This is a genomic window from Pseudomonas sp. BF-B-26, from assembly GCF_019956495.1.
Classification (GTDB): Bacteria; Pseudomonadota; Gammaproteobacteria; order Pseudomonadales; family Pseudomonadaceae; genus Aquipseudomonas.
On the sequence record NZ_JAHBDP010000058.1, the window covers coordinates 1 to 57092 of the forward strand.

Here is a 57092-nt window from a genome sequence, read left to right on the forward strand (position 1 = left end):
GCGGTGTGTCATTCAGCATTGATTTTGATTGATACACCGCTTTCGCGAGCAAGCCCGCTCCCACAAGGGGACGTGTCTATCAGAAAGATCTATTAAGGTGTGCCGGGTTCCGAGCCGATATACAGTCGAATGATGTCGTCGATTTCCCCGGACATTTTCATTCGCACCAAGGTGCGCAAAATGCGCTGCACGGGCACCTTGGGATCGTTGCGCACATAACAACCGACACTCTGTTCCTGCAAAACCGCCACGCCTTGCAGTTGCTGGCCAGGCAGCAGGCGCTGATTGAACCAGTCCAGCGTCCATTGATTGCTTACGGCGTAGTGATAGCGTCCGGCCAGCAGTTTTTCCAGCACCTGCTCCTGATTGCGCGCATCTTCGCGATGCAGTCGGTCGGCCTCAAACAGCGGCTGCAAGGTCGGGTAGCTGTAGCCGAGTACCGTGCCGATGGGTTGTCGCGACAAGTCCGCAGGTATCACTGAGGTCAGCGGATTTGAACGGCTGATCAGCATGTCGCGCTGAAACCACAGTGGAATGCTCCAGATGTAGTCCCCGGACTGATTCGGCTGCCAGGACTGCGCGGCATAGCAGCGGATATCGACCTCGCCATGTTCCATGGCGTTTTGCACTCGAGTGCGAGGCAGCACGTGAAATTCGGCCGGCACGCCGACCTGGGTCGCGAGGCTGACCATCACGTCGTGCAGGATGCCTTGGGTGGGGCGGCCGCGGTCCAGTTGCACCATCGGCATCGCCCAACTGTCGGGTACCACGAAGCGCAATGGCGGCTCGGCGCCAGCGACATTCAGGCTGATCAACAGCAGTGCCCCCAAGGCCAGCCGCATAAACGCTCCGGTGCTGATAAAACCCGAGCCGATAAAAGCCCCCAAAGACCATCTTAGCCAGATTAGACGAGCGCACCGGATGCAATTTTGGTCTTGCTCCGATAGCATTAGCTGCTTCTGTTCCTTCGTTGCGACGGTTTTCGATGAGTTATCAGGTTCTTGCACGTAAATGGCGTCCGCGCTCGTTCCGCGAAATGGTCGGCCAGACCCATGTGCTCAAGGCTCTGATCAATGCCTTGGACAGCCAGCGGCTGCACCACGCCTATCTGTTTACCGGTACCCGCGGGGTCGGCAAGACCACCATCGCGCGGATCATCGCCAAGTGCCTGAACTGTGAAACAGGTATCACTTCAACGCCTTGCGGCGAGTGCTCGGTGTGCCGCGAGATCGATGAAGGTCGTTTTGTCGACCTGATCGAGATCGACGCCGCGAGCCGGACCAAGGTCGAAGACACCCGCGAACTGCTCGACAACGTGCAGTACGCGCCGAGCCGTGGGCGCTTCAAGGTCTACCTGATCGACGAAGTGCACATGCTCTCCAGCCATTCCTTCAATGCGCTGTTGAAAACCCTTGAAGAGCCGCCGCCCTACGTCAAGTTCATCCTGGCGACCACCGACCCGCAGAAACTTCCTGCAACGATTCTTTCGCGGTGCCTGCAGTTCTCTCTGAAGAACATGACGCCGGAGCGTGTGGTCGAGCATTTGACCCACGTGCTGGGTGTCGAGAACGTGCCGTTCGAAGACGACGCGCTGTGGCTACTGGGCCGTGCTGCCGACGGTTCGATGCGCGACGCCATGAGCCTGACCGACCAGGCGATTGCTTTCGGTGAAGGCAAAGTCATGGCTGCCGACGTGCGGGCGATGCTCGGCACGCTCGATCACGGTCAGGTCTACGACGTGCTGCATGCGCTGATCGAAGGCGACGCCAAGGCCTTGCTCGAAGCCGTCCGTCATTTGGCTGAACAAGGCCCGGACTGGAACGGTGTGCTCTCGGAAATTCTCAACGTGCTGCACCGTGTCGCCATCGCCCAGGCCCTGCCTGAAGGCGTCGACAACGGTCATGGCGACCGTGACCGGGTGCTGGCACTGGCCCAGGCCTTACCGGCCGAAGACGTGCAGTTCTATTACCAGATGGGCCTGATCGGTCGCCGCGACTTGCCGCTGGCGCCAGACCCGCGCGGTGGTTTCGAAATGGTCCTGCTGCGAATGCTCGCGTTCCGCCCGGCAGACACCACGGACGCGCCGAGGCAACCGCTAAAGACAGTGGGGATCAGCCAGGCCACAGTTGATTCCGCAAATTCAGTGGCTGCCGCGCCCGTTGTTGCGCCAGTAGTCGCTGCGGCAGTTGCACCCGTTGCGCCTGTGCCGGTTGCGACGGTGGTTGCTCCAGTACAAGCGCCCGAGCCTGAGCCGGTCGCGCCCGTCGTTGCGCCTGAGCCTGTCGTTGAAGCAACTCCGGTCGAAGTCGTCGTCGATCTGCCCTGGAACGATCCGATAGAGCCCGAAGTCGTTCAGCAACCTGCTGTCGAACCGGTGCTGGAAACTGCCAGCGAGCAACCCGAATTGGCGCCGATGCCTATGCCAACGCCAGACAGCGTGGTCCCTGATGCGCCGGAGTGGGCCGCTGCGCCGATTCCGGAGCCGTCGGTAGCCGACGTCGATGCCGCGACGCCGGGCATGGACCTGGACGACGAGCCGCCGCTGGACGAGGACTACATCGAGCCAGACATGGAGTCGGCCTACAGCTACCTCGACGAACTGGCCAGCGAGCACACCGCTGAGCCAGCACCGGAAGCCGAACCTGAACCGGCCGCCATGCCGGCCACCGGTTTGGCGGCGCAATGGCTGGAGTTGTTCCCGAAACTGCCGATCTCCGGCATGACCGGCAGCATCGCCGCCAACTGCACGCTGATCGCCGTCGAGGGTGACAATTGGCTGATGCACCTGGACCCGGCCCACAGCGCGTTGTTCAACGCGACTCAACAGCGTCGGCTGAACGATGCGTTGAACCAGTTTCACGGGCGTACGCTGACCCTGCGCATGGAGCTGATCAAGCCTGAGCAGGAAACCCCGGCCCAGGCTGCATCCCGTCGCCGTGCGAACCGTCAGCGCGAGGCCGAAGAGTCGATCCACGGTGATCCGTTCATCCAGCAAATGATGCAGCAGTTCGGTGCGGTGGTCCGTAACGATACTATTGAACCTGTCGAGACCCTGGTCACTCAGGGCTAATAACTGAAGGTGTTCGGCCGAAAGGGCCGGGCGCTGTATTTATCCAAGTACTTTTGAGGTGATTCCCATGATGAAAGGTGGCATGGCCGGCCTGATGAAGCAGGCACAGCAGATGCAGGAAAAAATGGCCAAGATGCAGGAAGAACTGGCCAACGCCGAAGTCACCGGTAAAGCCGGTGGCGATATGGTCACCGTGGTGATGACCGGTCGTCACGACGTCAAGCGCGTGACCATCGATCCAAGCCTGGTCGAAGGCTTGAGCGAAGACGACAAAGAGATGCTGGAGGCCGTGTTCGCCGCCGCCGTCAACGATGCCGTGCGCAAGATCGAAGCCAACAGCCAGGACAAAATGTCCGGCATGACCGCTGGCATGCAACTGCCACCGGGTATGAAACTGCCATTCTGATTCGCCAAAGCGCTTCGGATGGGCTACAAAAAAATGCCAGGCATCGCGCCTGGCATTTTTGTTTCTGGCTGATGGGAATGCGTCGCAGTGAGGCCGTCTTCGCGAGCAAGCCCGCTCCCACCTTTAACCGCATTTCCCTGGGAGAACTCGGTCGAATGTGGGAGCGGCGGTGCGACGATTCGACTTGCTCGCGAAGAAGTCGACTCGGTCCTGCTGAAGAAACATCGAACGCGCTATCGTCACAACGGTCTGCTCCCTATACCGCCAAATTCATCGATCAAAGGAGACGCTCACATGCCACAAGCATTGACCCTCAACCAACGTATCGTCCTGGCGTCCCGCCCGGCAGGCGCGCCGACGCCGGAGAATTTCCGCCTGGAGCGCGTTGCACTGCCGGACCTGGCCGACGGTCAGGTGCTGCTCAAGACCCTTTACCTGTCACTCGATCCCTACATGCGCGGACGCATGAGCGACGCGCCGTCCTACGCCGCACCGGTTGAGATCGGTGAGGTGATGACCGGTGGCGCTGTCAGCCGGGTCGAGCGCTCGCTGAATCCGAAGTTTCAGGAAGGTGATCTGGTGGTCGGTTCTACCGGTTGGCAGAGCCACAGCCTCAGCGATGGTCGCGACATCATTCCGGTACCGTCCGGGCTGCCGAGCCCGTCAATGGCGCTGGGCGTGTTGGGCATGCCCGGCATGACCGCGTATATGGGCCTGATGGATATCGGCCAGCCCAAGGCCGGCGAAACCCTGGTGGTGGCGGCTGCATCCGGCGCGGTGGGTTCGGTGGTCGGCCAGGTGGCGAAGATCAAGGGCTTGCGCGTGGTCGGCGTGGCTGGTGGCGTGGACAAGTGTCGTTACGTGGTCGATGAGTTGGGTTTTGATGCCTGCATCGACCACAAGAGCCCGAACTTCGCCGATGAATTGGCCAAGGCGTGCTCCGAAGGCATCGACATCTATTACGAAAACGTCGGCGGCAAGGTGTTCGATGCCGTGCTGCCGCTGCTCAATCCCAAGGCGCGAATTCCACTCTGCGGTCTGATCGCGTCCTACAACGCTCGCGAAGCACCGACCGGCCCGGATCGACTGCCGCAATTGCAGCGCACGCTGCTGACCAAGCGCGTGCGAATCCAGGGCTTTATCGTGTTCGACGACTACGGTGATCGTCAGCCGGAATTCGTCAGCGCCATGGCGCCGTGGGTGCGCGACGGCAAGGTGAAGTTCCGCGAAGACGTGGTCGATGGCCTGGAGCAGGCACCTGAAGCGTTCATCGGTCTGCTGGAAGGGCGCAACTTCGGCAAACTGGTTGTGCGGGTCGCCCAGGACTGAGTAATTGACGCTAAACAGAGGCGCGGGTATAAACCGCGTCTCGTTGTTTTGTCGGACTTTTCCCCATGAGCTTCAGCCCTTTGATTCGCCAACTGATCGACGCCCTGCGAATTTTGCCAGGTGTGGGTCAGAAAACTGCCCAACGCATGGCGTTGCAGCTGCTCGAGCGTGATCGCAGCGGCGGCTCACGATTGGCCTCGGCACTGAGCCAGGCCATGGAAGGGGTGGGCCATTGCCGGTTGTGCCGCACGCTGACCGAAGACGATCTCTGCCCGCAATGCGCCGATACCCGTCGCGACGACACCTTGCTCTGCGTGGTGGAAGGGCCGATGGACGTCTACGCGGTGGAGCAGACCGGCTTCCGTGGTCGCTACTTTGTGCTCAAGGGCCATCTGTCGCCACTCGACGGACTCGGGCCTGAGGCCATCGGTATTCCGCAACTGCTGGCGCGGATCGAAGAGGCGGGCACGTTCACTGAAGTCATTCTGGCGACCAACCCGACCGTGGAAGGTGAGGCGACAGCGCATTACATTGCCCAGTTGCTCAACAACAAAGGCCTGATCGCCTCGCGCATCGCCCACGGTGTGCCATTGGGGGGCGAGCTGGAATTGGTGGATGGCGGGACGCTGGCGCATTCGTTTGCCGGGCGTAAGCCGATCGTTTTGTAGTGTTTGAATTGACGCCTTCGCGAGCAAGCCCGCTCCCACATTGGATTTGTGGTGTTCACAAAACCCCTGTGGGAGCGGGCTTGCTCGCGAAGGGTGCGCTTCGGTCTCCCTGATTCACACAATCCTGTTGAAAACCAAGCAAGCGCTCGGTTAACTTCGCTGAACCTTCAGTGGAGCCCGCCGATGCCTGCCTTTCAGGAATACTTCGACCCCAGCCACCAAATGGTCCGCGACAGCGTCAGACGTTTCGTCGAACGCGAGATCTTGCCGGACATCGACCAGTGGGAAGAAGCCGAAAGCTTTCCCCGCGAGCTCTACCTCAAGGCCGGCGCGGCGGGGATTCTGGGGATCGGTTATCCCGAAGCCCTGGGTGGCAGCCATGAAGGTGATCTGTTCGCCAAGGTCGCCGCCAGCGAAGAACTGATGCGCTGCGGCTCCGGCGGTTTGGTGGCGGGGCTCGGCTCGCTGGACATCGGCCTGCCGCCGATCCTCAAGTGGGCCAAGCCGGAAATCCGCGATCGCGTTGTGCCTCAGGTACTCGCCGGCGAGAAAATCAGCGCCCTGGCCGTGACCGAGCCCAGTGGGGGCTCCGACGTTGCCAACCTGCAAACCCGCGCCGTGCGTGACGGCGACGTCTACCGGGTCAGCGGCAGCAAAACCTTCATCACCAGCGGCGTCCGCGCGGATTTCTACACCGTCGCGGTGCGCACCGGTGCGCCGGGTTTTGCTGGCATCAGCTTGCTGTTGATCGAGAAGGGCACGCCCGGTTTCACCGTTGGCCGTCAGTTGAAGAAAATGGGTTGGTGGGCGTCGGACACGGCCGAACTATTCTTCGACGATTGCCGGGTGCCGGCAGGAAATCTGATCGGTGCCGAAAACATGGGCTTCGCCTGCATCATGGGCAACTTCCAGAGCGAACGCCTGGCGCTGGCGCTAATGGCCAACATGACCGCGCAACTGGCGCTGGAAGAAAGCCTGAAATGGGCTCACCAGCGTGAAGCCTTCGGTAAACCCATCGGCAAGTTTCAGGTGCTCAAGCATCGCCTTGCCGAAATGGCCACGGCGCTGGAGGTGTCACGGGAATTCACTTACCGCCAGGCGGCGAAAATGGCGGCGGGGCAGAGTGTGATCAAAGAGATTTCCATGGCCAAGAATTTTGCTACCGACACGGCTGACCGGATTACTACGGATGCGGTGCAGATTTTGGGTGGCCTCGGTTACATGCGCGAGAGCCTGGTGGAGCGGCTGTATCGCGATAACCGGATTTTGTCGATCGGTGGGGGGACGCGGGAAGTGATGAACGAGATCATCAGTAAGCAGATGGGGCTTTGAGTTTTTGCGGTGTTGCGGCTGACGCCTTCGCGAGCAAGCCCGCTCCCACATAGGATCTCCTGCGTACACAAATCTTGTGTCTGACAGTGAGCCAATGTGGGAGCGGGCTTGCTCGCGATGACGCCAGCCCAGGCGCCGCCTATTTATCAGACAACGCAAACTGCGTCAGGCAAAACGTCGGAATCCCCATATCTTCCAGCCGCTGCGACCCGCCCAACTCCGGCAAATCAATGATCGCCGCCGCTTCATGAACCCGCGCGCCCATGCGTCGAACCAGGTTCGCCGCGGCAATCAGCGTCCCGCCCGTGGCGATCAGGTCATCGAACATCACCACCGAATCACCCTCGCACAGGCTGTCGGCGTGGACTTCGAGGAAGGCTTCGCCGTATTCGGTCGCATAACCCTCGGCCAGCACGTCGGCCGGCAGTTTGCCTTGCTTGCGGAACAGCACCAGCGGCTTGTTCAACTGATAGGCCAGGATCGAACCGATCAGAAAACCACGGGCGTCCATCGCGCCGATGTGGGTGAAGTCGGCCTCGACATAACGATGGGCGAAACTGTCCATCACCAGGCGCAGGGCCGTGGGCGACTGGAACAGTGGGGTAATGTCGCGAAAGATCACGCCCGGCTTGGGAAAGTCGATCACAGGGCGGATCAGGGATTTGATGTCGAAGGAGTCGAAGACCATCGTCGAGGTGTCCTGGCAGGCTGCAAACGACGCAGTATAACGGCGGCTGAACCGTTTCGCTCAGCCGCCATCGCCGAAATCAGCCGTCCAGCGAGCCGCCGGCCAGGGCGCAGAGCTGGATCGGGTCGAGGATATGGATTTCCTTGCCTTCAGCCGCAATCAGTTCGTTTTGCTGGAAGCGCGTGAACACCCGGGACACGGTTTCCACTGCCAGGCCCAGGTAATTGCCGATTTCGTTGCGCGACATGCTCAGGCGGAACTGGTTGGCCGAGAAACCCCGGGCGCGGAAACGGGCCGACAGGTTGACCAGGAACGTGGCGATGCGCTCGTCGGCGGTTTTCTTCGACAGCAGCAACATCATTTGCTGATCGTCGCGAATCTCGCGACTCATCACACGCATCAACTGACGGCGCAATTGCGGCAGTTGCAGCGCCAGTTCGTCGAGGCGTTCGAAAGGGATTTCACACACCGATGTGGTTTCCATGGCTTGCGCCGAGACCGGGTGTTTTTCGGTGTCCATGCCCGACAGGCCGACCAGTTCGCTCGGCAGGTGGAAGCCGGTGAGTTGTTCTTCGCCGCCATCGCTCAGGCTGAAGGTCTTGAGGGCACCAGACCGTACGGCATAAACAGAATCGAAGGTGTCGCCCTGGCGGAACAGGAATTCGCCCTTTTTCAGCGGGCGGCCACGTTTAACAATTTCGTCCAGCGCATCCATGTCTTCCAGATTCAAGGAAAGTGGCAAACAGAGAGGGGCCAGGCTGCAATCCTTGCAATGGGCCTGACTATGAGCGCGCAGCTTTACTGGCTCGGACATTTCTTCAATCCTTGTGGGAAAAAACACACATAAGCCGTAAGGGTAACCCACGGGAGGACATTCAGGCACGCGGCGATTTTGTCGCAGGGTCGTAAAGTCAGCGTTTCGCTGACCGGCCAGTGAGGTGATCGCTAGATCACCCGTGAAAACCGCTGGCGATTGTGCTGTTCCAGGTACGCGTCGAACACCATGCACACCGAGCGCACCAGCAATCGTCCGGCGGGCAATACGGTGATCCGTTGGTTATCCAGTTCGATCAGGCCATCTTCAGCCATTCCCTGCAACTGCGGCCAAAGTTCGCCGAAGTAACCCTGAAAGTCGATGTTGAAGGCGTGTTCGATCGCGGCAAACTCCAGGCTGAACGTGCAGATCAGTTGCTGGATGACCGCACGTCGCAGACGGTCATCGGCGTTGCACAGCAGGCCCCGGCTGGTGGCCAGCTGAGAGCTGGCCAGCGTGTTCTGGTACTGATTCAGGTCGCTGTTGTTCTGGCAATACAGATCGCCGATCTGGCTGATGGCTGACACGCCCAGGCCAATCAGGTCGCAATGACCGTGGGTGGTGTAGCCCTGGAAGTTGCGTTGCAGGGTCGATTCTTCCTGAGCAATCGCCAGTTCATCGTCGGGCAGCGCGAAGTGGTCCATGCCAATGTAGCGGTAGCCGGCCTTGGTCAACTGCTCGATGGTGCCCTGGAGCATTTCCAGTTTTTGCGCCGGTGTCGGCAGTTCGTCGCTGTTGATGCGCCGTTGCGACATGAAGCGTTCCGGCAGGTGCGCGTAGTTGAACACCGAGAGGCGGTCCGGTTGCAGGTTGATCACTTCATCAACCGTGCGGGCGAAACTCTCGGGTGTTTGCCTCGGCAAGCCATAGATCAGGTCAATGTTGATCGAGCGAAACTGCAGCGTGCGGGCAGCGTCGATCACCGCGCGGGTTTCTTCCAGGCTTTGCAGGCGATTGACTGCTCGTTGCACTGCCGGATCGAGGTCTTGCAGGCCGATACTGACCCGGTTGAAACCCAGTTCACGGAGCAGGCCCATGGTCGACCAGTCAGCTTCGCGAGGGTCGATTTCGATGCCGTAGTCGCCGGAATCGTCGTCCAGCAAGTTGAAGTTCTTGCGTAACTGGGCCATCAACTGGCGCAGTTCATCGTGACTGAGAAAGGTCGGAGTACCGCCGCCAAAGTGCAGTTGCTCGACTTTCTGTGCAGGATCGAGGTGGCAGGCGATCAGCTGGATTTCCTGCTCAAGGCGCTGCAAATAGGGCTGGGCCCGGCCGCGGTCCTTGGTGATGACTTTATTGCAGGCGCAGTAGTAGCAAATGTTCGCGCAGAACGGCACGTGCACATACAGCGATAACGGGCGCAGGGCTTTACGGCTGTCACGCAAGGCGTGGAACAGGTCGAACGTGCCGATCTGACCGTCGAATTGCACCGCGGTCGGGTAGGAGGTGTAGCGCGGTCCCGCCAGGTCGTAACGGCGGATCAGGTCGGTGTCCCAACGAATGGCGTCGAGCATCATGCGGGCATTCCCCCGGATAGGCTGGCAATGTCAGCGAGTCTAGGGGGCGCGGCGCTGGGGCATCTTGATTTGCGTCAACGGTCAGGATTTGTGTTGTCGGTGCGGGCCTCTTCGCGAGCAAGCCCGCTCCCACATTGGAACGCGGTCAACTGTGGGAGCGGCGGTGCGACGATTCGACTTGCTCGCGAAGGCAGCACCGCCGATCTAATGGCCCATGAGCCAATGCTGATGCGGCCCGGGCAAGGTCCAGATGCCGAACAGGATCACCAGTAATCCGCCCGTCATCCGCACGCTACGTTTGCGCAACAGCGCCGTGACCCGCTCAGCCGCCAACCCCGTGGCGAGCAAGACCGGCCAGGTGCCGAGCCCGAACGCAAGCATCAAAAGTGCACTGTCGAGCGCATTGCCCTGGCTCGCCGACCACAGCAGGGTGCTGTAAACCAACCCGCACGGCAGCCAGCCCCAGAGCGCGCCCAGCAGCAGCGCGCGCGGGACGCTCGACACCGGCAGCAATTTGTTGGCCACGGGCTGGATGTGCCGCCACAGGCCGCGACCGAGGCTTTCGATGCGGGTCAGGCCGCTCCACCAACCGGCGAGGTACAGGCCCATGGCGACCAACAGCAAACCGGCGATGACGCGCATGAACATCGCCGCCGGGCTGTTGGCCACCGCCCACCCGGCCAGACCGATCAGCAGGCCGGCCGTTGCATAGCTGAGAATCCGCCCCAGGTTGTAGGCCAGCAGCAGTCGAAAACGCCGGCTGCGTTGCTCCTTGGGAATTGCCAGGGTCAAGGCGCCCATCAAGCCGCCGCACATGCCCAGGCAATGACCGCCGCCGAGCAGACCGAGGATCACCGCAGACACCAGCAGCGGTGCCAACTCAAGCATGGGGTGGCGCCTTGTCGTCCGGTTTGACCGGATGACCGCTGGCTTCGTCGACCGCGGCCTTGTGGTTCGGGTCCTGGTCGTCAAACAGGATGCTGTGGGCCGGGCCGTCGAGGTCGTCGTACTGACCGCTGTCGACTGCCCAGAAAAAGATGTAAATGGCGATGGCCACGATCAGCAGCGCGGCCGGGATCATCACGTAGAGAGCTGGCATCTTGACTCCATGCCCGCGCGGCTCAGGCCGGCAGCGGACGGGTTTCTGGCGTGGCGCTGACCGCAGGTGTGTTGGGCATGCGAGTCAGGCGCAGGGCGTTCAGCACCACGGTCAACGAACTGATGGACATGCCGACCGCGGCCCATACCGGAGTGATCCAGCCGAGGGCGGCGAACGGCAACATGAGGCCATTGTACAGCCCGGCCCACAGCAGGTTCTCGATGATTACTCGGCGGGTGCGCCGCGCCAGGCTGAAGGCTTGGACCAGTGCGTCGAGGCGGTTCGACAGCAATACCGCGTCAGCACTGGTTTTCGCCAGATCGGTGGCCGACCCCATCGCCACACTGATGTCGGCGGCGGCCAGCACGGGCACGTCGTTGACCCCGTCACCGAGCATCAACACCTTGCGGCCTTCCTTGTGCAGCTGTTGCAAGACCTGCAATTTATCGTCCGGACGCAAGCCGCCTCGGGCTTCATCGATGCCCAGTTCCGCAGCGACACTGACGACCATCGGCGAGCTGTCACCGGACAGCAGCAATGTTCGCCAGCCGCGGGCCTTGCAGGCGGCGAGCAGGGCAGGTGCGTCGGCACGCAGACGGTCGTCGAGAACAAACCATGCCAATGGCCCCTGGCTGTTACCGAGCAGCAACCATTGGCCAGCTTCATCCGGCATCGATGGTACGGCAGCGCCACTGAGTTCACAGACAAAACCCGGTTGGCCGATGCGCAGGCGTTGTTCACCGACCAACCCTTCAAGTCCTAGCCCCGGCGTGCTGTGGACTTCTTCGGCGGCCAGCGGTGCCCGGCCAAACGCCCGGGCGATCGGATGTTCGGAACGGTTTTCCAGTGCAGCGGCGAAGCTCAGGCATTGATCGCTGTTGAGCGCGCCGAGCGGGCGAATCGAGCGCAAGGCCAGGCGACCTTCCGTCAACGTGCCGGTCTTGTCGAAAATCACCGTGTCGATCTGATTGAGGCCTTCCAGCACATGGCCGCGAGTCAGCAGCAAACCGAGTTTGTGCAGGGTCCCGGTGGCGGCGGTGAGGGCGGTCGGCGTGGCCAGGGACAAGGCGCACGGGCACGTTGCAACGAGCATCGCCAGCACAATCCAGAAGGCCCGTGCCGAATCCAGTTCCCACCAGATCAGGCCGATGACGGCTGCGGCAATCAGCGACAGCAGCAGGAACCATTGCGCGGCGCGATCAGCAATTTCCGCCAGTCGCGGCTTTTCGGCCTGGGCGCGGTCCAGCAGGCGGACGATGGCGGACAGTCGGGTGTCTTGACCCAGCGCCAGGACTTCCACGGTCAATGCACCTTCGACATTCAGGGTGCCGGCGGTGACGGCATCACCCGGCGTGCGCGGTTGCGGCAGGTATTCGCCGGTGAGCAGGGATTCGTCGATGCTCGACTGGCCGTCGAGGATCTTGCCGTCAGCCGGGAGAATCGCGCCGGGATGCACCAGCACCTGATCGCCCACGCGCAGTTCGCTGAGCAGGATCCGCTCGCTCTGGCCGTCGGCACTCAGGCGCAAGCACGAGGCGGGCAGCAGGTTTACAAGCTGTGCGGTGGCGGCGGCGGTGCGTTCGCGGGCGCGACGTTCCAGATAACGCCCGGCCAGCAGGAACAGCGCGAACATGCCGACCGCATCGAAATACAGTTCACCAACGCCGGTGATCGAGGTCCAGATCCCGGCGATGTAGGCGCTGCCAATGGCCAGCGACACCGAGACGTCCATGGTCAGGTGGCGGGTGCGCAAGTCGCGCATGGCGCCTTTGAAGAAGGGCGCGCAGCTGTAGAACACGATCGGGGTGGTGAGGAACAGCGCGACCCAACGCAAGATGGTGTGCAGTTCGGGGCTGAGGTCGATGTTGAATTCCGGCCAGGTGGCCATGGTCGCCATCATCGCCTGGAACCACAGTAGCCCGGCCACGCCGAGTTGGCGCAGGGCCAGGCGGTTTTCGCTGGCCAGTTGTTCGCTGGCGCGGTCGGCCTGATAGGGGTGCGCGGCGTAACCGATATGGCGCAATTCGCTGAGAACCTGGCTCAGCGGCAGTTGCGCATCGGCCCAACGCACCTGCAGGCGATGGTTGGACAGGTTCAGGCGCGCTTCGGCCACCGCTGGCAAGCCGCGCAGGTGTTTCTCGATCAGCCAGCCGCAGGCGGCGCAACTGATGCCTTCCATCAACAAGGTGGTTTCGGCGAGTTCACCTTCATGGCGGACGAAGGGGGCTTGCACGTCGGCGCGGTCGTACAGCGCCAGTTCGTCCACCAACTGCACAGGCAGCGCTTCGGGGTTGGCCGATGACTCGCTGCGATGCTGGTAATAGGTTTCCAGTCCGCCGGCCACGATGGCTTCGGCCACGGCCTGGCAACCCGGGCAGCAGAACTCGCGGGTTTCACCGAGGACGGCAGCGGTGAAGCGGCTGCCGGCCGGGACGGGCAGGGCGCAGTGGTAGCAGGTCAGTTGGGTGGTCATCTAAGTGGCCATGAAAACAATATTGTAAAAACCGGGCCAGGTTCTGTGGCGAGGGGATTTATCGGAATGCCGCACCACCCCGTTCGGCTGCGAAGCAGTCGTGAAACCTGTTAGCAAAAATATGACTGGAAGAGTGCAGGGGGCTGCTTCGCAGCCCAACGGGGATAAATCCCCTCGCCACATTGCGACTTTATTTTTTCAGGTCTTCGGCGCCCTGCAGCGGTTCATCACCCAGCAGCAGATCCTTGTCATGGCTGACCTGTTCCTCTTCGAACATGCGCCAGGTCTTGTCATCCTGTACGCCCAGCAGCTCTACAAAACGGCGTCCGTCGACTTTGTCGTTCAACTGGCCAATGTAGCGGCCCTGTTCGGTTTCGCTGCGTGTCAGGGTGATCTTGCGATCCTTCTCCGGCTGAGTCGGCGAGATCAGGTTCAGCTCCAGGGTTTTCGGTTGGCTGTTGCCGCTCAGGCGCAGGTCGACTTCACCGGTCACGTCGTCCAGATGAACGCTGGCGCGCAGCAGCAGGGTCTGCGCCAGCAGCTCACGGTCGAGGGAGCGGTTGATGCCTTTGCCGGCCTCGTAATAGTTGTCGTTGACCAGGTTGTCCGGGTTGTTCACCGCGATCGTCACCATAGACAAGGTCAGGGTCACGGAGCACGCCAGGATGGCGATGATGATCCACGGCCAAAGGTGCTTGTACCAGGGACTTGCGGCATTTGCTGCGGGCATGATCACTTCTCTCAACGAACTTGTGGGCCGATGAACCGGCTCTTGGCTTCAACGTGGATGCTGTCGTCGTCGGCATCCTTGAGGATGAATTTCACCTCGTTGGTGCTAGACGGCAGTTTTTCCGGTGCGATGGACAATTCAACCGGCTGGCTGAAAATCTCCCCGGCGGCAACTTTGATTTCGCGCTTGCCTTGCAGCTTGAGGTCCGGCAGGCCAGCGGCTTCGAGCACGTAGGTGTGGTCGCGTTGGTCTTTGTTCATGATCTTCAGGCTGTAGACGTTTTCGATCCGGCCTTCGGCGTTCTCGCGGTACAGCACGCGGTCCTTGCTGACGTCGAATCCGACCAATGAGCGCATGAAGAACGCGCCCGCCAGCAATCCCATCATTGTCAGCAGCACCAGCGCATAGCCGATCAGGCGCGGGCGCAGTTTATGGGTTTTTTGCCCCGACAGGTTGTGCTCGGTGGTGTAGCTGATCAGGCCGCGCGGGTAATCCATCTTGTCCATGATGCTGTCGCAGGCATCGATGCAGGCCGCACAGCCGATGCATTCGATTTGCAGGCCGTCGCGGATGTCGATACCGGTCGGGCAGACCTGGACGCACATGGTGCAGTCGATGCAGTCACCCAGGCCCATGGCCTTGTAGTCGGCGCCTTTCTTGCGCGGGCCACGGCCTTCACCACGACGCGGGTCGTAGGAAACGATCAGGGTGTCTTTATCGAACATCACGCTCTGGAAGCGTGCGTACGGACACATGTAAATGCACACCTGCTCGCGCAACCAGCCGGCATTGCCGTAGGTGGCGAGGGTGAAAAAGCCGACCCAGAAATACGACCAGCCGTCGGCTTCGCCGGTGAAGAAGTCGATGGTCAGCTCGCGGATCGGCGAGAAGTAACCGACGAAGGTCATGCCGGTCACAAAGCCGATCAACAGCCACATCGTGTGTTTGCTGAATTTGCGTAGGAATTTGTTGGCGCTCATCGGCGCTTTGTCGAGCTTGATGCGCTGGTTGCGGTCGCCTTCGGTGACCTTCTCGCACCACATGAAAATCCAGGTCCAGACACTTTGCGGGCAGGTATAGCCGCACCAGACCCGCCCGGCGTACACGGTAATGAAGAACAGGCCGAAGGCGCTGACGATCAGGATTCCCGAGAGCAGGATGAAGTCCTGCGGCCAAAAGGTTGCACCAAAGATGAAGAATTTGCGTTCCGGCAGGTTCCACCAGACGGCCTGATGGCCGCCCCAGCTCAGCCAGACCGTGCCGAAATACAGCAGAAACAGCCCGGCACCGCCCATCATCCGCAGGTTGCGGAACAGACCGGTGAAGGCGCGGGTGTAGATTTTTTCTCGAGAGGCGTAAAGGTCGACGCTGTTGTTTGCGTTCTTGGCAGGCGGTGTGACGTCGTGTACCGGAATCTGATTGCTCATCATTGCATCCCACGGCAGTGGAAAAATGCCCCGGTCAGTACATGCCGACCGCGGTCAAAAAGAGGTGTTGCAGTGGCGCAATGATACGCCTGTAGCTCTAGCTCGAGGGTGCGACCTTTGGTCGCGTTGGGGAAAAATCACGAATGGTGTAGCAGATGTAACAAAACGTGATGCAGGTCAATTGACTTGTGAAGTATGGACGGTTTTTCGCATCCTGCCTTCTACACACTGTCCGGCTGTTTCGGCTTGCCTGAGGGTAAGCTGGTGATTCGATGGCTGTTGGGAATCTGGTGTTTTAATCTTTTTATTATTATCTTCCGCGGCGCTTATATAGCCGAGCTTGAAAGGGTTTGTAGGTGTGTTAGTTGCTGGTTTGAAACATGGTTAATTAATTGTCGGGTGCTGGATGTTTGTGTGAGTTTGAAGTTTTCTATATGTTTGCAGTCGGATAGCTTGTCTATCGCTAAATTAATAATATTATCGGAAATGGAATTCTATGAACGTATCAACTTCAAGTGGACTTTTGGCGTGCCTGGCCTTTGCGGTTATGACGCCTTTTACACATGCAACAGCAGTATCTCCAGATGACATGGTGTTTACCTCTGATCCGCAATATCCGTGGACTGAGAAAACCGATGCCGGTGAAGCCCAGACCGACTCGGAGCGGGATTCGCGTTCCAAGTGGCTGATTGAAACTCAATACAATGATATTGCCAATTTCAGGCAGAACTTTGGCGGCGCCGCGCGAGTGCCGGTGATGATCAATGGTGATATCACTGCCTATGGTCATGGTTGGCAGCGTTCAGTGGTCAAGCCGATTCTGGACAGCAAGTTGCTCGGTCAGTATGACTATGGGTTGGGTAATCACGACTATGAAAATAATATTGATGACTGTCTTTTTAACACTTGTGCCGCAGGGAGTGTTGAAGACTTTTTGGCTCGCTATACCGGTCAAGAGGGCAGGGCTGACAGTATTGATATTCAACTCGTGGAGGACGGCACCGTAAAGAAACGTGTTGATGGTAGTCTGGCTTATTCCAAGAACTTTGGAGATGTTCATTTGGTGCAGCTGAATAATGAGCCTACTTACTCGGTCAGTTTTACCGCTTATGACTGGCTTGTGCCGAAGGGCTATTACCTGACGGACGCACTTGATTGGTTGGAAAAGGATTTGAAGGGCGCACGTGAAAAAGGCCAGATCATAATCCTGAATATGCATAAACCCAGGTGGGGTGGCAGTGACGAGCAATTGAGTCGCTTCAGAAAGATGATCAAGGATTACAAGGTGACCGCGGTGTTTGCCGGGCACTACCACTGGTTTCATGGCCAATACACAAGCGCCTCCAGCGAGTTTGGCGACGTGCCAGTGTTTCTGAGCGGGGCGGCTTCGCAGCAAACGTACCTGATTGCGAGCTTCACCAAGGAAAGGGACAAGTTGATGGTCTACCGCGTGACGGGCAACAACTGGCCTAGCCGAAAGCTTGAGGCAACTATTCCGGTCAAGCGTTAAGTCGAACCGGTCGTGAAATGAAAACGGCCCCGTCAATTCTCATTGGCGGGGCCGTTTAGTGTTGCAGTCAGGCGTTTGCCTTACTGGGCGTCCGCCACTGGCGCTTTCTCACCGTGAGAGAGGCTGTAGACGTAAGCGGCCAGCAGGTGAACCTTGTCGTTGCCTTGCAGCTGTTCTTGCGCAGGCATCTGGCCCTGACGGCCGTATCGGATGGTCTGCTGCAGTTGAGCGAAGCTCGAACCGTAGATGAACGCGCCCGGGTGGGTCAGGTCAGGTGCGCCCATGGCTGGCGTACCTTTGCCTTCCGGACCGTGGCACGCCACGCAGTTGGCAGCGAACAGTTTCTGCCCGGCAACCGGGTCAGCCTTGGCGCCTTCCGGCAACTTGCGGCCATCGAGGCTGGTCAGTACGAACGCAGCAACGTTCGCAACGCCTTGCTCGCCGATCACTTCAGCCCAGGCCGGCATGACCGCGTGACGACCGCCCATGATGGTGGTCTTGATGGTTTGCGCTTCGCCGCCCCAGCGCCAGTCGGCGTCGGTCAGGTTAGGGAAACCGTAGGCGCCCTTGGCATCGGAACCGTGGCAGACCGAGCAGTTGGAGGCGAACAGGCGGCCACCCATCTTCAGGGCTTGCGGGTCCTTGGCGACTTCCTCAATCGGCATGGAAGCGAACTTGGCGAAGATCGGGCCGAACTTGGCGTCCGACTTGGCCATTTCCTTTTCCCACTCGTGAACGCCGGTCCAGCCGCTCTGGCCGTTGGCGAACGCGGTCTGCTTCTCGTTATCGAGGTAGTTGTACCCCGGCAGCAGGCCTTTCCAGTTACCCAGGCCCGGGTACAGTACCAGGTAGCCCAGGGCGAAGATGATGGTGCCCACGAACAGCATGAACCACCATTTTGGCAGTGGGTTGTCATACTCCTCGATCCCGTCGAAGGAGTGGCCAACCGTTTCTTCGGTGGCTTCGCTGCGCTGGCCCTTGCGGGTGGACAGCAGCAGCCAGGTCAGGGCGAAGATCGTGCCGAGACTGAGGACTGTGACGTACAGACTCCAGAACGTAGTCATTCTTTGTTACTCCTAGAAGCTTGCTCGACGTGCTTGATGGCTTCGGGATCATCCGCGAAAGGCAGCAAGGTCGCGTCTTCAAACTCCGACTTGCGCTTGGGGCTGAATACCCACAACGCCAGACCGATGAAGGCCACCATCACAACAACGGTGCCCAGGCCACGAATCATCCCGATATCCATCTAAATCACCGTTTGCTTTTGATGATGGTGCCCAGGCCTTGCAGATAGGCCACCAGCGCGTCCATTTCGGTTTTGCCCTTCACAGCATCCTTGGCGCCGGCGATGTCTTCGTCGGTGTAAGGGACGCCGAGCGTGCGCAAGACTTCCATTTTCTTGGCGGTGTCTTTGCCGTCGAGCTTGTTTTCCACGAGGAACGGGTAGGCCGGCATTTTCGACTCAGGCACGACGTTGCGCGGGTTGTACAAATGCGCACGCTGCCAGTCATCGGAGTAACGACCGCCAACACGGGCCAGGTCCGGACCGGTACGCTTGGAACCCCACAGGAACGGGTGGTCCCAGACGCTTTCACCGGCGACCGAGTAGTGGCCGTAACGTTCGGTTTCGGCACGGAACGGGCGGATCATCTGCGAGTGGCAGCCGACACAACCGTTGGCGATGTAGATGTCGCGGCCTTCCAGTTCAAGGGCGGTGCGAGGCTTCATGCCTTCGACCGGCTTGTTGGTGACGTCCTGGAAAAACAGCGGAACGATCTGGGTCAGGCCGCCGATGCTGACGGCGATAACCATGAAGAAGGCCAGCAGGCCAATATTCTTCTCGACTGCTTCATGCTTCATCAGTGAGCTCCAACTACAGCAATCTGTTCAGCAGCTTTGGCTTCAGCCGGGTTCGAGGCACGTACGGTACGCCATACGTTGTAGGCCATGAACAGCATGCCGCTGGCGAAGAACGCACCGCCCAGGGCGCGAACGATGAAACCAGGATGGCTGGCTTGCAGCGCTTCGACGAACGAATAGGTGAGGGTGCCGTCGTCGTTGATTGCACGCCACATCAGACCCTGGGTGATGCCGTTGACCCACATCGAAGCGATGTACAGAACGGTACCGATGGTCGCGAGCCAGAAGTGCGTGTTGATCAGGCCGATGCTGTGCATCTGCGCACGACCGAACAGTTTCGGGATCATGTGGTAGATGGCGCCGATCGAGATCATCGCTACCCAGCCCAAGGCACCGGCGTGTACGTGGCCGATGGTCCAGTCGGTGTAGTGAGACAGCGAGTTGACGGTCTTGATGGCCATCATCGGGCCTTCGAAGGTCGACATGCCGTAGAAGGCCAGCGACACAACGAGGAAGCGCAGGATCGGGTCGGTGCGCAGCTTATGCCAGGCGCCCGACAGGGTCATCATGCCGTTGATCATGCCGCCCCAGCTGGGTGCCAGCAGGATGATCGACATTGCCATGCCCAGGGACTGAGCCCAGTCCGGCAGCGCGGTGTAGTGCAGGTGGTGCGGACCGGCCCAGATGTACAGGGTGATCAGCGCCCAGAAGTGCACGATCGACAGACGATAGGAGTAGATCGGACGCTCGGCCTGCTTCGGAACGAAGTAGTACATCATCCCCAGGAAGCCGGTGGTCAGGAAGAAACCCACCGCGTTGTGGCCGTACCACCACTGGATCATCGCATCAGTCGCACCGGCGTAGGCCGAGTAGGACTTGAAGAAACTGACCGGCAGGGAAGCGTGGTTGACGATGTGCAGCATCGCCGTCACAACGATGAAGGCACCGTAGAACCAGTTACCCACATAGATGTGCTTGGTTTTGCGCTTGGTGATGGTGCCGAAGAACACCAGACCGTAAGTAACCCAGACGATGGCCAGCAGAATAGCCAGGGGCCATTCCAGTTCCGCGTATTCCTTGGTCGTGGTGTAACCCAGCGGCAAGGTAACGATCGCGCCGACGATCACCGCTTGCCAACCCCAGAAGGTGAAGGCGGCGAGGCTGTCGGAAATCAGTCGCGTTTGGCAGGTTCGCTGCACGACGTAATAAGAAGTGGCAAACAGTGCACAACCACCGAAGGCGAAAATCACCAGGTTGGTGTGCAACGGGCGTAAGCGTCCAAAAGTCGTCCACGGCAGACCGAAGTTCAATTCCGGCCATACAAGCTGTGAGGCGATGAAGACACCAAGCCCCATGCCAAGGATCCCCCAGACCACCGTCATGATGGCGAACTGGCGGACTACCTTATAGTTATAAGCAGTCGGACTGATTGCTGTGCTCATTCTAAGGTTCCACGGTTTGGGTGTTTTATTAGGAGTAAAAATCGGCCGCAAGTATGGAGAAAGCGGGGGGTCATTGCAACGCGCCATGACCTGGGTCAATGCTTTCAAAAGCTGATTCTGCGGCCTTTCCATGCGCCGCGTAAGGACAAAATTGCCCAAGGGCAAAATGTCGCAGCAGACGAAAATGGTGAGGGGGTCAGGTCGGATGTAACGGGGTGTGTTCAAACACAACGATCGGGTGACAGATGGCAATTGGCACGACAGCCGGTATCTACCAGCCTTTGCGGCCTGTCATCGAGCAGATTCGTCGAACACATCGGGTCGGGTCGACCTGGAACCGGCTCATGCCAGTCCGCATCGGGGGAAGCTTAGACCCGAATCTGATGAACCGAAAGGAGGACAAACGGAGGGGTGCGACACTTGGTCGCAAAGGGGCAGGGAACTGCCGCATCCGGGAGAATGCGGCAGCAGAGCGGTCGAGATTTATTCGTGTTTGCCTTCAGCCTGCAAACGCTCTGTATTCAGGCCGTGTGACAGGCTGTACACATAAGCGGCCAGCAATTGCACCTTATCGTTGCCGAGCATTTCGTTCTGCGCCGGCATATGGCCCTGGCGGCCATGACGAATAGTCTGTTGCAGCTGCGCCAGGCTTGTGCCGTAGATAAAACCGGCCGGTTGCGTCAGATTCGGCGCGCCCATGGCTTCAGTCCCATGGCCGTTTGCCCCATGACAGGCTACGCACATCGTGCTGAACGCTTGCTGTCCGGCGTGCAGGTCGGCACCGCTGTCGTCAGGCACCGGCAGACCGGCCAGGTCATGGCGCACATAAGCCGCGACGTTCTTCACGCCGGCATCACCCAGGATTTCACCCCAGGCCGGCATTGCGGCCATGCGACCACCCATGATCGTGGTTTTGATCGTGTCGGCGTTGCCTCCCCAGCGCCAGCTGGTGTCCGCCAGGTTCGGAAAGCCAAAGGCGCCCTTGGCATCCGAGCCGTGGCAGACCGCGCAATTGGAGGCAAACAGGCGACCGCCCATTTTCAACGCTAGCGGGTCCGTGGCCACTTCTTCCACGGGCATCGCCGCGAATTTGGCGAAGATCGGCCCGAACTTCGCATCGGCCTTGTTCATCTCCTTTTCCCACTCGTGGACGCCGGTCCAGCCGTCCTCGTAACCCGGCAGGATGCCTTTCCAGTTGCCCAGGCCCGGGTAAAGCACCAGATAGCCCACGGCGAACACCAGCGTGCCGGCGAACAGCATGAACCACCACTGCGGCAGCGGGTTGTCGTACTCCTCGATGCCGTCGAAGCTGTGGCCCATGGTCTGGTCGACGCTGCCCTTGGTTTCGCCCTTGCGGGTGCCGATCAGCAGCCAGGTCAGGCCGATCAGGCTGCCGATGGTCAGTACGCAGATCCACGTACTCCAGAAGGTGGTCATGGCCGGGTACTCCTTGTTTCAGGTTCTTGGGTGGCGTCATCGGGCAGCGGTTCATCGGCGAACGGCAGCAAACGCGCTTCGGCGAATTGCGAATTACGCTTGCTGTTGAACACCCACAGCGTCAGGCCGACGAAGGCCACGAACACCACGACCGTGCCCAGGCCGCGGATCATTCCACTGCTCATTACGCTTACGATTTCAAAGGGCATGGACATGGCTCACCTCTTGCTCTTGATGGATGTGCCGAGCACTTGCAGGTAAGCGACCAGCGCGTCCATTTCGGTCTTGCCCTTGAGCGAAGCCACTGAGCCGGCGATGTCGTCATCGGTATACGGCACGCCGAGGGTGCGCATCGCCTTGATCTTGGTTTCGGTGTGGCTGCTGTCGAGTTGATTGGCCACCAGCCACGGATAGCCGGGCATTTTCGATTCCGGCACCACGTTGCGCGGGTTGTACAAGTGCGCGCGGTGCCAGTCTTCGGAGTAGCGACCGCCGACCCGGGCCAGGTCCGGACCGGTACGTTTCGAGCCCCACAGGAACGGGTGATCCCAGACGCTTTCACCGGCCACCGAGTAGTGGCCGTAGCGTTCGGTCTCGGCGCGGAACGGACGGATCATCTGCGAATGGCAACCGACGCAGCCTTCGCGGATGTAGATGTCGCGACCTTCCAGTTGCAGCGCGGTGTAGGGCTTCATGCCTTCCACCGGTTTATTGGTCACGTCCTGGAAGAACAGCGGGACGATCTGGGTCAGACCGCCGATGCTCACGGCCAACACCATCAGCAACATCAGCAGGCCGACGTTTTTCTCGATTGTTTCGTGTTTCATGGCGGCCTCCTCAGGCGATCTGCGCGGCAGCGGCGGCTTCGGCAGGCTGCGAGGCCCGCACGGTGCGCCAGGTGTTGTAGGCCATCAGCAACATGCCGCTGAAGAAGATCGCACCACCTACCAGGCGCACGACGAAGCCTGGGTGGCTGGCCACCAGGGTTTCGACGAAGGAGTAGGTCAGCGTGCCGTCTTCATTGACAGCGCGCCACATGAGGCCCTGGGCGATGCCGTTGACCCACATCGAAGCGATGTACAGCACGGTGCCGATGGTGGCGAGCCAGAAGTGCGCGTTGATCAGCCCGATGCTGTGCATCTGCGTGCGACCGAAGATTTTCGGGATCATGTGGTACAGCGCGCCGATGGAGATCATCGCGACCCAACCGAGGGCGCCGGCGTGAACGTGGCCGATGGTCCAGTCGGTGTAGTGGGAGAGGGCGTTGACCGTCTTGATGGCCATCATCGGCCCTTCGAAGGTCGACATGCCGTAGAACGCCAGCGAGACCACGAGGAAGCGCAGGATCGGGTCGCTGCGCAACTTATGCCAGGCGCCCGAGAGCGTCATCATCCCGTTGATCATCCCGCCCCAGCTCGGCGCCAGCAGGATCAGCGACATCACCATGCCCAGCGACTGTGCCCAGTCCGGCAGCGCGGTGTAGTGCAAATGGTGCGGGCCGGCCCAGATGTACAGAGTGATCAGCGCCCAGAAGTGCACGATCGACAAGCGATAGGAATACACCGGACGCTCGGCCTGTTTCGGCACGAAGTAGTACATCATCCCGAGGAAACCGGCGGTGAGGAAAAAGCCTACGGCGTTGTGGCCGTACCACCACTGAACCATGGCATCGGTCGCACCGGCGTACACCGAGTAGGACTTGGTGAAACTCACCGGCAGTTCAAGGTTGTTGACGATGTGCAGAATCGCCACGGTGATGATGAACGCACCGAAGAACCAGTTGCCGACGTAGATGTGCTTGGTCTTGCGCTTGGCCAGCGTGCCGAAGAACACCACGGCGTAGGCGACCCAGACGATGGTGATCAGGATGTCGATCGGCCATTCCAGTTCGGCGTATTCCTTGGAACTGGTGTAACCCAGCGGCAGGCTGATAGCGGCCAGCAGAATCACGACTTGCCAGCCCCAGAAGCAGAACGCGGCGATTTTCGGCGCAAACAGTCGGGTCTGGCAGGTGCGTTGTACCGAATAGAACGAACTGGCGAACAGGGCGCAACCGCCAAAGGCGAAGATTACTGCGTTGGTGTGCAACGGGCGCAGGCGTCCGAAGCTGGTCCACGGCAGATTGAAGTTGAGTTCAGGCCAGACCAATTGAGCCGCGAGAAAAACCCCGAGCCCCATACCGACGATGCCCCACACCACCGTCATAATGGCGAATTGGCGGACCACCTTGTAGTTGTAGGCGGTACTGATAGAAGTGTTCATGGTTCCCCATCCACGGTTCAGCCGAAGTGAAGGCCTGCCTTTGCGAGTAAGCCGCACGGCAGACGCTCCCTTCGCCTGGAGTTATAGGCAGACTAAAAGCGAGGCAAGCATGGACAAAGAGCACAAGGCCAGTATTGACGGGGATCAATGGGCGCGGTGTGTGCGGGAGCATGGATGGTTGTGGAATGCGGCCACGACGCCGGCATCGGCGACGCTGATTCTCGCTCACGGTGCCGGTGCGCCAATGGACAGTGGCTGGATGAGCGACATGGCTGGGCGCCTTGCTGCATCTGGGATCAATGTGCTGCGCTTCGAGTTTCCCTACATGGCGCAACGGCGTGTTGATGGCGGTAAACGCCCACCCAATCCGGCCCCCAAATTGCTGGAATGCTGGCGTGAGGTCTATGCCCTGGTGCGACGCCATGTCGCTGGTCGTCTGGCCATTGGTGGCAAATCCATGGGCGGGCGGATGGCGAGTTTGTTGGCGGATGAACTAGAGGCCGATGCGTTGGTATGCCTCGGATATCCGTTTTATGCGGTGGGGAAACCGGAGAAGCCTCGGGTTGAGCATTTGGCCGGGCTCAAGACACCGACGCTGATTGTTCAGGGCGAGCGGGATGCATTGGGCAATCGCGAGGCCGTCGAGGCTTACACGTTGGCACCGAGTATCGAGGTGTTCTGGCTGGCGGCGGGGGATCATGATTTGAAGCCGTTGAAGGCTTCGGGGTTTACCCATGAGCAGCATTTGGCGGCTGCGGCGAACAAGGTGGCTGAGTTTCTTCTCTGATATTTGTGGTGCCTGGAAGGGCCTCTTCGCGGGCAAGCCCGCTCCCACAGGGTTTGGAACACCACCAATCACTGTGGGAGCGGGCTTGCCCGCGAAGAGGCCCTTCCAGGCGCCATCATTTTCAGATTGGCAATAAAAAACCCGGAAGCTTTCGCCGTCCGGGTTCTTCGTTTCCAGCATCAATCAGCGGTTAAACCGCTCCACCAACGAATACTGGGTATTCGCCGTCTTCGTCAGCTCTTCACTCAACAACGCCGAGTGTTGCGCCTGTTCCGAAGTCTGATCAGCCAGGTGCGAGATGTTGCTGATGTTACGGCTGATTTCTTCGGCCACTGCACTTTGCTCTTCGGTCGCCGCAGCGATCTGGGTGGTCATGTCGGTGATGTTGGCCACCGCTTCGCTGATCCCCACCAGTGCCTGATCCGCTTCCAGTACCCGCGCCACACCTTCTTCAGCCTGGCGATGACCAGCCTCCATGGTTTGCACCGCGGTGCTGGCGGTTTGCTGGAGCTTGGCGATCAGGGCGTGGATCTGCCCGGTGGATTCACTGGTGCGTTGCGCCAGTTGACGGACTTCGTCGGCAACTACCGCAAAGCCACGACCCATTTCGCCGGCACGGGCCGCTTCGATGGCGGCGTTCAAAGCCAGCAGGTTGGTCTGGTCGGCGATGCCTTTGATCACATCGACCACACCACCGATTTCGTCGCTGTCCTTGGCCAGTTGAGTCACGGTCAGTCCGGTTTCACCCACCACCACCGACAGGCGCTGGATGGCTTCGCGGGTTTCCCCGGCGATGTCGCGACCGCGACCGGTCAGGCGATTGGCTTCCTGAGTCGCGTCGGCCGTGCGCTGCACGTGGCTGGCGACTTCCTGCGTGGTGGCGGCCATCTGATTGACAGCGGTGGCCACTTGCTCGGTTTCGACACGCTGACGTTCCAGGCCGGTGGAGCTGCTGTGAGCCAGGGTGTCGGACTGTTTCGCTTGGTCGCTCAGATGCTCGGCGGTGTCCTGCAGGCGGGTCAGGCAGGTTTTCAGGCGGGCTTCCTGGCTGAGGATCGACATCTCCAGGCGCGCCTGGGCACCGCGGCTGTCGGTGTACATTTGCGCGATCAGCGGGTCGGAGGTCGTTTGCCCCGCCAGGTGCAGCAGACGCTTGAGACCGCGCTGTTGCCAGCTCAACCCCAACAGACCCAATGGCACCGACAGGCCGGCGGCCAGCGCAAAACCCCATTGGGAATTGAGCGAGGCACCGATCATGAAGCTCAGCTGGCTGACCAGAATGAACGGCAGCCAGTCCTGCAGCACCGGCAGCCATTTGTCCGTTGAAGGAATCGCCGACTTGCCCTGATTGATGCGTTGGTAGAGCGCTTCGGCACGGCGGATCTGCTCGGCGGTGGGCTTGACCCGCACCGATTCATAACCGACCACCTGATTGCCTTCGAAAACCGGCGTGACATAGGCGTTAACCCAGTAGTGATCACCGGTCTTGCAGCGATTCTTGACAATGCCCATCCATGGCAAGCCTTGTTTCAGTGTGCCCCACATGTGCGCGAACACAGCGGCCGGGACGTCAGGGTGACGGACCAGGTTATGCGGAGCACGGATCAGCTCTTCACGAGAAAACCCACTGATCTCGACGAAAGCGTCGTTGCAGTAGGTGATCACGCCCTTGGCATCGGTGGTGGAAATCAACCGTTGCTGAGCCGGGAAGGTCCGTTCGCGTTGTGTAATAGGCTGGTTGTTACGCATGGCTTTTTCAATCCGCAAGGCTTTGACGGGTTGTCGGCATCGTCAGCCATTTATTGAGATTATTTTTCAGTAATCAGTGGCGCGTCGCAAAACGACCCTTGCGTCAGCCGGCAAGCATCGGATAGGTGAACAGTCCGAAATGCAGCAGGTTCAGGCCGAAATGGGTGGCGATGGCCGCACCCAAGCCACCAAAACGGTAGGCCAGACCATAGCCGACACCTGCCAGGCTCGCCAGCAACACCCATTGCCAGCCGGAGCCCACATGCACCAGGCCGAACAGCAGCGTGGCGAGGAGCAGGGCGAGGTTTTCACCATGGGGCAGGTTTTTGAAGCACCGGGTCAGACCGCCCTGGATGTAGCCGCGAAAGAGTGCTTCCTCGACCAAGGTCACCAGCAGCAGATTGTTCAATAGCCACAACCAGGCTTGATCGGGCCACTTCGGTGCCCAACTGATCACGCCCAGCAACAGCGCGCCACCCAAGGCCAGCACGGCACTCAACGTCAGCGCCAGCGCGGTGGCATAGATGGAAGCGCGCAGCGGATGTCGGCCGACAATCCACGGGCAGGCCAGCAAAAGCCAGAATCCGATCAGCGGTTTGTCCTGATTCAGGTACATGAAAAACGGCGCGGCATCGTCGGTGAATCGTTGAGAGGCGAAACCACGACCGTTGTAGAAACCGGGAAGCCAGTGCATCGCCAGTGCCAGGACCAGGACGAAGAACACTCCATGACCGAGGTAGCGCGCGATGGGGAGCTTTTGCTGACGGACGGCGAAGCCTGTGAACAGCAACAATGCGAAGGAGATTACGGCCAGCCAGCCGAGGTGACCGTAAATCAGTGCCAGACCATAGCCGAGGGAGAGGAGGGCCAGGTAGTTCCATGGCAGGGCGATCATTTGAAGTCCTTGTGTCGGGATTCTGCGGGTTGCCCCGGTCAATGTGGGAGCGGGCTTGCTCGCGAAAGCGGTGTAACAGTCGACGATGATGCTAAATGTTATGGCCTCTTCGCGAGCAAGCCCGCTCCCACATTTGATCGGTGTTGTTCATATTTTTTGAGGCGCGATTATAAGGACGAACGCAACTCAAACAAAAACACCGCCCGAAGGCGGTGTCTGTGTCAGCAGGCTGTTACGAGGCAATCAACTGCCGCAACACGTAATGCAAAATCCCCCCCGATTTGAAGTACTCCACCTCATTCAAGGTATCGATCCGGCACAACACCTCGACCTTCTCGTGGCTGCCGTCTTCACGGGTGATCACCAGCGTCAGGTTCATCCGCGGCGTCAGTTCGACGCCAGTCAAACCGAGAATATCCAGTGTCTCCTTGCCGGTCAGGTTCAGGCTCTTGCGGTTTTGATCCAGCTTGAACTGCAACGGCAACACGCCCATGCCCACCAGATTGGAGCGGTGAATCCGTTCGAAACTTTCCGCAATGACCGCTTTGACCCCCAATAGATTGGTGCCCTTGGCCGCCCAATCGCGACTCGAACCGGTGCCGTATTCTTGCCCGGCTATCACCACCAGCGGCGTGCCCGAGGCTTGATAACGCATCGCCGCATCGTAGATCGGCATCCTCTCCCCGGTGGGAATGTAGATCGTATTGCCGCCTTCTTCGCCGCCGAGCATCTCGTTACGGATGCGGATGTTGGCAAAGGTGCCGCGCATCATCACTTCGTGGTTGCCGCGTCGCGAGCCGTAGGAGTTGAAGTCCCGTGGTTCTACGCCTTTGTCGCGCAAGTAATGGCCTGCCGGGCTGTCTGCCTTGATGTTGCCGGCGGGAGAGATGTGGTCGGTGGTCACCGAATCACCCAGCAGCGCGAGGATTCTGGCACCGGCGACGTCCTTGACCACCGGCGGCGGCCCGCCGATGTCGTCGAAGAACGGTGGATGCTGGATGTAAGTTGAATCGTCCTGCCAGACATAGGTCGCCGCTTGCGGCACTTCGATTGCCTGCCATTGCTCATCGCCGGCAAACACCTCGGCGTACTCCTTGTGGAACATTGCAGTGTTGACCTGGTTCACCGCGTCGGCGATCTCTTTGGTGCTTGGCCAGATGTCCCGCAGGTACACCAGATTGCCCTCTTTGTCGGTCCCCAAAGGCTCGCTGCTGATGTCGATGCGCACCGTCCCGGCCAGCGCATAGGCGACGACCAGCGGTGGGGAGGCCAGCCAGTTGGTTTTCACCAGCGGATGCACGCGGCCTTCGAAGTTGCGGTTGCCCGACAGCACCGAGGCGACGGTCAGGTCGGCGGCCTGAATGGCTTTTTCGATCGGCTCCGACAATGGCCCGGAGTTGCCGATGCAGGTGGTGCAGCCGTAGCCGACCAGGGCAAAACCCAGTTCATCAAGGTAGTGAGTCAGGCCGGCAGCCTTGTAGTAGTCAGTGACCACTTTCGAGCCTGGGGCCAGCGAGCTCTTGACCCACGGTTTGCGCTTGAGGCCTTTTTCCACGGCTTTCTTCGCCACCAGGCCGGCGGCCATCATCACGCTCGGGTTGGAGGTGTTGGTACAGGAGGTAATCGCCGCGATCACTACCGCGCCGTTTTTCAATCGATAGGTCTGACCTTCGTATTCGTAGTCGGCTTCTCCGGCCAGGTCGGCATTGCCCACCGCGACGCCACCGCCGCCTTCACTTTCGAGGCGGCCGATTTCCTTGCTGGTGGGTTTGAATTGCAGGTCGACGAAGTCACTGAATGCTTGCGCGACATGCGGCAGCGATACCCGGTCTTGTGGGCGTTTCGGCCCGGCAAGGCTGGCTTCGACGCGGCTCATGTCCAGCGCCAGCGTGTCGGTGAACTCCGGTTCCTGGCCCGGCAGGCGCCACAGGCCCTGGACTTTGCTGTAGGCCTCGACCAGTTTCACGGTTTCGCTGGTGCGACCGGATAAACGCAGGTATTCCAGGGTGATGTCATCCACCGGGAAAAAGCCGCAGGTGGCACCGTATTCCGGGGCCATGTTGGCGATGGTCGCGCGGTCGGCCAGCGGCAGGTCGGCGAGGCCGTCACCGTAGAATTCGACGAATTTGCCGACCACGCCTTTCTTGCGCAGCATCTGGGTGACGGTCAGCACCAGGTCGGTGGCGGTGATGCCTTCCTTGAGTTTGCCGGTGAGTTTGAAGCCGATCACTTCCGGGATCAGCATCGACACCGGTTGGCCGAGCATCGCCGCTTCCGCTTCAATCCCGCCGACGCCCCAGCCGAGCACGCCGAGGCCATTGATCATGGTGGTGTGGGAGTCGGTACCGACCAGCGTGTCGGGGAAGGCGTAGGTGCGGCCGTCCTCGTCCTTGGTCCAGACCGTGCGCCCCAGGTATTCCAGGTTCACCTGGTGGCAGATCCCGGTGCCCGGCGGCACCACGCTGAAATTGTTGAAGGCGCTTTGGCCCCAGCGCAGGAACGCATAACGTTCGCCATTGCGCTGCATTTCGATGTCGACGTTTTGTTCGAAGGCGCTGGCGCTGGCGAATTTATCGACCATCACCGAGTGGTCGATCACCAGATCCACGGGGGAGAGCGGATTGATACGCTGCGGGTCGCCGCCGGCCTTGGCCATCGCGGCGCGCATGGCGGCCAGGTCGACCACGGCAGGAACACCGGTAAAGTCCTGCATCAATACCCGCGCGGGACGGTATTGAATTTCGCGGTCGGAGCGACGTTCCTTGAGCCAGGCGGCAATCGCCTTGAGGTCGGCGCCGGTGACGGTTTTTTCATCTTCCCAGCGCAGCAGGTTTTCCAGCAGCACTTTCAACGACATGGGCAGCTTGTCCAGGTCGCCCAGGCTTTTGGCAGCATCCGGCAAGCTGAAATAGTGATAGGTCTTGTCGTCGACTTGTAAGGTTTTAAGGGTTTTCAGGCTATCGAGGGACGGCATTGAAATGACTCCTTTGGGTCCGCACGGCTACGGACTGACGGGACAGACAGAGCCTTTAACCTAGCCCTGTTCCTGCGCTAAAGCTAATAACTGGACTCTATGAATAAGTCCAAGGTTCCGAACTCGGCTATCATGCGCCGGTTTTCGTGACAGGCTTTGCTTCAACGCAAGTCTGGGCATCGCGCAGTGGCTGAATTTCTCGCCATCTGCCCAGGAGTAAGAATGAACACCCTCTTTATGCATTGCCGGCCGGGCTTCGAAGGCGAAGTCTGTTCCGAGATTTCCGAACACGCCGCGCGGCTGAACGTGGCCGGTTATGCCAAGGCCAAGACCGCCAGCGCCTGCGCCGAATTCATCTGCACCGAAGAAGACGGCGCCGAGCGCCTGATGCGTGGCCAGCGTTTCGCCGATCTGATCTTCCCGCGCCAGTGGGCTCGCGGGATCTTCATCGATCTGCCGGAAACCGACCGCATCAGCGTGATCCTCGCGCACATGGCGGACTTCCCGCTGTGCGGCAGCCTGTGGCTGGAAATGGTCGACACCAATGATGGCAAGGAGCTGTCGAACTTCTGCAAGAAGTTCGAAGGCCACCTGCGCAAGGCGCTGATGGCCGCTGGCAAACTGGTTGAAGACGCCCACAAACCGCGCCTGCTGCTGACCTTCAAAAGTGGCCGAGAAGTGTTCATGGGCCTGGCCGAGTCGAACAACTCGGCGATGTGGCCGATGGGCATTCCGCGGCTGAAGTTTCCACGTGAAGCGCCGAGCCGTTCGACGCTGAAGCTGGAAGAGGCGTGGCACCATTTCATCCCGCGCGATCAATGGGACGAGCGCCTGCACAGCGACATGACCGGCGTCGACCTTGGCGCCGCTCCTGGCGGCTGGACCTGGCAACTGGTCAATCGCGGCATGCTGGTGACCGCGATCGACAACGGCCCGATGGCCGAAAGCCTGATGGACACTGGTTTAGTGCAACACTTGATGGCCGACGGTTTCACCTTCAAGCCCAAGCAACCGGTGGACTGGATGGTCTGCGACATCGTCGAGAAACCGGCGCGCAACGCCGCGATGCTGGAAGAATGGATTGGCGAGGGGCATTGCCGCGAAGCGGTGGTCAACCTCAAGCTGCCGATGAAACAGCGTTACGCCGAAGTGAAGCGCTTGCTGGAGCGCATTGCTGACGGGTTCAAGGAACGCGGGATTCGGGTCGAGATCGGCTGCAAACAGCTGTACCACGACCGTGAAGAAGTGACCTGCCATTTGCGCCGGCTGGACGTAAAGAAACCGAAATCCCGCTGATTGACGCGGACCATGTGGGAGCGGGCTTGCTCGCGAATGCGGTGGGTCAGTCGACATCAATGTTGAATGTCAGTCCGCCTTCGCGAGCAAGCCCGCTCCCACAGGTGCAGTGCAACGCCACAGATGACCGAACACCCGGCAATGCGCGACAATGCCGGCAAGTTTCAGGAGTGAATCATGAGTGAAATGATTGATACGCCGGTTGACGGCACCCTCGACGCCACCGGCCTCAACTGCCCGGAACCGGTGATGATGCTGCACCAGCACATCCGTGATCTGGTGCCTGGCGGCCTGCTCAAGGTGATCGCCACCGACCCGTCGACCCGTCGCGACATTCCCAAGTTCTGTGTGTTTCTCGACCACGAACTGGTGGCGCAGCACGAAGAGGCAGGCACCTACCTCTACTGGATCCGCAAGAAACTCGCTTAACCCGCCGAATGGCTGATGCGGATCCGCTTGCGTGCACTGCGCGTCAGGCGGATCGACAGCATCAACGCCGCGCAACTCAAGCCCACGATCAAACCCTGCCACAGCCCGCTCGGGCCGCTCGGCGTGCCGAACCAATCGGTCAGGCCCAGCGCGTAACCCACCGGCAAACCAATCCCCCAATAAGCGAACAGCGTCAGGATCATCGTCACCCGAGTGTCCTGATAGCCGCGCAACGCGCCGGCAGCCGTCACCTGGATCGCATCGGAAAACTGGAACAGCGCCGAATACACAATCAGCATGGCCGCAACATGAATCACCGTCGGGTCGGCGGTGTAGATCGTTGCGATGTGTTCACGCAGCAACAGCATCATGCTCGCGGAAATGCACGCATAGGCCAGCGCCGTGCCCATGCCGACACCGGCGGCGAAGCGGGCCTCGCGCGGCTCCTGACGGCCGAGCGCCTGGCCAACTCGCACGGTCACGGCCATGCCGAGGGAGTAGGGGATCATGAACACCAGCGAGCTGAAATTCAGCGCGATCTGATGCCCGGCCACCACCGTCGCGCCGAGGCTGCCAATCAGCAGCGCAATCACCGCGAAGATGCTCGACTCGGCGAACACCGCGATGCCGATCGGCAGGCCGATGCCCAACAGGCGTTTGATCACCGACCACTGTGGCCAGTCGAAACGGCTGAACAACTCACTCGACTGATACGCCGGCGCCCAGCGTTCCCACCCGGCCATGCCCAGCGCCATCACCCACATCACGATCGCCGTGGCCCAGCCGCAACCGACACCGCCCATGGCCGGCACACCGAAGTGGCCATAGATGAAGACGTAGTTCAGCGGAATGTTCAGCGCCAGCCCGCACAGACCCAACACCATGGCCGGACGCGTACGCCCCAGGCCGTCACTGAAGCAGCGCAGCACATGGTAGAACGCAACGGCAGGCAAACCGCTGGCGATACCGTGCAGGTATTGCATGCACGGGCCGATCAGTTCGGGATCGACCTTCATGATGTGCAGAATCGGTTCGGCGCTGAACAACATGCCGGTCGCCATCAAGCCCACGACCAATGCCAGCCACAGTGCCTGGCGCACGATCGGGCCGATCTCGCGGTGGGTGCCGGCGCCGAAACGCTGGGCGACTTTCGGGGTAGTCGCCAGCAGCGTGCCGGTCATTAACAGAAATACCGGCACCCAGATCGAGTTGCCCAGCGCGACCGCCGCCAGATCCCGTGGCCCGACCCGGCCCGCCATCACCGCATCGACGAAGCCCATGGCGGTGGTCGCCAGTTGCGCGATCATGATCGGCAAGGCCAGGCCGAGCAGGTTTTTCAGCTCCAGGCGAACCCGGGCCGGACGGGTGAGGGAAATAGCGGCGGGGCGGTCAGTCACGGAATTCAAGGGCGAAACGTCCAGAGATGTTGATGCGCAAGGCGGCGCATTCTACGCCCTGACGCAGTGGTCAGGAAAAGTGCTGTGTTAGGGATTTGTAATCGACGTTGTTCGAGATCCCCTGTGGTGAGGGGACAAGTCCCCTCGCCACAGGGGGCGTGGTGATACTTAATGCCTGCTGGCCCACTACGGCCATCTGCGCCTACACTGCCGATCCGCCAAAGGAGCCTGCCATGCTGATTGTTGCCGACGAAAATATCCCGCTGCTCGATGCCTTCTTCGAAGGTTTCGGTGAAATCCGCCGGGTGCCGGGACGTTCCATTGACCGCGCCACCGTCGAACAGGCCGATGTACTGCTGGTGCGCTCGGTGACCAACGTTAACCGCGGGTTGCTCGAAGGCAGCAAGGTACGCTTTGTCGGCACCTGCACCATCGGCACGGATCACCTGGATCTGGATTACTTTCAGCGGGCCGGCATCACCTGGTCCAGCGCACCCGGCTGCAACGCCCGGGGCGTGGTCGACTACGTGCTCGGCAGTCTGCTGACCCTGGCCGAAATCGAAGGCGTCGACCTGGCTCAACGCACCTACGGCATCGTCGGTGCCGGTGAAGTGGGCGGCCGGTTGGTCAAGGTGCTGCAAGGTCTGGGCTGGAACGTGCTGGTCTGCGATCCGCCAAGACAAGCTGCAGAAGGTGGCGATTACGTCAGCCTCGAGCAGATCATCGAGCAGTGCGATGTCATCAGTCTGCACACGCCATTGAAGAAACACGGCGCCCAGTCGACCTGGCATCTGTTCGATAAAAACCGATTGAACCAGCTCAAATCCGGCTCCTGGCTGATCAACGCCAGTCGTGGCCCGGTGGTCGACAACGCCGCGCTGCGTCAGGTGCTGCTGCAGCGCGAAGACCTGCAAGCAGTGCTGGATGTCTGGGAAGGTGAGCCTGAGGTCGATGTGGCCCTGGCCGAACTCTGCGTGCTGGCGACGCCGCACATTGCCGGTTACAGCCTCGACGGCAGACAGCGTGGCACCGCGCAGATCTATCAGGCGTATTGCGATTTTCTCGGGCAAGCCGCCCAGATCAGCTTGAACGATTTGCTGCCCGCGCCCTGGTTGTCGCAAGTGACCTTGAACGCTAACAGCGATCCGGCCTGGTCGCTGGCGATGTTGTGCCGCGGCGTGTACGACCCGCGTCGCGACGATGCGGATTTCCGCCGCAGCCTTGTAGGCAATGTGAACGAACAGCGTGCGGCGTTCGACTCACTGCGCAAACATTATCCGTTGCGGCGTGAGATTGATGGGTTGCAGGTGCGGATCGAGGGGGATTCGCCTGAGTTGCACAAGATCGTGGCGGCGTTGGGCGCTTCGGCTGTCTGAGCATCGAGTTGGCCCCTTCGCGAGCAGGCTCGCTTCCACATTAATCTCAGTCGTATTGTGGGAGCGAGCTTGCTCGCGAATGGCTGCCCCTCAATTCTGGATCAGCACCCATAAAAAACCCGGCCATCAGAGGCCGGGTCAAGAAGACGGTGGCTATATCACTTTTGTTCGGCAGGCTTGACCAATCGCTTTTCCAGTTCGCGGCAAGCGTCCTGGATCATGTCTTCAGTGATCGGTACTTCGCGCCCATCCTTATCGATAATCGAGCAACCCAGAGACTGGTCTGGCTGTGTACGGATCACTTCAATCTTGTCTTCGCTGCTGTTTTGCAAGGACATGGCCTGTCTCCTCATCAGGTTGTGTGCTTACCATAGAACCGCCACGTGACCGGGCTGTGACAACGCCCTGCGATCTTTGCGGCGGAAACATCAGTCCACCAGAAATATGGCTGCGTTGCCACCCGAACTTTAGACCAATACCGTCTAGGACCTAGTCTTTGCGGTCATATTTAACCCGACTCATTATGATTTGCAGCGTTCAAGCCCATCGACCGGTGTAGGCTTGATCGCGTCAAAGCCTACTGGTTGCGCCATCGAATGATCTCCATCCTCTCATCCCGTCAACGGCGCGCCATGCGTCTGGCCCTGCGTTTCATTGCGCCTTATCGCTGGCCGGCCGTCGGTGCCTTGCTCGCATTGATCGTCACGGCGGGCATCACCTTATCCATGGGGCAGGGGATTCGCCTGCTGGTGGATCAGGGCTTCATGACCCAATCGCCGCATTTGCTCAACCAGTCCATCGGCTTGTTTATGTTGCTGGTGGTCGGGCTGGCGATTGGCACCTTCGCGCGTTTCTACCTGGTCTCATGGATCGGCGAACGTGTTGTCGCGGACATCCGTCGTCAGGTGTTCAATCATCTGATTTATCTGCACCCGGGATTCTACGAAGACAACCGCAGCTCCGAGATCCAGTCGCGGTTGACCGCTGACACCACGCTGCTGCAATCGGTGATCGGCTCTTCGCTGTCGTTGTTTTTGCGCAATCTGTTGATGGTGATCGGCGGGATCGTCCTGTTGTTTATCACCAACCCCAAACTCACCAGCATCGTGGTCGTCGCGTTGCCGTTGGTGATCGCGCCGATCCTGATCTTCGGCCGTCGGGTGCGTAGCCTGTCGCGCCTGAGCCAGGACCGGATTGCCGATATCGGCAGCTATGTTTCCGAAACCCTGGGCCAGATCAAAACCGTGCAGGCCTACAACCATCAGGTCCAGGATGAGCAGCGCTTCGCCGCAACGGTGGAGGAGGCCTTCAACACCGCTCGCAAGCGGATCTTCCAGCGGGCCTGGCTGATTACCCTGGTGATCGTGCTGGTGCTTGGCGCAGTCGGGGTGATGCTCTGGGTCGGCGGCATGGATGTCATCGCCGGGCGGATTTCTGCGGGCGAGCTGGCGGCGTTTGTGTTTTACAGCCTGATTGTCGGCAGCGCATTCGGCACGTTGAGCGAAGTGATCGGCGAACTGCAGCGTGCCGCCGGCGCCGCCGAGCGGATTGGCGAGTTGCTGCGCTCGGAAAATATCATTCGGCCACCGACCACTAACCTGGTGACTTTGCCTGAACGGGTAAGGGGTGACCTGGTGCTGCAAGACGTGCGCTTTTCCTACCCATCGCGTCCCGAAAGCTATGCGGTCGATGGTTTGAATCTGACGATCAATGCTGGCGAAACCCTCGCGTTGGTTGGGCCGTCCGGTGCCGGCAAGTCGACGGTGTATGACTTGCTGCTGCGCTTTTACGACCCGGCTGAAGGACGCATCCTGCTCGACGGCGTGCCGCTGACTCAACTCGATCCGTTGGACCTGCGTCGCTGCTTCGCCCTGGTCTCGCAATCCCCGGCGCTGTTCTTTGGCAGCATCGAAGAGAACCTCCGTTACGGCAACCCGACGGCCACCCTGGCCCAGGTTCAGGAAGCGGCGAAAATCGCCTACGCCCACGACTTCATCGAACAAATGCCCAACGGCTACCAGACCCACCTTGGCGACGGTGGCCTCGGTTTGTCCGGCGGTCAACGCCAGCGTCTGGCCATCGCCCGGGCGCTGCTGGTGGACGCGCCGATCCTGCTGCTGGACGAAGCCACCAGCGCCCTCGACGCCCAGAGCGAACACCTGATCCAGCAAGCCCTGCCGAGCCTGATGAAAAATCGCACCACGCTGGTCATCGCCCACCGACTGGCCACCGTGAAAAACGCTGACCGGATCGCGGTGATGGACCAAGGGAAACTGGTGGCGGTGGGGACGCATCAGGAATTGATTGCGAGTAACGCGCTGTATGCGCGGTTGGCGTCGTTGCAGTTCAGTGATGGCAGGGCTGAACTCGACATACACCCGTAGGCACTACCGCGCCCCTTTTTGGACGATGCGCTAACTCCAGTAGGAGCACGGCTTGCCGGCGATGGCGTTTTTGAGATCGCCATCGCGAGCAAGCTCGGCTCCTACAGACGTGGATTATTGATCGTCAAAGTAGCGCTCATGCCAATCCACCAATGGTTGCGGTGAGTTGAGCTTCTGGCCGTAGATCACCGAGTACGACAACACGTTTTGCACGTACTGACGGGTTTCGTCGAACGGGATGCTTTCCACCCAGACGTCGAAGCTCAGGTGGTCCGCACCGCGCAACCACTGGCGCACGCGACCGGGCCCGGCGTTGTAGGCGGCGGAAGCGAGGACGCGGTTACCGTTGAACTGGCTGTGGACCTGGCTCAAGTAAGCCGCGCCTAGCTGGATGTTCTTGTCCGGGTCGAGCACTTGCTGCGGCGAGGCCAGGGGAATGCTGAACTTGCGCGCGGTTTCCTTGGCGGTGCCGGGCATCAGTTGCATCAGGCCGCTGGCGCCGACGCCGGAACGGGCGTCGTCCATGAAAGCACTTTCCTGGCGGGTGATAGCGAACACCCAGCTCGAATGCAGGCCACGAACCTTGGCTTCGCGCACCAGGGTTTCGCGGTGGGCCATCGGGAAACGGATGTCCAGGTCGTCCCAGTACTGCGCCTGACTGATGGTGCGGATCGCCGGGAAATACCATTTCAGGTCGTAGGCCAGTTTCGCCTGGGCGACCATTTCGTCGCGGCTGAAGTGGCGGCTGACGTGGTACCACTCGCGGCGACCATCGACGATCTGTCCGCGAGCATGGAATTCCAGGGCGCGTCGTATGCCGGGGGTATTGCGGACCTTGTTCATCAGCGCTTGACTGAGCACCAGCGGTTTGTTGTTCAACGAGTAGGGCGACTGTGAGCGATCCGCTGCGAGGAAGCCGTAAAAATCACGCTCGCGGGCGAGGCCCTTATACAGCGTCTGCGCTTCCGGGTTCTGCGGCTGCGCCAGTTCCAGACTGCGGGCCTGCCAATAGCGCCAGCGATTGGTGGTCGCCAGATCCTGCGGCAGACGGCGAGTCAGTTGATAGGCATCGTCCCAGCGAGCCAGGCGCAGCAGTAGGCGCAGGCGCCATTCCGACACGGTGTTGTCGCGCAGTTCCGGGTCGTACTTGGTCATCACGTCCAGTGCGCGCGGGTCGAAACGTCGGGCGAGGGTCAGGCCGATTTCCCGGGCAATGGCCACTTTTTCGTCGCGCGAGAAGTGCATGCTGCTGGCATAGCCGTCGAGCAAGGCCATGGCCTTGTCCGGATCCTGTTTGGCCAGGCGGCGCAGGCCGAGGCTGACGATGTCGGACATCGGCTCGTCGGCCGGGGTAAACCGCGACGGTTGATTGAGCAGCTCGGGTTTCTGCGCCACATCCACCAGCAAGCGGCCGCGCGGGCCGAGGGTGGTCAGGCCGCTCACCAGGCTGTTGGCTAGCGGGTAGTTGCGCGCCTGGGCGGCAAGCTTGGTGCGCTCCCAGCGTTTCTGTTCGGTCAGTTGACCTTCTGCGGCCCAGATCCCGAACAAGCCATCACACGCCCCAGGCAGCGATTTACCGGTCAGCCAGAGTTTTTCGGCGTTGGCATAACCTTCGGTCTTCTGTTTGCGCGCGATCTGATTCTGCGCGTTCAGGCAGTCCAGTTCGGTGAAATTGAGTTTGGGGTCGTAGTACTTGACGAAGGTTTCCCAGTCGCCGCGATCGGCCAGCCAGCGCAACCAGCGCAGTTTCATCCAGTTGGCTTGCGGCAGGTCGCCGTGTTCGGCGAGAAATTTCTCGATTTCGGCATTGCTCGCGGTTTTCAGACGTGCGGTCAGTTCGTCGTACGCAAGATAAGGCTCCAACGGGTAATCCCTAAGAGCCTGGCTGTAACGGAAGTAAGGACCTGTATCACCCTTGGCCAGGGCACGCTTGGCTTCATCGTAGTATTGACGCTGGGTAGACAGGTCCACCGCCTGTGCTGTTTGGATGGCAGTGGCAGAAAGAAGAAAACAGGATAAAAGACCAAAAAGGCGACTGCGCATGAGACGTCCGAACAGAGAAATCATGACAAGCGTTGACGATGCCAACACTGAATTAACTGTAGCTTAGCCTTTTGCCAGCAGCGGGCGAAAGCTTTGCCGGCCTGTCAGCATCAGTTCGCAACATTTGTCATGCAGAGTGTCGCGAAGGTGAAATTGCCGGCCTTCTGAAGCCTCAAGTCAGGTAGAATGCGCGCCCGGTTTTTGGAGAAGCTCATGACCCTGCTCAAATTCAGCGATGTGTCCCTTGCTTTCGGCTCTACGCCGTTGTTGGACAAGGTGTCCTGGCAGATCGCCCGTGGTGAGCGGGTGTGCATCATCGGCCGCAATGGCACTGGCAAGTCCAGCATGATGAAGCTCGTCAAGGGCGACCAGAAGCCCGATGACGGCTCCGTTTGGCGCGCACCCGGCCTCAAGATTGGCGAATTGCCGCAAGAGTTGCCGGTAGCCGACGAGCGGACCGTGTTCGACGTGGTGGCCGAAGGCCTGGACGGTGTCGGCGAGCTGCTCGCGCAGTATCACCACCTGAGCCAGAACATCGTCACCGACGCCGACCTGGACAAACTGATGCACGTCCAGCACGACCTCGAAGCCCGTGACGGCTGGCGTTTGCAGCAATTGGTCGACAGCACGTTGAGCCGTCTGCAGTTGCCAGCCGACAAGACCCTCGCCGAATTGTCCGGCGGCTGGCGTCGTCGCGTCCTGCTGGCTCAGGCTCTGGTTTCCGAACCCGATCTGCTGCTGCTCGACGAACCGACCAACCACCTGGACATCGGTGCAATTGCCTGGCTCGAAGAAGCGCTGAAGGATTTCCAGGGCGCCGTGCTGTTCATTACGCACGACCGTTCATTCCTGCAGAACCTCGCGACCCGCATTCTCGAACTGGATCGCGGTGGCTTGATCGACTGGAACGGCGACTACGCCAGTTTCCTCGTGCACAAAGAGGCGACTCTGGCTGCTGAAGAAACTGCCAATGCGCTGTTCGACAAGAAACTGGCCCAGGAAGAAGTCTGGATCCGCCAGGGCATCAAGGCACGTCGCACCCGTAACGAAGGCCGCGTCCGCGCCCTGAAAGCCCTGCGCGTTGAGCGTAGCGAGCGTCGTGAACGCACCGGCAAGGCCAACATCCAGCTGGACACTGCAGACAAGTCCGGCAAGCAGGTGATGGTCCTCGAGAACGTGAGCTTCGCTCACCCGGGTGGCCCGTTCCTGATCAAGGATTTCTCGATGGTCCTGACGCGCGGCGACCGTATCGGTCTGCTGGGCGCCAACGGTACCGGCAAAACCACACTGTTGAAGCTGATGCTCAACGGTCTGCAGCCAACCAGCGGCACCGTGGAAGAGGGGACGCGCATCGATGTGGCCTACTTCGACCAGTTGCGCCATCAGCTGGACCTGGAAAAGACCGTAATTGACAACGTTGCGGAAGGTCGCGACTTCATCGATATCGATGGTCAGAGCCGTCACGTGCTGAGCTACCTCGGCGACTTCCTGTTCAGCCCGCAGCGTGCCCGCACGCCGGTGAAGGCGCTGTCAGGTGGTGAGCGCGCGCGTCTGTTGCTGGCGAAACTGTTCAGCAAGCCGGCGAACCTGCTGGTCCTCGATGAACCGACCAACGACCTCGACGTTGAAACCCTCGAGTTGCTGGAAGAGGTCTTGCTGACCTTCAACGGCACCGTGCTGATGGTCAGCCACGACCGGGCATTCCTCGACAACGTGGTCACCAGCACCCTGGTCTTCGAAGGTGAAGGCAAGGTTCGCGAATACGTTGGTGGTTATCAGGACTGGCTGCGTCAGGGCGGCTCGCCGCGCCTGCTGGGCGTGACCGAGAGCAAGTCCGGCAAAGCCGACCTGACCTCCGCTGTCGTGACGGCTGAAGCTGCGCCAGTTGCTGCTGTCGTCGAAGCGCCGGTGGCAAAGAAGAAACTCAGCTACAAGTTGCAGCGTGAGCTGGAAATGTTGCCGGGCCAGATCGAAGCCATGGAGCAGCAGATCGCTACCGTTGAGGCGCAAATGGCCGATGCCGGTTTCTATCAGCGTCCTGCTGCCGAGACCACTGCAGTGATCGCTCAGTTGGAGCAGTTGCAGGCTGAGCACGACGTAATGGTCGAGCGCTGGGCCGAGCTGGATGCCTGATTGATCCTGCTATAAAAAAGCCCGGCGTTCAGTGATGAACGCCGGGCTTTTCGTATGGAAGGCGATCTACTGGCCGACATGGATTCACTGTGGGAGCGGGCTTGCTCGCGAAAGCTGCTTAACATTCAATAAAGATGTCGACTGTCACGCCGCTTTCGCGAGCAAGCCCGCTCCCACATCGTTCCGTGTTATCAGCTTTTGATCAGGCGCACCGCGAGCACATCACAGGGCGCACCATGCAGGACGTCATTGGCAGTCGAGCCCAGCAGCAATGCCAGGCCGTGTCGGCCATGGCTGCCCACCACGATCAGGTCGCAGGTTTGTTCCTTGGCCAGGTGGTGGATCTCCTGGCGTGGCTGGCCGTAGGTCAGGTGGCTGTATTCCTTGGAGAGTTCCGGATACTTCACGATCAGCCGGTCCAGGCGCTCCTTGGCCTGATCGAACTGCTGTTGTTGCAGTTGTGACAGGTCCATGGGGACGTCGCCGCCAAAGGCCATGGCCATTGGCTCGACAATGTGCACCAGGGACAGTTTTGCCCCGTTGCTCACCGACAGTTCGCGAGCGCGGTGGATTACAGGATCGCACTCTTCGGTTAGATCTACAGCGACCAGAATGTGGTTGTAGGGCATGAGGTGCTCCTCCTGAGGGTTGCAATATTGGTAAGTATGGCTGGTTTCAAGCGCATTGTTTTCGAAGTGACCCAATGCGCTCATCAAGAATCGGGAGTACAGATATGACGGTCTGGATAGTGGTGTCAATCCTGTTGGTGGTACTGAGTCCGCTGGCATGGTTGCGCCCGTCGCGCCACCAGAGCGGCCGCATGGCCCTGCGCATGGAGGCGCGACGCATTGGGTTGGCGATGCAGCTGGCGCCTCAGGACTGGCCGCACTGGCTGAGCAAGGAGCCGCCGAGCCCTTGTGCCCAATACCATCGACCACGGCGGGGCAATCGGCCGGCGTGCTGGTGTTACTGGCAAAAAACGCCGGGTGTCTGGGTCAATCAGTGGCAGGAGGTCTGCGAGGAACCTGCGTTGCTGATTCATTTCGAAAAGTTGCCAGACAACGTTTACAAGGTCGAAGCAGACAAGCAGATGATCACGTTGTATTGGGGCGAGAAGGGCGAGGCGACGGTTTTGCAGGATATTGATGCGGTGCTGAAGGCTCTGGCATAAATCACGGAAATTTCGCGCCGCAATGGCGCGAAACGTCTGGCAGACAGGCAATAAAAAGCCCGACATCATCATCGGGCTGGAGTTGGCCAGGCAGGCCGGTAATTCTGTGTGGCGCTGATATTACGCTGGGCGTTCGCCAAAAGCGTTGATGTTTTTTCCCTCAAGGTCCCGCCAGCGTAGCTTGTTAAACAAAGGCTGCAGCGAATTAGGGCGACTTTTCTAACTATTGATCCTATGAATGGCCTCACATGCAGCCGCGTGTTGCAGGGCTTCGCGGTACGGAAATGACCGGAAAGTCGCGTTTCAACCCATATTTTGGGCGATTGACAATTGTCGGAAATTCCGTGAAGGTGACGTACCCAAATCAAACGGGCGTATGAATTGAGCGTTTGTATTACAGACCGCTCCTACAGAATCCCGACTATCGCGTTGGCGGGTGTGCCGGGTGAATGGGCGTAGCATTGACGTTAAACGTCCCTGCCGAACCATTCACTTGCGTCCGACGTGTACTGTTCAGCTTCCATATCGTGGAGATCAGTTGATGATTTACGAAGGTAAAGCCATCACGGTTAAGGCTCTTGAAAGTGGCATCGTCGAATTGAAATTCGACCTCAAGGGTGAGTCCGTCAACAAGTTCAACCGTCTAACCCTGAACGAACTGCGTCAGGCCGTAGACACCATCAAGGCAGATGCTTCGATCAAGGGTGTGATCGTCAGCAGTGGCAAGGACGTGTTCATCGTCGGCGCCGACATCACCGAATTTGTCGAGAACTTCAAGCTGCCTGATGCAGAGCTTGTTGCTGGCAACCTGGAAGCCAACAAGATTTTCAGCGATTTCGAAGACCTCAACGTCCCGACTGTCGCCGCGATCAACGGCATCGCCCTGGGTGGCGGTCTGGAAATGTGCCTGGCGGCGGACTACCGCGTCATGTCCACCAAGGCCAAGATCGGTCTGCCGGAAGTCAAACTGGGCATCTACCCGGGCTTCGGCGGTACCGTGCGCCTGCCGCGCATCATCGGTGCCGACAACGCCATCGAGTGGATTGCCGCCGGCAAGGAAAACCGCCCTGAAGACGCGCTGAAAGTCGGCGCAGTCGACGCAGTGGTTGCCCCAGAGAAACTGCAGGAAGCTGCTCTGGAGCTGATCAAGCGCGCCATCTCCGGCGAGTTCGACTACAAGGCCAAGCGTCAGCCGAAGCTCGAAAAGCTCAAGCTCAACGCCATCGAGCAAATGATGTCGTTCGAAACCGCCAAGGGTTTCGTGGCCGGTCAAGCGGGCCCGAACTACCCGGCACCGGTCGAAGCGATCAAAACTATCCAGAAAGCCGCGAACTTCGGTCGCGACAAGGCGCTGGAAGTCGAAGCCAATGGTTTCGTCAAACTGGCCAAGACCTCTGCCGCACAGAGCTTGATCGGTCTGTTCCTGAACGATCAGGAGCTGAAGAAAAAGGCCAAGGCTTACGACGAAATCGCCAAAGACGTGAAGCAGGCTGCCGTATTGGGCGCTGGCATCATGGGTGGCGGTATCGCTTATCAGTCGGCCTCCAAAGGTACGCCGATCCTGATGAAAGACATCAACGAGCACGGCATCGAGCAAGGTCTGGCCGAAGCTGCCAAATTGCTGGTGGGCCGCGTTGATAAAGGTCGCATGACCCCGGCGAAAATGGCCGAAGTGCTCAATGGCATTCGTCCGACCCTTTCCTACGGTGATTTCGGGCACGTCGACCTGGTCGTCGAAGCCGTTGTCGAGAACCCAAAGGTCAAGCAAGCCGTTCTGGCCGAAGTCGAAGGCAAGGTCAAAGAGGACACCATCCTCGCGTCCAACACCTCGACCATTTCCATCACCTTGCTGGCCAAAGCCCTCAAGCGTCCGGAAAACTTCGTCGGCATGCACTTCTTCAACCCGGTGCACATGATGCCGCTGGTTGAAGTGATCCGTGGCGAGAAGTCCAGCGAAGTGGCCGTTGCCACCACCGTTGCCTACGCCAAGAAAATGGGCAAGAACCCGATCGTCGTCAACGACTGCCCGGGCTTCCTGGTCAACCGCGTGCTGTTCCCGTACTTCGGCGGTTTCGCCAAACTGGTCAGCGCCGGTGTGGACTTCGTCCGTATCGACAAAATCATGGAAAAATTCGGCTGGCCAATGGGCCCGGCTTACTTGATGGACGTAGTCGGCATCGACACCGGCCACCACGGTCGCGACGTGATGGCTGAAGGCTTCCCGGACCGCATGAAAGACGACCGTCGTTCGGCCATCGACGTGCTCTACGAAGCCAAGCGCCTGGGCCAGAAGAACGGCAAGGGCTTCTATGCCTACGAGACCGACAAGCGCGGCAAGCAGAAGAAAGTCGCCGATCCGTCGGTACTGGAAGTGCTCAAGCCGATTGTCTTCGAACAGCTTGAAGTCACCGACGAAGACATCATCAACTGGATGATGATCCCGCTGTGCCTGGAAACCGTGCGTTGCCTGGAAGACGGCATTGTCGAAACCGCTGCCGAAGCCGACATGGGTCTGGTCTACGGTATTGGTTTCCCTCCATTCCGTGGCGGTGCGCTGCGCTACATCGATTCGATCGGTGTTGCAGAGTTCGTTGCCCTGGCTGACCAGTACGCTGATTTGGGCGCGCTGTACCACCCGACCGCAAAACTGCGCCAAATGGCCAAAACCGGCCAGCGGTTCTTCGGTTAAGCGCCCCCAACTAGAGTGAGAGTGAATATATGAGCTTGAATCCTAGAGACGTCGTGATTGTCGACTTCGGTCGTACTCCGATGGGCCGCTCCAAGGGCGGCATGCACCGCAATACCCGCGCTGAAGACATGTCGGCGCACCTGATCAGCAAGTTGCTGGAACGCAACGTCAAGGTTGATCCGAGCGAAGTCGAAGACGTGATCTGGGGCTGTGTGAACCAGACCCTGGAGCAGGGCTGGAACATCGCCCGCATGGCGTCCCTGATGACTCAGATCCCGCACACCGCTGCCGGCCAGACCGTCAGCCGTCTGTGTGGTTCGTCGATGAGCGCTCTGCACACTGCCGCGCAAGCGATCATGACCGGCAACGGTGACGTGTTCGTGGTTGGCGGCGTCGAGCATATGGGTCACGTGAGCATGATGCACGGTGTCGATCCGAACCCGCACATGTCCCTGTATGCGGCGAAAGCCTCGGGCATGATGGGTTTGACCGCTGAAATGCTGGGTAAAATGCACGGCATTAGTCGCGAACAGCAGGACGCTTTCGGCGTGCGCTCCCACCAGCTCGCTCACAAGGCGACACTGGAAGGCAAGTTCAAAGACGAAATCATCCCGATGCAGGGCTATGACGAGAACGGTTTCCTGAAGCTGTTCGACTACGACGAAACCATTCGTCCGGAAACTACCCTGGAAAGCCTGGCGGCTCTCAAGCCAGCGTTCAACCCTAAGGGCGGCACCGTGACAGCCGGTACTTCGTCGCAAATCACTGATGGTGCTTCGTGCATGATCGTGATGTCGGCGCAGCGTGCACAAGACCTGGGCATTCAGCCTATGGCGGTGATTCGTTCGATGGCGGTGGCAGGTGTGGACCCGGCAATCATGGGCTATGGTCCAGTACCGGCGACACAAAAAGCACTGAAGCGCGCGGGTCTTGGCATTAACGATATCGACTTCTTCGAGCTCAACGAAGCTTTCGCCGCACAGGCCCTGCCAGTGCTGAAAGATTTGAAAGTACTCGACAAGATGAACGAGAAGGTTAACCTGCACGGCGGTGCGATTGCCCTGGGTCACCCATTCGGTTGCTCCGGTGCGCGTATCTCCGGCACTCTGCTGAACGTGATGAAGCAAAATGGCGGCACCTTCGGGGTAGCCACCATGTGCATTGGTCTCGGCCAAGGCATCTCCACCGTCTTCGAACGCGTTTAAGCGTTTCGTCGAAGGAAGCCGGGGCCAAGTGCCCCGGTTTTTGTTTTTCTGAATTTATTTTTGTTTTTATTTTGAAAAGATTTGAGCGAGGGCCAAACCATGCCGATACAACCTGGGCTCTACCAACATTACAAAGGTCCGCAGTACCGCGTATTCAGTGTTGCGCGGCATTCGGAAACCGAAGAAGAAGTGGTCTTCTACCAAGCCCTGTATGGCGATTACGGCTTTTGGGTGCGTCCCTTGAGCATGTTCCTGGAGTCGGTCGAGGTTGACGGCGAACAGGTGCCACGCTTTGCTTTGGTGCAAGCCGAACCGAGCCTTTTTTCCAAGCCATAAGCTGAGTTCGCGCAAGACCCTGCGCTTGACCTCACCTTGTAGCCACTATATATAGCGGTGCCGCGTCAGGCGCCAACCGCCTTTCACTTCTAGAATTCAGGAATTTTCTGATCCATGGGCAAATCGCTGGTCATTGTGGAATCCCCGGCTAAGGCCAAGACCATCAACAAGTATCTGGGTAACCAATACGTGGTGAAGTCGAGTATCGGCCATATCCGAGACCTGCCCACCAGCGGTTCGGCTAGCGCCAGCAAAGAGCCAGCCGCCAAGCGCGGCAAGGCCGCCGCGGGTGAAGGTCCGGTGCTCACGCCGAAAGAGAAAGCGCGCAAGCAGCTGGTCTCGCGCATGGGTGTCGATCCCGATCATGGCTGGAAAGCCAAGTACGAGATCCTCCCGGGCAAGGAAAAGGTCATCGAAGAGCTGCGCCGGCTCGCCAAAGATGCTGACACCATCTATCTCGCAACCGACTTGGATCGCGAGGGGGAAGCCATTGCCTGGCACCTGCGCGAAGCCATCGGTGGTGATGACAGCCGCTACAAGCGTGTGGTGTTCAACGAAATCACCAAGAAGGCGATTCAGGAAGCCTTCTCCAAGCCGGGCGAGCTGGACATCGACCGTGTAAACGCCCAGCAGGCGCGTCGTTTCCTCGACCGCGTGGTGGGTTACATGGTTTCGCCGTTGCTGTGGGCCAAGGTCGCCCGTGGCCTGTCCGCCGGTCGCGTGCAATCGGTTGCCGTGAAGCTGGTCGTTGAGCGTGAGCGTGAAATCCGCGCGTTCAACCCGGAAGAGTACTGGGAGGTTCACGCCGACCTCGGCACCGCCAAGGGCGCAACCGTGCGCTTTGACGTGGCTCGCGAGAAAGGCGAAGCCTTCAAGCCGCTTAACGAAGCTCAGGCCATGGCCGCGCTGGAGAAGCTCAAGGCTTCCAGCTACAGCATCGTCAAGCGCGAAGACAAACCGACCAGCAGCAAGCCGTCGGCACCGTTCATCACGTCCACCCTGCAGCAGGCTGCGAGTAACCGCCTGGGCTTCGGCGTGAAGAAAACCATGATGATGGCCCAGCGTCTTTATGAAGCCGGCTACATCACTTACATGCGTACCGACTCCACCAACCTTTCGGTTGATGCCGTGACGATGGCGCGTACTTATATTGAAGGCGAGTTCGGCAAGAAGTACCTGCCGGAATCCCCGAACGTCTACAGCAGCAAGGAAGGCGCACAAGAGGCTCACGAAGCGATTCGTCCCTCCGATGCCAATACCGAGCCAAGCAAGCTGTCAGGCATGGAGCGCGATGCTGAGCGGCTCTACGAGCTGATCTGGCGCCAGTTCCTCGCTTGCCAGATGCTGCCGGCCCAATACCTGTCGACCACTGTCACCGTCGGTGCCGGTGACTTCGAGTTGCGCGCCAAGGGCCGCATTCTGAAGTTCGACGGTTATACCCGCGTCATGCCGCAAATCGCCAAGCCTGGCGATGACGACGTGCTGCCGGACATGGCTCAGGGCGACGTGATGAAGCTGATCAAGCTTGATCCGACCCAGCATTTCACCAAGCCGCCGGCGCGCTACTCGGAAGCGAGTCTGGTTAAAGAAATGGAAAAGCGCGGCATTGGTCGTCCTTCGACCTACGCGGCGATCATTTCGACCATCCAGGATCGTGGCTACGTAGCGCTGCACAACCGTCGTTTCTACTCGGAAAAGATGGGCGACATCGTTACCGAACGTCTGGCCGAGAGTTTCTCCAATCTCATGGACTACGGCTTCACCGCCGGCATGGAAGAGAACCTCGACGACGTGGCCCAGGGCGAGCGCGACTGGAAAAACGTACTCGACGAGTTCTACGGCGACTTCAAGAAGAAACTCGAAGTAGCCGAAAGCGCCGAAGGCGGCATGCGCGCCAACCAACCAGTGATGACTGACATTCCGTGCGTATTGTGCGGGCGTCCGATGCAGATTCGTACGGCATCGACTGGCGTGTTCCTTGGTTGCTCGGGCTACAGCCTGCCGCCGAAAGAGCGCTGCAAGGCCACCGTCAACCTGGTGCCGGGCGACGAAATCGCGGCGGACGACGAGGGTGAATCGGAATCGCTGGTGCTGCGTGGCAAGCACCGCTGCCCGATCTGCAGCACGGCGATGGACGCTTACCTGCTGGATGAGAAGCGCAAGCTGCACATCTGCGGTAACAACCCGGATTGCTCTGGCTACGAAATCGAAGAGGGCACTTATCGCATCAAAGGCTACGAAGGTCCGAGCCTGGAATGCGACAAGTGCGGCAGCGAGATGCAGCTCAAGACCGGCCGTTTCGGTAAGTTCTTCGGCTGCACCAATGCGACGTGCAAGAACACCCGCAAACTGCTGAAAAGTGGTGATGCCGCACCGCCGAAGATGGACCCGGTGAAGATGCCTGAGTTGAAATGCGAAAAGGTCAACGACACCTACATCCTGCGCGACGGTGCTTCCGGCCTGTTCCTGGCGGCCAGTCAATTCCCGAAAAACCGCGAGACGCGTGCTCCGCTGGTCATGGAAATTGTGCCGCACAAGGATGAGATCGATCCGAAGTACCACTTCCTCTGCGAAGCGCCGAAGAAAGATCCAGACGGCCTGCCTGCTGTGATCCGTTACAGCCGTAAAACCAAAGAGCAATACGTACAGACTGAAGTCGACGGTAAGCCGACTGGTTGGAAAGCGTACTACGACGGCGGCAAGTGGACGGTTGAAGACAAGCGCCCGGCTAAGACTGCCAAGGCTTAAAAGGCGCTGTACACAAAAGGCCGCATGACAACCCTCGGGTTTTCATGCGGCCTTTTTGTTTTGTGCTTGCGGGAAGCGGAGCTGATCCACGACACTGTCTGACCTGCGTTAAGCAATTATTTCGTTGTGGAGGCTGCCGTCATGGCCCACGAACTCTATACCCGTACCAACCAGAAGATTTACTTCGCCGGCCTGTCGCTCGAAGCGCTCGCCAGAGCTGAAGAGGGGCGGGCGATGAACTCCCTGGCGCTGATCCAGGCCGGACGCGAGTCGGCCTTGTTTCACCTGTACGGTGCGTTGCTGGGGCTGTGCCATGAAATCGCCGGTTTCTATCGCTTGCCTCAGGCCAATGCGCCTCGGGCCGAGTTGCTGCTGACTCGCGAAGTGCTTGAAGCCATCGCGATTCCGGAAATGGCCGAGATGGTCGAGTTGGCCAATAATTCGGAAACTTGGCTGGCCAAACTGCTGGCAGCCCACGCTGCGCTGTTTCAGCCGCCACGGGCGCCGCACAAGCCTAAGGGTGACGTGACGCAGCCGCTGATCCTGGCCGTTAACCTGGATGAAGAAGAGGCTCCTCAAGAGCTGAGCCGGGAAGAGCTGGAGAGCTGGCGTCAGAACCTCAAGGGGCTGGCGATTCGGTTTCGCGAAGGCCTGAACGAGTGCTGAGCGCATAATTGCATCGGACACTGCGTTACGTTGGTCTCTTCAGGGATGAAGTATGTCTTCCATTTTGCACAACAAAAAACTGCGTCAGTTATTTGAGCAGTCGGACGCCCGTGTCGAAGCGGCAACCAGTAACGCAGATCTGCTCGAGGTGATAAAGCAGCTCAGGGCTTTTGGTGCGCCGCTGGCGTTCGATAACGCCACACCCAAGCTGTTCCGTTATATCGGTTTGGGATTGATCGCTGCCACCCTTCTTTTCATGCCTTTTATCGTGCTGGGCATCGCTTTTCTATTGGGCGGCTGGCTTGTGATGGACCACAGGTCCGGGGTGATCGACGCTCTTTCTAAAAAAATCACCCATAAATCTTCATTGCTCACCTATGGGTTAAGGGAGTCGTTCAACCCGGATGTACAAGTGCTGAAGACTTTGGGTGGGGAGTTCAAGGACTTCCATCGAGGCTCCTACAGCCGACAGATTTTGAAATCGGTTCAAGGTACTTACCTTGGCGCGGTTCATGAGTTGCCTTTCACTTGCCAGCACTTGCAGTACGTTGATCGCGAAAGTTACAAGACCACCGTGCCAGATGGGGCAGGCGGTACCAAGGTTGAAACCAAGACGGTTGACCGCGAGTTTGACCGGTACAGCCTGGTACTGGATTTTCCGTGGGTCGAGAATGTGGTCGTGCGCGGTGACAGGCATTGGGAAGTGGATCTTGAGGAGGCTCTGGATACAGCTTCCAGCGAATTCAATAGCGCATTTCACCTGACAGGCAGTACCCAGATGGCCTGTGCCGTTTTTGCCAAGCCCGTGACGGTGCTTCACCTACTGCAGCTCCATCAGCAATTGAGCGACATCAATCTGGAGTTCTCGGAACATGGGCGGCTGTGTCTGAGTTTCAGCGATCCTGGATTGCTTGCGCCCAGCGCAACCGAAGGGCTCCAAAATCTGCAGGCCTTTGAGCAGTTAGTTGAGGCGGGTATTCGCTTGCCTCGTCTGGACCTCTTGCTGTCGTGGGTCCATCGATTGGCCGAATTGCATGACGATAACTTTGCGCTTTCCCCGAAACCTTTAAAAAACATGGAGTATTAGACGATGGGGTTGTTATTGATTATCGCGGTGGTAGTCGGGATTACCTTCTGGACCTGTTACAACCGAATCATTGGGCGACATAATCGGGCTCAGCGTGCCTGGGCCGATGTCCTGGTTTATGAGCGGCAGAAAACCCGGGTGCTCGATTTGCTTGAGCAGCAGGTTGCAGGTTTTAAGGAGTACGAAGGTGCGCTGCTGGAAAAGATCACGAGTCTGCGCTCGGCCATCGGCAAACTGCCACAAGAGGCGAACGGGGATGCTCTACAGCCGGTGCAAAAGGGAACGCGGGAATTGCTGACGGGATTGACCGTGGCATTTGAAGCTTATCCAGAGCTCAAGTCCAATGAGTTGGTTAACAACTTCATGCGGGAAATCACTGAGCAGCAAGAAAACATCGGTGCGGCCATTACCATCTTCAATGGCGCGGTAGAGGTGTTCAATAACTCGATCCAGATGTTTCCTAACTCCTTTGTGAATGGCTGCCTCAATAAAAAATCGATAATCACTCCATTTTCCGACTCCCAGGCTTCCGCAGCATTTGAGTACAAGCCGAATTTTTAAAGGTGGAGGATGACAGGCTCGGTCAGTCTGGAATGTTCGCAAAAAGGTTTTTTGTAGCGGCTGGCTGATTACCGTTCCTCAAGATCCCGAGCGAAGCCTGGCCGATGCCTATATAATCCCCGCCTTTCGTGGAGAACAGACCTTTATGCCAACGTCCTTTCTAGAAATTGTCGAGTTACCAGACGGCCGTATCGAGCTGCGCAGGGCTGAGGACGAGGGTTCTCTGGTTACTTTGGATTTCTCCGAGGATGCCAAAGCGTTCCTGCAGGGCCAGCACGTGGAAGTCGCCAAGGCGATGTTGAGCGTCGGCGTTCAGATGGCCGGACGCTTGGTTGAAGGCGATTTCAATACGGACGAGGCGTCTCGGGTTCTTCATTGATCCCGTCCGTCGGTTTTTTGTGATTTCGCTACAGGTTGGCTTCTCTATCCTTGGAGAAGCCCCGCGCTGTTCAGCGCGCGCACTATTTGTCAGTTAACCCAGTCGAATATTCAGGCTTTGTGCGTCCCCGATCCGGGCGGCGCTGATCAACTGTTGCCGTGAAGTTGTGCTCAATGGGTTGAGCCAGCTGACCACCGTGTGGCTACGGCCCAGGCGCAAGGCCTCGCAGGTCAACTGCTGAGCGCTCTGAGTGCCGCGCGGTTGCAGAAGCAGGATGCGTTCGCGGTTAAGGCCGGCGTCCCGCAACCAGGCCTGGGTCAGGCTGGCGGGCGGAGCGATCAGCGTCAGCCAGCGCGCGTCCTGGTCCTGGCTCAGCTCCCTGAGAATCGGTGCAAGAAGGTTCAGGCGATTCCCGGCTGCACCACGCAGCGACAGCTCACTGAAGACTTCGGGCTCGGTGCTCCAGGGTGACTCGACCACGTCTTTCAGGATCGGCGCCAATGGCTGCACCATGAAAGCCTCGAACAACGGCAGTTGGGCTTGCTGTGATGTGTGTGGGAACTGCATAAAGCCTCCTTTAGCGGCGAATGACGCCGACACTCAAGCCTTCGATCACCAGTTCCTGATCTTTCAGGTTCACTTCGATAGGGGCGAATTCAGGGTTTTCGGCAATCAACCAGACCTTGCTGCCATCGCGCTTGAAACGCTTGACGGTCACTTCGTCGCCGATCCGCGCCACTACGATCTGGCCGTTGCGGGCTTCGCGGGTGGTGTGCACTGCCAGCAGGTCACCGTCGAAAATCCCCACATCCTTCATGCTCATGCCATGAACCCGAAGTAGATAGTCGGCGCGAGGATGGAAGAACGACGGGTTGATGTTGCAGGACTCTTCGATGTGCTGCTGGGCGAGGATCGGGGCACCGGCAGCCACTCGGCCAATGATCGGCAGGGTGGACTCGTCGGCCTTGGCTTCGAAGCCGGGGATGCGAATACCACGGGAAGCACCGGGCGTCATCTCGATCGCACCCTTGCGGGCCAGCGCCTTGAGGTGTTCTTCCGCCGCATTGGGCGACTTGAAACCCAGTTCCTGAGCGATTTCCGCGCGGGTGGGTGGGTAGCCGTTGTCTTCGAGGCAGCGTTTGATGAAGGCCAGAATCTCTGCTTGGCGTGGCGTCAGCTTTAGCATATTGATCGCTCTGTCTTTTTATACAGTGACTGGGATTATATACAGTGGAACGATCTTGGCAATGCACCTTTTTTTGCCGACCGCCAGACGGTCGATGAGCCTGCTGATTCACGCTTGCGAGTTGTATGGTTAAATAGCTGACCGACCATTCCCAAAACGAACCGTCAGGCTTGACAAGGCCTGGGCTGAAACGTATGTTTCAAACAAGTGTTTGTCAGGCGGAGTAGCCATGGCCCAGTCGGAAACCGTTGAACGCATTCTTGATGCTGCCGAGCAATTGTTCGCGGAAAAAGGTTTTGCTGAAACCTCATTGCGTCTGATCACCAGCAAGGCGGGTGTCAATCTGGCGGCGGTGAACTATCACTTCGGTTCTAAGAAGGCGCTGATCCAGGCAGTTTTTTCGCGCTTTCTCGGGCCGTTCTGCTTAAGCCTTGATAAAGAACTCGAGCGGCGTCAAGCCAAGCCGGAGAACAAGCCGACGCTTGAAGAGCTGCTGGAAATCCTCGTGGAGCAAGCCCTGGTGGTGCAACCACGCAGCGGCAACGATCTGTCGATTTTCATGCGTTTGCTGGGCCTGGCTTTCAGTCAGAGCCAAGGGCACTTGCGGCGTTATCTGGAAGACATGTACGGCAAGGTGTTCCGCCGCTACATGATGTTGGTCAACGAAGCTGCACCGCGTATTCCGCCGATTGAGCTGTTCTGGCGTGTGCACTTCATGCTCGGCGCCGCCGCGTTCAGCATGTCCGGCATCAAGGCCTTGCGCGCAATTGCCGAGACAGACTTCGGCGTCAACACCTCCATTGAGCAAGTAATGCGTCTGATGGTGCCGTTTCTGGCCGCGGGCATGCGCGCCGAAACCGGTGTGTCCGACGCGGCCATGGCCACTGCGCAGCTGCGTCCGCGCAGTAAATCAACCCCGGTTGCCGCCAAGGTTTAACCGCACACGGGTGGGCGCGGCAGCTGACATCCGCTAAGCTAGCCGCCCATGCCGACTCTCGTTCTGAACCCGCTCCCTATTTATATCGCCGACCTGCCAGGCATAGCCCATGGCGGCGATTGCGTGCGAGCCGGGTTTATCGTTATCAAGGAATCTCTATGACTGCTGGCCTGCAAGGCTCGTTGATGGTGGACGTCGCCGGTACCTGGCTGACGGCTGAAGATCGCCAATTGTTGCGCCAACCCGAAGTGGGCGGCCTGATCATTTTCGCCCGCAACATCGAACACCCGCGCCAGGTGCGCGAGTTGAGCGCCTCAATCCGCGCCATTCGCCCCGATCTGCTGTTGGCAGTCGACCAGGAGGGCGGTCGGGTTCAGCGTTTGCGCCAGGGCTTTGTACGACTGCCAGCCATGCGCGCCATTGCTGACAATTCGAATGCCGAGTACCTCGCCGAGCAGTGCGGCTGGATCATGGCGACTGAAGTGCTGGCCGTCGGCCTCGATCTGAGCTTCGCTCCGGTGCTGGACCTCGACTTCCAGCGCAGCGCCGTAGTCGGCACCCGTTCATTTGAAGGTGATCCCGAGCGAGCAGCGTTGCTGGCGGGAGCCTTCATTCGTGGCATGAACAGCGCCGGGATGGCCGCCACCGGCAAGCACTTTCCCGGTCACGGCTGGGCCGAGGCCGATTCCCATGTTGCGATCCCTGTTGATGAGCGCAGCCTCGACGAAATTCGCGCCAATGACCTGGTGCCGTTCACCCGACTGAGCAAGCAACTGGCTGCGGTCATGCCGGCCCACGTGATCTATCCACAAGTCGATTCCCAGCCTGCCGGCTTCTCCCGCCGCTGGTTGCAGGACATCCTGCGTGGCGAGCTGCAATTCGATGGCGTGATCTTCAGCGATGACCTGTCCATGGCCGGTGCCCACGTGGTCGGCGATGCTGCCAGCCGTATCGAAGCGGCGCTGACGGCCGGTTGCGACATGGGCCTGGTGTGCAACGATCGTGCGGCCGCTGAACTGGCCCTGAGTGCCGCCCAGCGCCTGAAGGTCAAACCGTCCGAGCGCATCGCGCGGATGCGCGGCCAGTCGTACGCCAGCACTGAATACCGTCAAGACCCGCGCTGGCTGACAGCCGTGGGCGCGCTCAAAGATGCTCAACTGATAGATTGAGGACTTTTCGTGATGACGGTTTACGCGATTATCGGCGGCACCGGCCTGACTCAGCTCGAAGGCCTGAGCATTCGTCAGTCACTGGTGGTGGACACCCCTTACGGCGCGCCTTCGGCTGAAGTGCAGATCGGCGAGTACGCCGGCAAGGAAGTGCTGTTCCTCGCGCGTCACGGTCATCCTCACCGCTTCCCGCCGCATCAGGTGAACTACCGCGCCAACCTCTGGGCGCTGAAGCAGGCTGGCGCCGAAGCGATTCTCGCGGTCAACGCCGTGGGTGGGATTCATTGCGCGATGGGTACCGGACATTTCTGCGTGCCGCATCAGCTGATCGACTACACCAGCGGTCGCGAACACACCTATTTCGCCGATGATCTCGAACAGGTCACACACATCGACTTCAGCTATCCCTACAGCGAGCCACTGCGTCAGCAGTTGATCGCGGCGCTGGCGGCCGAAGGTGTCGGCTACAGCAGTCATGGCGTGTACGCCTGCACTCAAGGGCCGCGGCTGGAAACTGTCGCTGAAATCGCCAGACTGGAACGCGACGGATGCGACATCGTCGGCATGACCGGGATGCCGGAAGCGGCCTTGGCTCGTGAGCTGGAATTGGATTACGCCTGTCTGGCGCTGGTCGTAAACCCGGCGGCGGGCAAGTCGACGGCAGTGATTACCATGGTCGAGATCGAGCAAGCGTTGCGTGACGGGATGGGGAAGGTGAAGTCGACGTTGGCCCGGGTGCTTAAAGGCTGAGTCTTGATACCTGCGAACTACAGTCACTTTCAGAAGTGTAAATATGATGCTGGCAATTATTGAGCGACTTCATGAGCTGCCGTGGGCGCAGATGTTCAGTCATCGTGCTCTGGATAAGGCTCGCAGATACGCTGTAGAAAGCCGGGTACAAATCCGCGAAATCGAGGACGCTCTCGTTCTCGCCATCTGCAAAGGTTCTCAAGGGAATATCTACGAACAAGCCATTGAGCTCATTGAAGCCCCCAATGGTGATTTTGAGCTGGTTTGCTCTTGTTCGTGTCCAGTGGTGATCAATTGCAAGCACTGCGCAACCGTGCTTTACAACCTGCAAGAACTTCCGGTGGACTCGTTCAAAAGCAATGCCTCGGTTCACCTGAATCGTGAGTTGGAACGTTGGCTCAATGATATTCCCCGCGACGTTCCAGATCGCGATGGGGCTGCGCAGAGCGCTGGCACTTGCTGGGTTTACAAACTCAAAGCAACGTCCACCACAGGCAAGTGGTTGCTGGAAATCTACAAGGCTCGTCAGCTCAAGGATGGCCGCTTGCAGGACATCAAATCGGTGTACTCGCCGTCAGACGCACTGATGCGAGAGCCCGGCTATCTGTCGGAACTTGATCTGCGAATCGCAAGATTGCTGGTCGCCGTCCACTCCCAACATTCGTTTTACAGCGGCTATCC

The 57092-nt window shown here is 59.4% G+C and carries 51 protein-coding genes (1 of these 51 running past the window's edge); 25 read left to right on the forward strand and 26 right to left on the reverse strand.

Going from position 1 to position 57092, the window contains the following annotated elements; all coding sequences use genetic code 11:
- Positions 1-92: 92 nt before the first annotated feature.
- Positions 93-842, reverse strand: a complete 750-nt coding sequence (locus KGB03_RS06820; RefSeq protein WP_223526641.1) for a substrate-binding periplasmic protein — start codon at positions 840-842, stop codon at positions 93-95.
- 143 nt (positions 843-985) lie between these two features.
- Between KGB03_RS06820 and dnaX the strand changes: the two genes are divergently transcribed.
- The 5 genes from dnaX (at position 986) to KGB03_RS06845 (ending at position 6805) form a co-directional block, all read left to right on the forward strand.
- Entirely contained in the window at positions 986-3070 is a 2085-nt protein-coding gene (gene dnaX, locus KGB03_RS06825; RefSeq protein WP_223526642.1) for a DNA polymerase III subunit gamma/tau, read from the forward strand.
- 67 nt (positions 3071-3137) lie between these two features.
- Positions 3138-3476, forward strand: a complete 339-nt coding sequence (locus KGB03_RS06830) for a YbaB/EbfC family nucleoid-associated protein (protein ID WP_008028561.1) — start codon at positions 3138-3140, stop codon at positions 3474-3476.
- A gap of 294 nt (positions 3477-3770) precedes the next feature.
- Positions 3771-4805 carry an NADP-dependent oxidoreductase gene (locus tag KGB03_RS06835; protein ID WP_218537351.1) on the forward strand — a complete coding sequence of 345 codons (1035 nt, stop codon included), beginning with the start codon at positions 3771-3773 and terminating at the stop codon, positions 4803-4805.
- Between the two features lie 65 nt (positions 4806-4870).
- On the forward strand, positions 4871-5473 hold the full coding sequence (gene recR / locus KGB03_RS06840) for a recombination mediator RecR (protein WP_111450615.1): 603 nt from the start codon (positions 4871-4873) through the stop codon (positions 5471-5473).
- Between the two features lie 183 nt (positions 5474-5656).
- The gene (locus KGB03_RS06845; RefSeq protein ID WP_223526643.1) at positions 5657-6805 is read left to right on the forward strand and encodes an acyl-CoA dehydrogenase family protein; all 1149 of its coding nucleotides are present in this window, start codon (positions 5657-5659) and stop codon (positions 6803-6805) included.
- A 139-nt stretch (positions 6806-6944) separates the two neighbouring features.
- Here KGB03_RS06845 and KGB03_RS06850 read toward each other — a convergent pair whose 3' ends face one another.
- From KGB03_RS06850 to ccoG, 8 genes are all read right to left on the reverse strand, one after another.
- Entirely contained in the window at positions 6945-7493 is a 549-nt protein-coding gene (locus KGB03_RS06850; protein WP_111450613.1) for an adenine phosphoribosyltransferase, read from the reverse strand.
- 79 nt (positions 7494-7572) lie between these two features.
- The gene (fnr, locus tag KGB03_RS06855; protein WP_046047868.1) at positions 7573-8307 is read right to left on the reverse strand and encodes a fumarate/nitrate reduction transcriptional regulator Fnr; all 735 of its coding nucleotides are present in this window, start codon (positions 8305-8307) and stop codon (positions 7573-7575) included.
- Between the two features lie 131 nt (positions 8308-8438).
- Positions 8439-9821, reverse strand: coding sequence for an oxygen-independent coproporphyrinogen III oxidase (hemN, locus tag KGB03_RS06860; protein ID WP_223526765.1), 1383 nt, complete (start codon positions 9819-9821; stop codon positions 8439-8441).
- A gap of 207 nt (positions 9822-10028) precedes the next feature.
- The gene (locus tag KGB03_RS06865) at positions 10029-10712 is read right to left on the reverse strand and encodes a sulfite exporter TauE/SafE family protein (protein WP_033055657.1); all 684 of its coding nucleotides are present in this window, start codon (positions 10710-10712) and stop codon (positions 10029-10031) included.
- The gene (ccoS, locus tag KGB03_RS06870) at positions 10705-10923 is read right to left on the reverse strand and encodes a cbb3-type cytochrome oxidase assembly protein CcoS (RefSeq protein ID WP_111450612.1); all 219 of its coding nucleotides are present in this window, start codon (positions 10921-10923) and stop codon (positions 10705-10707) included. The genes KGB03_RS06865 and ccoS overlap by 8 nt, the downstream gene beginning before the upstream one ends.
- Positions 10924-10945: 22 nt before the next feature.
- Positions 10946-13396 (reverse strand): heavy metal translocating P-type ATPase, encoded by a 2451-nt coding sequence (locus KGB03_RS06875; protein ID WP_223526644.1) that lies wholly within the window; start codon positions 13394-13396, stop codon positions 10946-10948.
- Positions 13397-13586: 190 nt separating this feature from the next.
- Positions 13587-14126 (reverse strand): FixH family protein, encoded by a 540-nt coding sequence (locus KGB03_RS06880; RefSeq protein ID WP_218537354.1) that lies wholly within the window; start codon positions 14124-14126, stop codon positions 13587-13589.
- Between the two features lie 11 nt (positions 14127-14137).
- Positions 14138-15553, reverse strand: coding sequence for a cytochrome c oxidase accessory protein CcoG (gene ccoG / locus KGB03_RS06885; protein WP_218537355.1), 1416 nt, complete (start codon positions 15551-15553; stop codon positions 14138-14140).
- 496 nt (positions 15554-16049) lie between these two features.
- Between ccoG and KGB03_RS06890 the strand changes: the two genes are divergently transcribed.
- Positions 16050-17063 (forward strand): metallophosphoesterase family protein, encoded by a 1014-nt coding sequence (locus KGB03_RS06890; RefSeq protein ID WP_223526645.1) that lies wholly within the window; start codon positions 16050-16052, stop codon positions 17061-17063.
- Between the two features lie 80 nt (positions 17064-17143).
- On the opposite strand, the gene ccoP (KGB03_RS06895) is transcribed toward KGB03_RS06890, so the two are convergent.
- From ccoP (KGB03_RS06895) to ccoN (KGB03_RS06930), 8 genes are all read right to left on the reverse strand, one after another.
- Positions 17144-18127: a cytochrome-c oxidase, cbb3-type subunit III gene (gene ccoP / locus KGB03_RS06895; RefSeq protein ID WP_223526646.1), complete on the reverse strand. Its 984-nt coding sequence runs from the start codon at positions 18125-18127 to the stop codon at positions 17144-17146.
- Complete coding sequence (locus tag KGB03_RS06900; protein WP_003175465.1) at positions 18124-18309, reverse strand: CcoQ/FixQ family Cbb3-type cytochrome c oxidase assembly chaperone; 186 nt, start codon at positions 18307-18309, stop codon at positions 18124-18126. Before KGB03_RS06900 ends, ccoP (KGB03_RS06895) begins: the two co-directional genes overlap by 4 nt.
- A 5-nt stretch (positions 18310-18314) precedes the next feature.
- Positions 18315-18923: a cytochrome-c oxidase, cbb3-type subunit II gene (gene ccoO / locus KGB03_RS06905; protein ID WP_018925301.1), complete on the reverse strand. Its 609-nt coding sequence runs from the start codon at positions 18921-18923 to the stop codon at positions 18315-18317.
- Entirely contained in the window at positions 18923-20365 is a 1443-nt protein-coding gene (gene ccoN / locus KGB03_RS06910) for a cytochrome-c oxidase, cbb3-type subunit I (protein ID WP_123360008.1), read from the reverse strand. The genes ccoO (KGB03_RS06905) and ccoN (KGB03_RS06910) overlap by 1 nt, the downstream gene beginning before the upstream one ends.
- Positions 20366-20848: 483 nt before the next feature.
- The gene (ccoP, locus tag KGB03_RS06915) at positions 20849-21802 is read right to left on the reverse strand and encodes a cytochrome-c oxidase, cbb3-type subunit III (RefSeq protein ID WP_111450608.1); all 954 of its coding nucleotides are present in this window, start codon (positions 21800-21802) and stop codon (positions 20849-20851) included.
- On the reverse strand, positions 21799-21999 hold the full coding sequence (locus tag KGB03_RS06920) for a cbb3-type cytochrome oxidase subunit 3 (RefSeq protein ID WP_165934007.1): 201 nt from the start codon (positions 21997-21999) through the stop codon (positions 21799-21801). The genes ccoP (KGB03_RS06915) and KGB03_RS06920 overlap by 4 nt, the downstream gene beginning before the upstream one ends.
- A 21-nt stretch (positions 22000-22020) precedes the next feature.
- Positions 22021-22629: a cytochrome-c oxidase, cbb3-type subunit II gene (ccoO, locus tag KGB03_RS06925; protein ID WP_008157297.1), complete on the reverse strand. Its 609-nt coding sequence runs from the start codon at positions 22627-22629 to the stop codon at positions 22021-22023.
- 10 nt (positions 22630-22639) lie between these two features.
- A complete protein-coding gene (gene ccoN / locus KGB03_RS06930; RefSeq protein ID WP_223526647.1) occupies positions 22640-24064 on the reverse strand; it encodes a cytochrome-c oxidase, cbb3-type subunit I in 1425 nt (474 codons plus the stop codon).
- A 109-nt stretch (positions 24065-24173) separates the two neighbouring features.
- Here ccoN (KGB03_RS06930) and KGB03_RS06935 point away from each other — a divergent pair, with 109 nt between their 5' ends.
- Positions 24174-24851 carry an alpha/beta family hydrolase gene (locus KGB03_RS06935; RefSeq protein ID WP_223526648.1) on the forward strand — a complete coding sequence of 226 codons (678 nt, stop codon included), beginning with the start codon at positions 24174-24176 and terminating at the stop codon, positions 24849-24851.
- 183 nt (positions 24852-25034) lie between these two features.
- Here KGB03_RS06935 and KGB03_RS06940 read toward each other — a convergent pair whose 3' ends face one another.
- From KGB03_RS06940 to acnA, 3 genes are all read right to left on the reverse strand, one after another.
- Positions 25035-26600, reverse strand: coding sequence for a methyl-accepting chemotaxis protein (locus tag KGB03_RS06940; protein ID WP_008157303.1), 1566 nt, complete (start codon positions 26598-26600; stop codon positions 25035-25037).
- A gap of 103 nt (positions 26601-26703) precedes the next feature.
- Entirely contained in the window at positions 26704-27495 is a 792-nt protein-coding gene (locus KGB03_RS06945; protein WP_218537358.1) for a CPBP family intramembrane glutamic endopeptidase, read from the reverse strand.
- A gap of 232 nt (positions 27496-27727) precedes the next feature.
- Positions 27728-30469, reverse strand: a complete 2742-nt coding sequence (gene acnA, locus KGB03_RS06950) for an aconitate hydratase AcnA (RefSeq protein WP_218537359.1) — start codon at positions 30467-30469, stop codon at positions 27728-27730.
- 222 nt (positions 30470-30691) lie between these two features.
- Here acnA and rlmM point away from each other — a divergent pair, with 222 nt between their 5' ends.
- Together rlmM and tusA are read left to right on the forward strand one after the other, a co-directional pair.
- Positions 30692-31765 (forward strand): 23S rRNA (cytidine(2498)-2'-O)-methyltransferase RlmM, encoded by a 1074-nt coding sequence (rlmM, locus tag KGB03_RS06955; RefSeq protein ID WP_008157308.1) that lies wholly within the window; start codon positions 30692-30694, stop codon positions 31763-31765.
- Between the two features lie 177 nt (positions 31766-31942).
- Positions 31943-32194: a sulfurtransferase TusA gene (gene tusA / locus KGB03_RS06960; protein ID WP_007907805.1), complete on the forward strand. Its 252-nt coding sequence runs from the start codon at positions 31943-31945 to the stop codon at positions 32192-32194.
- Here tusA and KGB03_RS06965 read toward each other — a convergent pair.
- On the reverse strand, positions 32191-33600 hold the full coding sequence (locus KGB03_RS06965) for an MATE family efflux transporter (RefSeq protein ID WP_223526649.1): 1410 nt from the start codon (positions 33598-33600) through the stop codon (positions 32191-32193). The two genes, tusA and KGB03_RS06965, sit on opposite strands and share 4 nt — an antisense overlap.
- 224 nt (positions 33601-33824) lie before the next feature.
- On the opposite strand from KGB03_RS06965, the gene pdxB reads away from it, so the two are divergent.
- Complete coding sequence (gene pdxB, locus KGB03_RS06970; protein ID WP_223526650.1) at positions 33825-34967, forward strand: 4-phosphoerythronate dehydrogenase PdxB; 1143 nt, start codon at positions 33825-33827, stop codon at positions 34965-34967.
- Positions 34968-35125: 158 nt separating this feature from the next.
- On the opposite strand, the gene KGB03_RS06975 is transcribed toward pdxB, so the two are convergent.
- Positions 35126-35305, reverse strand: coding sequence for a PA1571 family protein (locus KGB03_RS06975; RefSeq protein ID WP_008151434.1), 180 nt, complete (start codon positions 35303-35305; stop codon positions 35126-35128).
- A gap of 258 nt (positions 35306-35563) precedes the next feature.
- Between KGB03_RS06975 and KGB03_RS06980 the strand changes: the two genes are divergently transcribed.
- Entirely contained in the window at positions 35564-37351 is a 1788-nt protein-coding gene (locus KGB03_RS06980; RefSeq protein WP_218537362.1) for an ABC transporter transmembrane domain-containing protein, read from the forward strand.
- A 114-nt stretch (positions 37352-37465) separates the two neighbouring features.
- Here the strand turns inward: KGB03_RS06980 and KGB03_RS06985 are convergent, their stop codons facing one another.
- Positions 37466-39394, reverse strand: coding sequence for a transglycosylase SLT domain-containing protein (locus KGB03_RS06985; protein ID WP_218537363.1), 1929 nt, complete (start codon positions 39392-39394; stop codon positions 37466-37468).
- Positions 39395-39607: 213 nt separating this feature from the next.
- Between KGB03_RS06985 and KGB03_RS06990 the strand changes: the two genes are divergently transcribed.
- The gene (locus KGB03_RS06990; RefSeq protein ID WP_218537364.1) at positions 39608-41527 is read left to right on the forward strand and encodes an ATP-binding cassette domain-containing protein; all 1920 of its coding nucleotides are present in this window, start codon (positions 39608-39610) and stop codon (positions 41525-41527) included.
- 191 nt (positions 41528-41718) lie between these two features.
- Here the strand turns inward: KGB03_RS06990 and KGB03_RS06995 are convergent, their stop codons facing one another.
- Positions 41719-42156: a universal stress protein gene (locus tag KGB03_RS06995; protein WP_008151425.1), complete on the reverse strand. Its 438-nt coding sequence runs from the start codon at positions 42154-42156 to the stop codon at positions 41719-41721.
- A gap of 104 nt (positions 42157-42260) precedes the next feature.
- On the opposite strand from KGB03_RS06995, the gene KGB03_RS07000 reads away from it, so the two are divergent.
- The 9 genes from KGB03_RS07000 (at position 42261) to KGB03_RS07040 (ending at position 52369) form a co-directional block, all read left to right on the forward strand.
- On the forward strand, positions 42261-42698 hold the full coding sequence (locus KGB03_RS07000; RefSeq protein WP_192407166.1) for a hypothetical protein: 438 nt from the start codon (positions 42261-42263) through the stop codon (positions 42696-42698).
- Between the two features lie 541 nt (positions 42699-43239).
- Positions 43240-45387, forward strand: a complete 2148-nt coding sequence (fadB, locus tag KGB03_RS07005) for a fatty acid oxidation complex subunit alpha FadB (RefSeq protein ID WP_111450593.1) — start codon at positions 43240-43242, stop codon at positions 45385-45387.
- Between the two features lie 29 nt (positions 45388-45416).
- Positions 45417-46592 carry an acetyl-CoA C-acyltransferase FadA gene (fadA, locus tag KGB03_RS07010; RefSeq protein ID WP_076030378.1) on the forward strand — a complete coding sequence of 392 codons (1176 nt, stop codon included), beginning with the start codon at positions 45417-45419 and terminating at the stop codon, positions 46590-46592.
- Positions 46593-46691: 99 nt separating this feature from the next.
- Positions 46692-46928 (forward strand): DUF1653 domain-containing protein, encoded by a 237-nt coding sequence (locus tag KGB03_RS07015; protein ID WP_007953059.1) that lies wholly within the window; start codon positions 46692-46694, stop codon positions 46926-46928.
- Positions 46929-47042: 114 nt separating this feature from the next.
- Positions 47043-49676: a type I DNA topoisomerase gene (gene topA / locus KGB03_RS07020; protein ID WP_223526651.1), complete on the forward strand. Its 2634-nt coding sequence runs from the start codon at positions 47043-47045 to the stop codon at positions 49674-49676.
- A 141-nt stretch (positions 49677-49817) separates the two neighbouring features.
- Positions 49818-50342 carry a DUF6586 family protein gene (locus KGB03_RS07025; protein ID WP_046047843.1) on the forward strand — a complete coding sequence of 175 codons (525 nt, stop codon included), beginning with the start codon at positions 49818-49820 and terminating at the stop codon, positions 50340-50342.
- Between the two features lie 52 nt (positions 50343-50394).
- Positions 50395-51429 carry a hypothetical protein gene (locus KGB03_RS07030; RefSeq protein WP_218537365.1) on the forward strand — a complete coding sequence of 345 codons (1035 nt, stop codon included), beginning with the start codon at positions 50395-50397 and terminating at the stop codon, positions 51427-51429.
- Between the two features lie 3 nt (positions 51430-51432).
- Positions 51433-51990 carry a LemA family protein gene (locus KGB03_RS07035; protein ID WP_218537366.1) on the forward strand — a complete coding sequence of 186 codons (558 nt, stop codon included), beginning with the start codon at positions 51433-51435 and terminating at the stop codon, positions 51988-51990.
- A 145-nt stretch (positions 51991-52135) separates the two neighbouring features.
- Positions 52136-52369: a hypothetical protein gene (locus KGB03_RS07040; RefSeq protein WP_008151412.1), complete on the forward strand. Its 234-nt coding sequence runs from the start codon at positions 52136-52138 to the stop codon at positions 52367-52369.
- Positions 52370-52462: 93 nt separating this feature from the next.
- On the opposite strand, the gene sulA is transcribed toward KGB03_RS07040, so the two are convergent.
- Together sulA and lexA are read right to left on the reverse strand one after the other, a co-directional pair.
- On the reverse strand, positions 52463-52936 hold the full coding sequence (gene sulA / locus KGB03_RS07045) for an SOS-induced cell division inhibitor SulA (RefSeq protein ID WP_223526652.1): 474 nt from the start codon (positions 52934-52936) through the stop codon (positions 52463-52465).
- 10 nt (positions 52937-52946) lie between these two features.
- Complete coding sequence (gene lexA, locus KGB03_RS07050; protein WP_007933171.1) at positions 52947-53555, reverse strand: transcriptional repressor LexA; 609 nt, start codon at positions 53553-53555, stop codon at positions 52947-52949.
- A gap of 229 nt (positions 53556-53784) precedes the next feature.
- On the opposite strand from lexA, the gene KGB03_RS07055 reads away from it, so the two are divergent.
- From KGB03_RS07055 to KGB03_RS07070, 4 genes are all read left to right on the forward strand, one after another.
- Positions 53785-54492, forward strand: a complete 708-nt coding sequence (locus KGB03_RS07055; protein WP_008151407.1) for a TetR/AcrR family transcriptional regulator — start codon at positions 53785-53787, stop codon at positions 54490-54492.
- A gap of 158 nt (positions 54493-54650) precedes the next feature.
- Positions 54651-55661: a beta-N-acetylhexosaminidase gene (gene nagZ, locus KGB03_RS07060; protein ID WP_223526653.1), complete on the forward strand. Its 1011-nt coding sequence runs from the start codon at positions 54651-54653 to the stop codon at positions 55659-55661.
- Positions 55662-55673: 12 nt separating this feature from the next.
- A complete protein-coding gene (locus KGB03_RS07065) occupies positions 55674-56411 on the forward strand; it encodes an S-methyl-5'-thioinosine phosphorylase (protein WP_218537367.1) in 738 nt (245 codons plus the stop codon).
- A 46-nt stretch (positions 56412-56457) separates the two neighbouring features.
- Positions 56458-57092: the beginning of a DEAD/DEAH box helicase gene (locus tag KGB03_RS07070; protein ID WP_223526766.1), read on the forward strand. 2671 nt of this gene lie beyond the right edge of the window; 635 of the gene's 3306 nt are visible here — the first part of the coding sequence; the start codon lies at positions 56458-56460; the stop codon falls past the right edge of the window.

What these genes read in the sequence shown, in the direction of transcription:
- KGB03_RS06820 (WP_223526641.1), bottom strand. Translation starts at nt 842, where the DNA reads ATGCGGCTGGCCTTGGGGGCACTGCTGTTGATCAGCCTGAATGTCGCT.
- dnaX (WP_223526642.1), top strand. Translation starts at nt 986, where the DNA reads ATGAGTTATCAGGTTCTTGCACGTAAATGGCGTCCGCGCTCGTTCCGC.
- KGB03_RS06830 (WP_008028561.1), top strand. Translation starts at nt 3,138, where the DNA reads ATGATGAAAGGTGGCATGGCCGGCCTGATGAAGCAGGCACAGCAGATG.
- KGB03_RS06835 (WP_218537351.1), top strand. Translation starts at nt 3,771, where the DNA reads ATGCCACAAGCATTGACCCTCAACCAACGTATCGTCCTGGCGTCCCGC.
- recR (WP_111450615.1), top strand. Translation starts at nt 4,871, where the DNA reads ATGAGCTTCAGCCCTTTGATTCGCCAACTGATCGACGCCCTGCGAATT.
- KGB03_RS06845 (WP_223526643.1), top strand. Translation starts at nt 5,657, where the DNA reads ATGCCTGCCTTTCAGGAATACTTCGACCCCAGCCACCAAATGGTCCGC.
- KGB03_RS06850 (WP_111450613.1), bottom strand. Translation starts at nt 7,493, where the DNA reads ATGGTCTTCGACTCCTTCGACATCAAATCCCTGATCCGCCCTGTGATC.
- fnr (WP_046047868.1), bottom strand. Translation starts at nt 8,307, where the DNA reads ATGTCCGAGCCAGTAAAGCTGCGCGCTCATAGTCAGGCCCATTGCAAG.
- hemN (WP_223526765.1), bottom strand. Translation starts at nt 9,821, where the DNA reads ATGCTCGACGCCATTCGTTGGGACACCGACCTGATCCGCCGTTACGAC.
- KGB03_RS06865 (WP_033055657.1), bottom strand. Translation starts at nt 10,712, where the DNA reads ATGCTTGAGTTGGCACCGCTGCTGGTGTCTGCGGTGATCCTCGGTCTG.
- ccoS (WP_111450612.1), bottom strand. Translation starts at nt 10,923, where the DNA reads ATGCCAGCTCTCTACGTGATGATCCCGGCCGCGCTGCTGATCGTGGCC.
- KGB03_RS06875 (WP_223526644.1), bottom strand. Translation starts at nt 13,396, where the DNA reads ATGACCACCCAACTGACCTGCTACCACTGCGCCCTGCCCGTCCCGGCC.
- KGB03_RS06880 (WP_218537354.1), bottom strand. Translation starts at nt 14,126, where the DNA reads ATGCCCGCAGCAAATGCCGCAAGTCCCTGGTACAAGCACCTTTGGCCG.
- ccoG (WP_218537355.1), bottom strand. Translation starts at nt 15,553, where the DNA reads ATGAGCAATCAGATTCCGGTACACGACGTCACACCGCCTGCCAAGAAC.
- KGB03_RS06890 (WP_223526645.1), top strand. Translation starts at nt 16,050, where the DNA reads ATGAACGTATCAACTTCAAGTGGACTTTTGGCGTGCCTGGCCTTTGCG.
- ccoP (WP_223526646.1), bottom strand. Translation starts at nt 18,127, where the DNA reads ATGACTACGTTCTGGAGTCTGTACGTCACAGTCCTCAGTCTCGGCACG.
- KGB03_RS06900 (WP_003175465.1), bottom strand. Translation starts at nt 18,309, where the DNA reads ATGGATATCGGGATGATTCGTGGCCTGGGCACCGTTGTTGTGATGGTG.
- ccoO (WP_018925301.1), bottom strand. Translation starts at nt 18,923, where the DNA reads ATGAAGCATGAAGCAGTCGAGAAGAATATTGGCCTGCTGGCCTTCTTC.
- ccoN (WP_123360008.1), bottom strand. Translation starts at nt 20,365, where the DNA reads ATGAGCACAGCAATCAGTCCGACTGCTTATAACTATAAGGTAGTCCGC.
- ccoP (WP_111450608.1), bottom strand. Translation starts at nt 21,802, where the DNA reads ATGACCACCTTCTGGAGTACGTGGATCTGCGTACTGACCATCGGCAGC.
- ccoO (WP_008157297.1), bottom strand. Translation starts at nt 22,629, where the DNA reads ATGAAACACGAAACAATCGAGAAAAACGTCGGCCTGCTGATGTTGCTG.
- ccoN (WP_223526647.1), bottom strand. Translation starts at nt 24,064, where the DNA reads ATGAACACTTCTATCAGTACCGCCTACAACTACAAGGTGGTCCGCCAA.
- KGB03_RS06935 (WP_223526648.1), top strand. Translation starts at nt 24,174, where the DNA reads ATGGACAAAGAGCACAAGGCCAGTATTGACGGGGATCAATGGGCGCGG.
- KGB03_RS06940 (WP_008157303.1), bottom strand. Translation starts at nt 26,600, where the DNA reads ATGCGTAACAACCAGCCTATTACACAACGCGAACGGACCTTCCCGGCT.
- KGB03_RS06945 (WP_218537358.1), bottom strand. Translation starts at nt 27,495, where the DNA reads ATGATCGCCCTGCCATGGAACTACCTGGCCCTCCTCTCCCTCGGCTAT.
- acnA (WP_218537359.1), bottom strand. Translation starts at nt 30,469, where the DNA reads ATGCCGTCCCTCGATAGCCTGAAAACCCTTAAAACCTTACAAGTCGAC.
- rlmM (WP_008157308.1), top strand. Translation starts at nt 30,692, where the DNA reads ATGAACACCCTCTTTATGCATTGCCGGCCGGGCTTCGAAGGCGAAGTC.
- tusA (WP_007907805.1), top strand. Translation starts at nt 31,943, where the DNA reads ATGAGTGAAATGATTGATACGCCGGTTGACGGCACCCTCGACGCCACC.
- pdxB (WP_223526650.1), top strand. Translation starts at nt 33,825, where the DNA reads ATGCTGATTGTTGCCGACGAAAATATCCCGCTGCTCGATGCCTTCTTC.
- KGB03_RS06975 (WP_008151434.1), bottom strand. Translation starts at nt 35,305, where the DNA reads ATGTCCTTGCAAAACAGCAGCGAAGACAAGATTGAAGTGATCCGTACA.
- KGB03_RS06980 (WP_218537362.1), top strand. Translation starts at nt 35,564, where the DNA reads ATGATCTCCATCCTCTCATCCCGTCAACGGCGCGCCATGCGTCTGGCC.
- KGB03_RS06985 (WP_218537363.1), bottom strand. Translation starts at nt 39,394, where the DNA reads ATGCGCAGTCGCCTTTTTGGTCTTTTATCCTGTTTTCTTCTTTCTGCC.
- KGB03_RS06990 (WP_218537364.1), top strand. Translation starts at nt 39,608, where the DNA reads ATGACCCTGCTCAAATTCAGCGATGTGTCCCTTGCTTTCGGCTCTACG.
- KGB03_RS06995 (WP_008151425.1), bottom strand. Translation starts at nt 42,156, where the DNA reads ATGCCCTACAACCACATTCTGGTCGCTGTAGATCTAACCGAAGAGTGC.
- KGB03_RS07000 (WP_192407166.1), top strand. Translation starts at nt 42,261, where the DNA reads ATGACGGTCTGGATAGTGGTGTCAATCCTGTTGGTGGTACTGAGTCCG.
- fadB (WP_111450593.1), top strand. Translation starts at nt 43,240, where the DNA reads ATGATTTACGAAGGTAAAGCCATCACGGTTAAGGCTCTTGAAAGTGGC.
- fadA (WP_076030378.1), top strand. Translation starts at nt 45,417, where the DNA reads ATGAGCTTGAATCCTAGAGACGTCGTGATTGTCGACTTCGGTCGTACT.
- KGB03_RS07015 (WP_007953059.1), top strand. Translation starts at nt 46,692, where the DNA reads ATGCCGATACAACCTGGGCTCTACCAACATTACAAAGGTCCGCAGTAC.
- topA (WP_223526651.1), top strand. Translation starts at nt 47,043, where the DNA reads ATGGGCAAATCGCTGGTCATTGTGGAATCCCCGGCTAAGGCCAAGACC.
- KGB03_RS07025 (WP_046047843.1), top strand. Translation starts at nt 49,818, where the DNA reads ATGGCCCACGAACTCTATACCCGTACCAACCAGAAGATTTACTTCGCC.
- KGB03_RS07030 (WP_218537365.1), top strand. Translation starts at nt 50,395, where the DNA reads ATGTCTTCCATTTTGCACAACAAAAAACTGCGTCAGTTATTTGAGCAG.
- KGB03_RS07035 (WP_218537366.1), top strand. Translation starts at nt 51,433, where the DNA reads ATGGGGTTGTTATTGATTATCGCGGTGGTAGTCGGGATTACCTTCTGG.
- KGB03_RS07040 (WP_008151412.1), top strand. Translation starts at nt 52,136, where the DNA reads ATGCCAACGTCCTTTCTAGAAATTGTCGAGTTACCAGACGGCCGTATC.
- sulA (WP_223526652.1), bottom strand. Translation starts at nt 52,936, where the DNA reads ATGCAGTTCCCACACACATCACAGCAAGCCCAACTGCCGTTGTTCGAG.
- lexA (WP_007933171.1), bottom strand. Translation starts at nt 53,555, where the DNA reads ATGCTAAAGCTGACGCCACGCCAAGCAGAGATTCTGGCCTTCATCAAA.
- KGB03_RS07055 (WP_008151407.1), top strand. Translation starts at nt 53,785, where the DNA reads ATGGCCCAGTCGGAAACCGTTGAACGCATTCTTGATGCTGCCGAGCAA.
- nagZ (WP_223526653.1), top strand. Translation starts at nt 54,651, where the DNA reads ATGACTGCTGGCCTGCAAGGCTCGTTGATGGTGGACGTCGCCGGTACC.
- KGB03_RS07065 (WP_218537367.1), top strand. Translation starts at nt 55,674, where the DNA reads ATGACGGTTTACGCGATTATCGGCGGCACCGGCCTGACTCAGCTCGAA.